Origin of the sequence: Acaryochloris sp. CCMEE 5410 (assembly GCF_000238775.2) — a bacterium.
GTDB lineage: Bacteria > Cyanobacteriota > Cyanobacteriia > Thermosynechococcales > Thermosynechococcaceae > Acaryochloris.
In genome coordinates, this window is the sequence record NZ_AFEJ02000001.1 from 1,613,759 (window position 1) to 1,671,429 (window position 57,671).

The 57,671-nt window shown below is 47.5% G+C and carries 47 protein-coding genes and 3 pseudogenes (1 of these 50 cut by a window edge); 20 read left to right on the top strand and 30 right to left on the bottom strand.

Annotated features, from left to right (window positions below; translation table 11 throughout):
• On the bottom strand, positions 1-1,098 hold the 5' portion of the coding sequence (gene bchH / locus ON05_RS07105; RefSeq protein WP_010470821.1) for a magnesium chelatase subunit H. 2,688 nt of this gene lie to the left of the window's left edge; only the first 1,098 of its 3,786 coding nucleotides appear in the window; it begins with the start codon at positions 1,096-1,098; the stop codon falls past the left edge of the window.
• A gap of 93 nt (positions 1,099-1,191) precedes the next feature.
• On the opposite strand from bchH, the gene ON05_RS07110 reads away from it, so the two are divergent.
• Positions 1,192-1,614, top strand: a complete 423-nt coding sequence (locus ON05_RS07110) for a type II toxin-antitoxin system HicB family antitoxin (protein WP_010470822.1) — start codon at positions 1,192-1,194, stop codon at positions 1,612-1,614.
• On the opposite strand, the gene ON05_RS07115 is transcribed toward ON05_RS07110, so the two are convergent.
• The 3 genes from ON05_RS07115 to folD form a co-directional block, all read right to left on the bottom strand.
• Positions 1,611-2,075 (bottom strand): divergent PAP2 family protein, encoded by a 465-nt coding sequence (locus tag ON05_RS07115; protein WP_010470823.1) that lies wholly within the window; start codon positions 2,073-2,075, stop codon positions 1,611-1,613. The two genes, ON05_RS07110 and ON05_RS07115, sit on opposite strands and share 4 nt — an antisense overlap.
• A gap of 41 nt (positions 2,076-2,116) precedes the next feature.
• Positions 2,117-3,067 (bottom strand): geranylgeranyl diphosphate synthase CrtE, encoded by a 951-nt coding sequence (crtE, locus tag ON05_RS07120; protein WP_010470824.1) that lies wholly within the window; start codon positions 3,065-3,067, stop codon positions 2,117-2,119.
• A gap of 113 nt (positions 3,068-3,180) precedes the next feature.
• Positions 3,181-4,068, bottom strand: coding sequence for a bifunctional methylenetetrahydrofolate dehydrogenase/methenyltetrahydrofolate cyclohydrolase FolD (gene folD / locus ON05_RS07125; protein WP_010470826.1), 888 nt, complete (start codon positions 4,066-4,068; stop codon positions 3,181-3,183).
• A 136-nt stretch (positions 4,069-4,204) separates the two neighbouring features.
• Between folD and sipA the strand changes: the two genes are divergently transcribed.
• Entirely contained in the window at positions 4,205-4,429 is a 225-nt protein-coding gene (gene sipA / locus ON05_RS07130; RefSeq protein ID WP_010470829.1) for a regulatory protein SipA, read from the top strand.
• Here the strand turns inward: sipA and ON05_RS07135 are convergent.
• Together ON05_RS07135 and ON05_RS07140 are read right to left on the bottom strand one after the other, a co-directional pair.
• A complete protein-coding gene (locus ON05_RS07135; RefSeq protein ID WP_010470831.1) occupies positions 4,426-5,751 on the bottom strand; it encodes a pitrilysin family protein in 1,326 nt (441 codons plus the stop codon). The two genes, sipA and ON05_RS07135, sit on opposite strands and share 4 nt — an antisense overlap.
• Before the next feature lie 10 nt (positions 5,752-5,761).
• Complete coding sequence (locus ON05_RS07140; protein ID WP_010470833.1) at positions 5,762-7,072, bottom strand: pitrilysin family protein; 1,311 nt, start codon at positions 7,070-7,072, stop codon at positions 5,762-5,764.
• Between the two features lie 216 nt (positions 7,073-7,288).
• Between ON05_RS07140 and thrB the strand changes: the two genes are divergently transcribed.
• On the top strand, positions 7,289-8,215 hold the full coding sequence (gene thrB, locus ON05_RS07145; protein WP_010470835.1) for a homoserine kinase: 927 nt from the start codon (positions 7,289-7,291) through the stop codon (positions 8,213-8,215).
• Positions 8,216-8,262: 47 nt separating this feature from the next.
• On the opposite strand, the gene ON05_RS07150 is transcribed toward thrB, so the two are convergent.
• The 6 genes from ON05_RS07150 to glmU all read right to left on the bottom strand — a co-directional run bounded on the left by ON05_RS07150 (position 8,263) and on the right by glmU (position 24,472).
• Positions 8,263-10,602 (bottom strand): tyrosine-protein kinase domain-containing protein, encoded by a 2,340-nt coding sequence (locus ON05_RS07150; protein WP_029315058.1) that lies wholly within the window; start codon positions 10,600-10,602, stop codon positions 8,263-8,265.
• Positions 10,603-11,903: 1,301 nt separating this feature from the next.
• Positions 11,904-14,327, bottom strand: coding sequence for a glycosyltransferase (locus tag ON05_RS07155; protein ID WP_010470840.1), 2,424 nt, complete (start codon positions 14,325-14,327; stop codon positions 11,904-11,906).
• 226 nt (positions 14,328-14,553) lie between these two features.
• A complete protein-coding gene (locus tag ON05_RS07160; RefSeq protein ID WP_010470843.1) occupies positions 14,554-19,206 on the bottom strand; it encodes a DUF3131 domain-containing protein in 4,653 nt (1,550 codons plus the stop codon).
• 82 nt (positions 19,207-19,288) lie between these two features.
• Positions 19,289-20,767: a DUF3131 domain-containing protein gene (locus ON05_RS07165; RefSeq protein ID WP_029315059.1), complete on the bottom strand. Its 1,479-nt coding sequence runs from the start codon at positions 20,765-20,767 to the stop codon at positions 19,289-19,291.
• A 213-nt stretch (positions 20,768-20,980) separates the two neighbouring features.
• Positions 20,981-22,987, bottom strand: coding sequence for a hypothetical protein (locus tag ON05_RS07170; RefSeq protein ID WP_010470845.1), 2,007 nt, complete (start codon positions 22,985-22,987; stop codon positions 20,981-20,983).
• Between the two features lie 117 nt (positions 22,988-23,104).
• The gene (gene glmU / locus ON05_RS07175; RefSeq protein ID WP_010470846.1) at positions 23,105-24,472 is read right to left on the bottom strand and encodes a bifunctional UDP-N-acetylglucosamine diphosphorylase/glucosamine-1-phosphate N-acetyltransferase GlmU; all 1,368 of its coding nucleotides are present in this window, start codon (positions 24,470-24,472) and stop codon (positions 23,105-23,107) included.
• 894 nt (positions 24,473-25,366) lie between these two features.
• Here glmU and ON05_RS07180 point away from each other — a divergent pair.
• Positions 25,367-25,744: an AbrB family transcriptional regulator gene (locus ON05_RS07180; protein WP_010470848.1), complete on the top strand. Its 378-nt coding sequence runs from the start codon at positions 25,367-25,369 to the stop codon at positions 25,742-25,744.
• Between the two features lie 471 nt (positions 25,745-26,215).
• Entirely contained in the window at positions 26,216-28,348 is a 2,133-nt protein-coding gene (gene topA, locus ON05_RS07185; protein ID WP_010470849.1) for a type I DNA topoisomerase, read from the top strand.
• Positions 28,349-28,650: 302 nt separating this feature from the next.
• On the opposite strand, the gene ON05_RS07190 is transcribed toward topA, so the two are convergent.
• The gene (locus tag ON05_RS07190) at positions 28,651-28,914 is read right to left on the bottom strand and encodes a hypothetical protein (RefSeq protein ID WP_139025637.1); all 264 of its coding nucleotides are present in this window, start codon (positions 28,912-28,914) and stop codon (positions 28,651-28,653) included.
• 210 nt (positions 28,915-29,124) lie between these two features.
• Here ON05_RS07190 and ON05_RS07195 point away from each other — a divergent pair, with 210 nt between their 5' ends.
• Positions 29,125-29,721: a CDP-alcohol phosphatidyltransferase family protein gene (locus tag ON05_RS07195; RefSeq protein WP_010470852.1), complete on the top strand. Its 597-nt coding sequence runs from the start codon at positions 29,125-29,127 to the stop codon at positions 29,719-29,721.
• Positions 29,722-29,778: 57 nt separating this feature from the next.
• On the opposite strand, the gene ON05_RS07200 is transcribed toward ON05_RS07195, so the two are convergent.
• Both ON05_RS07200 and ON05_RS07205 read right to left on the bottom strand, forming a co-directional pair.
• Positions 29,779-30,315, bottom strand: a complete 537-nt coding sequence (locus ON05_RS07200) for a hypothetical protein (protein ID WP_010470853.1) — start codon at positions 30,313-30,315, stop codon at positions 29,779-29,781.
• 190 nt (positions 30,316-30,505) lie between these two features.
• Positions 30,506-30,844: a P-II family nitrogen regulator gene (locus tag ON05_RS07205; RefSeq protein WP_010470855.1), complete on the bottom strand. Its 339-nt coding sequence runs from the start codon at positions 30,842-30,844 to the stop codon at positions 30,506-30,508.
• Positions 30,845-31,014: 170 nt separating this feature from the next.
• Between ON05_RS07205 and ON05_RS07210 the strand changes: the two genes are divergently transcribed.
• The gene (locus ON05_RS07210) at positions 31,015-31,788 is read left to right on the top strand and encodes a HipA family kinase (protein WP_010470857.1); all 774 of its coding nucleotides are present in this window, start codon (positions 31,015-31,017) and stop codon (positions 31,786-31,788) included.
• A 142-nt stretch (positions 31,789-31,930) separates the two neighbouring features.
• On the opposite strand, the gene ON05_RS07215 is transcribed toward ON05_RS07210, so the two are convergent.
• From ON05_RS07215 to remA, 4 genes are all read right to left on the bottom strand, one after another.
• Positions 31,931-32,566: a peroxiredoxin gene (locus tag ON05_RS07215; protein WP_010470859.1), complete on the bottom strand. Its 636-nt coding sequence runs from the start codon at positions 32,564-32,566 to the stop codon at positions 31,931-31,933.
• Between the two features lie 243 nt (positions 32,567-32,809).
• Positions 32,810-33,313, bottom strand: a complete 504-nt coding sequence (locus tag ON05_RS07220) for a DUF3122 domain-containing protein (RefSeq protein ID WP_010470861.1) — start codon at positions 33,311-33,313, stop codon at positions 32,810-32,812.
• A complete protein-coding gene (gene gmk, locus ON05_RS07225) occupies positions 33,310-33,867 on the bottom strand; it encodes a guanylate kinase (RefSeq protein ID WP_010470863.1) in 558 nt (185 codons plus the stop codon). Before gmk ends, ON05_RS07220 begins: the two co-directional genes overlap by 4 nt.
• 260 nt (positions 33,868-34,127) lie before the next feature.
• Entirely contained in the window at positions 34,128-34,394 is a 267-nt protein-coding gene (gene remA, locus ON05_RS07230; RefSeq protein WP_010470866.1) for an extracellular matrix/biofilm regulator RemA, read from the bottom strand.
• Between the two features lie 339 nt (positions 34,395-34,733).
• On the opposite strand from remA, the gene ON05_RS07235 reads away from it, so the two are divergent.
• The gene (locus ON05_RS07235; protein ID WP_029315060.1) at positions 34,734-36,476 is read left to right on the top strand and encodes an NFACT family protein; all 1,743 of its coding nucleotides are present in this window, start codon (positions 34,734-34,736) and stop codon (positions 36,474-36,476) included.
• A 113-nt stretch (positions 36,477-36,589) separates the two neighbouring features.
• Here the strand turns inward: ON05_RS07235 and ON05_RS07240 are convergent, their stop codons facing one another.
• The 5 genes from ON05_RS07240 to ON05_RS07260 all read right to left on the bottom strand — a co-directional run bounded on the left by ON05_RS07240 (position 36,590) and on the right by ON05_RS07260 (position 43,206).
• Complete coding sequence (locus ON05_RS07240; RefSeq protein ID WP_010470871.1) at positions 36,590-36,916, bottom strand: STAS domain-containing protein; 327 nt, start codon at positions 36,914-36,916, stop codon at positions 36,590-36,592.
• Positions 36,917-37,177: 261 nt separating this feature from the next.
• Positions 37,178-39,946, bottom strand: coding sequence for a transglutaminase domain-containing protein (locus tag ON05_RS07245; protein ID WP_010470873.1), 2,769 nt, complete (start codon positions 39,944-39,946; stop codon positions 37,178-37,180).
• Positions 39,943-41,274 carry a DUF58 domain-containing protein gene (locus tag ON05_RS07250; protein WP_010470875.1) on the bottom strand — a complete coding sequence of 444 codons (1,332 nt, stop codon included), beginning with the start codon at positions 41,272-41,274 and terminating at the stop codon, positions 39,943-39,945. The genes ON05_RS07245 and ON05_RS07250 overlap by 4 nt, the downstream gene beginning before the upstream one ends.
• A gap of 3 nt (positions 41,275-41,277) precedes the next feature.
• Positions 41,278-42,240, bottom strand: coding sequence for a MoxR family ATPase (locus ON05_RS07255; RefSeq protein ID WP_010470876.1), 963 nt, complete (start codon positions 42,238-42,240; stop codon positions 41,278-41,280).
• Positions 42,241-42,243: 3 nt separating this feature from the next.
• Positions 42,244-43,206 (bottom strand): MoxR family ATPase, encoded by a 963-nt coding sequence (locus tag ON05_RS07260; protein ID WP_010470878.1) that lies wholly within the window; start codon positions 43,204-43,206, stop codon positions 42,244-42,246.
• Between the two features lie 585 nt (positions 43,207-43,791).
• Between ON05_RS07260 and ON05_RS07265 the strand changes: the two genes are divergently transcribed.
• Positions 43,792-44,136, top strand: a complete 345-nt coding sequence (locus tag ON05_RS07265; protein ID WP_262561329.1) for a hypothetical protein — start codon at positions 43,792-43,794, stop codon at positions 44,134-44,136.
• Here ON05_RS07265 and ON05_RS07270 read toward each other — a convergent pair.
• Positions 44,117-45,112: an IS1 family transposase gene (locus ON05_RS07270; protein ID WP_262561004.1), complete on the bottom strand. Its 996-nt coding sequence runs from the start codon at positions 45,110-45,112 to the stop codon at positions 44,117-44,119. The two genes, ON05_RS07265 and ON05_RS07270, sit on opposite strands and share 20 nt — an antisense overlap.
• 55 nt (positions 45,113-45,167) lie before the next feature.
• Between ON05_RS07270 and ON05_RS07275 the strand changes: the two genes are divergently transcribed.
• On the top strand, positions 45,168-46,193 hold the full coding sequence (locus ON05_RS07275; protein ID WP_262561330.1) for a zinc-ribbon domain-containing protein: 1,026 nt from the start codon (positions 45,168-45,170) through the stop codon (positions 46,191-46,193).
• 19 nt (positions 46,194-46,212) lie between these two features.
• On the opposite strand, the pseudogene ON05_RS07280 reads toward ON05_RS07275, so the two are convergent.
• Positions 46,213-47,240 (bottom strand): annotated as a pseudogene (locus tag ON05_RS07280) (transposase).
• 57 nt (positions 47,241-47,297) lie between these two features.
• On the opposite strand from ON05_RS07280, the gene ON05_RS07285 reads away from it, so the two are divergent.
• Positions 47,298-48,932 (top strand): DEAD/DEAH box helicase family protein, encoded by a 1,635-nt coding sequence (locus tag ON05_RS07285; RefSeq protein ID WP_262561331.1) that lies wholly within the window; start codon positions 47,298-47,300, stop codon positions 48,930-48,932.
• On the opposite strand, the pseudogene ON05_RS07290 reads toward ON05_RS07285, so the two are convergent.
• Positions 48,929-50,014, bottom strand: a pseudogene (locus ON05_RS07290) (ISAs1 family transposase). The gene ON05_RS07285 and the pseudogene ON05_RS07290 overlap by 4 nt on opposite strands.
• 138 nt (positions 50,015-50,152) lie before the next feature.
• Between ON05_RS07290 and ON05_RS07295 the strand changes: the two are divergent.
• Entirely contained in the window at positions 50,153-51,232 is a 1,080-nt protein-coding gene (locus tag ON05_RS07295) for a methyltransferase domain-containing protein (protein WP_262561332.1), read from the top strand.
• A 93-nt stretch (positions 51,233-51,325) separates the two neighbouring features.
• A complete protein-coding gene (locus ON05_RS07300; protein WP_262561333.1) occupies positions 51,326-51,709 on the top strand; it encodes a hypothetical protein in 384 nt (127 codons plus the stop codon).
• Between the two features lie 35 nt (positions 51,710-51,744).
• Here the strand turns inward: ON05_RS07300 and ON05_RS07305 are convergent, their stop codons facing one another.
• Positions 51,745-52,125, bottom strand: a complete 381-nt coding sequence (locus ON05_RS07305) for a hypothetical protein (RefSeq protein ID WP_262561334.1) — start codon at positions 52,123-52,125, stop codon at positions 51,745-51,747.
• A 32-nt stretch (positions 52,126-52,157) separates the two neighbouring features.
• Between ON05_RS07305 and ON05_RS07310 the strand changes: the two genes are divergently transcribed.
• The 4 genes from ON05_RS07310 (at position 52,158) to ON05_RS07325 (ending at position 54,330) form a co-directional block, all read left to right on the top strand.
• Positions 52,158-52,502, top strand: coding sequence for a hypothetical protein (locus ON05_RS07310; RefSeq protein ID WP_262561336.1), 345 nt, complete (start codon positions 52,158-52,160; stop codon positions 52,500-52,502).
• A gap of 221 nt (positions 52,503-52,723) precedes the next feature.
• Complete coding sequence (locus ON05_RS07315; RefSeq protein WP_262561337.1) at positions 52,724-53,551, top strand: DUF4277 domain-containing protein; 828 nt, start codon at positions 52,724-52,726, stop codon at positions 53,549-53,551.
• Entirely contained in the window at positions 53,493-53,891 is a 399-nt protein-coding gene (locus tag ON05_RS07320) for a hypothetical protein (protein WP_262561338.1), read from the top strand. The genes ON05_RS07315 and ON05_RS07320 overlap by 59 nt, the downstream gene beginning before the upstream one ends.
• 88 nt (positions 53,892-53,979) lie before the next feature.
• Positions 53,980-54,330, top strand: coding sequence for a hypothetical protein (locus tag ON05_RS07325; protein ID WP_262561340.1), 351 nt, complete (start codon positions 53,980-53,982; stop codon positions 54,328-54,330).
• Positions 54,331-54,435: 105 nt separating this feature from the next.
• Here ON05_RS07325 and ON05_RS07330 read toward each other — a convergent pair whose 3' ends face one another.
• Together ON05_RS07330 and ON05_RS07335 are read right to left on the bottom strand one after the other, a co-directional pair.
• Entirely contained in the window at positions 54,436-54,576 is a 141-nt protein-coding gene (locus tag ON05_RS07330; RefSeq protein WP_262561341.1) for a hypothetical protein, read from the bottom strand.
• Between the two features lie 20 nt (positions 54,577-54,596).
• Positions 54,597-54,983 (bottom strand): hypothetical protein, encoded by a 387-nt coding sequence (locus ON05_RS07335; protein ID WP_262561342.1) that lies wholly within the window; start codon positions 54,981-54,983, stop codon positions 54,597-54,599.
• A 36-nt stretch (positions 54,984-55,019) separates the two neighbouring features.
• Here ON05_RS07335 and ON05_RS07340 point away from each other — a divergent pair, with 36 nt between their 5' ends.
• The 3 genes and pseudogenes from ON05_RS07340 to ON05_RS38445 form a co-directional block, all read left to right on the top strand.
• A complete protein-coding gene (locus tag ON05_RS07340) occupies positions 55,020-55,484 on the top strand; it encodes a DUF4253 domain-containing protein (RefSeq protein WP_262561344.1) in 465 nt (154 codons plus the stop codon).
• Between the two features lie 388 nt (positions 55,485-55,872).
• The gene (locus ON05_RS07345) at positions 55,873-56,868 is read left to right on the top strand and encodes an IS4 family transposase (protein ID WP_262561345.1); all 996 of its coding nucleotides are present in this window, start codon (positions 55,873-55,875) and stop codon (positions 56,866-56,868) included.
• 20 nt (positions 56,869-56,888) lie between these two features.
• A pseudogene (locus tag ON05_RS38445) lies at positions 56,889-57,127 on the top strand (DUF433 domain-containing protein); the annotation flags it as partial.
• Positions 57,128-57,671: the final 544 nt, after the last annotated feature.

The window sequence follows — 57,671 nt, forward strand, 5'->3', positions numbered from 1 at the left end:
AACCAGATAAGGCACATTCTTGGCACTGAGAATCTGCTTGGCCACGGCCACTTGCCGTCCCGCTTCCATCGATCCTGCGGGACCGCCGACGAGGGGGAAACCAATTGTCGAGACAATCGCATCTACCTCCGCTGCCTTTTCAGACAAAGACAGAATTTCCTTGGTGCCCTGTTGCCGTTGATCCTGTTCGTGGCGGGTGGTCATTAAATCCCGCACGGCCACATGGCCTTCCACCCCGTTAATAAAGATGGGCAAAGGAATCAGCCCCGCTTCCTCAAATTTACGAATCATCTGGGGAATATAGGGCTGTTTAGTGATTACATGCTTGCGATACAGCAGAATCCCGACAACGGGGGGCTGGGCAAAGTGAATATGTTGGGTTGTGGAGGTTGCTCCCGCTTTCCAAAGGAAGGGCAGCCGATTAATTTTGTACCAGTCCAGGTAGTCTTGGGGAGATTCAAAATACCCTTCATAGTCTGGATGGAGCAGACCAATATTAGGGGTCTCGATGGGGGGTGGAATTTCCGCGTTGAGGGGTAGGTTGAGATATTTCTCGGCCAGGGTCCAGCACATGGCGGCCACATTCTCAGGACCACCCGCATTCCAATAGCCGTAAATAATCAACCAGTTCCGTAAGTCTTGGACCTTTTTACCGGGCACATACTTGAGCAGCTTAGGACCGACTTTGAGAAAGCTGATATACCCGGCGAGTTTGTCTTCTTCTTTACCACTGCCAAATTTATCCAGGATGTATTTGACGGGCTTGGGCATCCCTTTGGGCTTCTCGCCAATCACAAACTTGCCCAACTGGGTCAGGCTCATCAGTTCCAACGCTGATTCAAATACCAAGCGGATGGGAATATCCTGCACTCGCTCCCGTAGCCACAGCACTTGATCGTAATCGAAGACTAAGCTGCTAAAGAAGACATCCGCTCCTTGCAAGGCGGCGGTGACGGCTTCTGGGGCAGCGTTAATATCGCGATCACTAAATATCCGCACCTCCAAACCCGGACAGCGAGCTTGTGCCAGCTCGGCCGCTCTGATATATAAGTCGATATTAAAGGATTCAAATCCCGCAATCAGAACAATCCGTGCCATCGGTGCAGCCTAAAATCGGTTGAGGTCTCTTCCTAAATCTTAATGATCTTTCAGAGATAGATTCAAACTTATTCAAAAAATCTACGTTTGACGATGCAATATCCAGTTGTAATTCATAAAGATACTGATAGTGCCTATGGGGTAACCGTTCCCGATCTGCCTGGATGCTTTTCGGCTGGAGATACGATGGACGAAGCCATGAGCAATGTGGTTGAAGCTATTGAATGCCATGTTGAGGGGCTACTGCTTGAGGGAGAGGATATTCCCCTCCCTCAGCCGATGGATATTTACTACGATAACCCTGACTATGAAGAGGGAATTTGGGGCGTCGTGTCGGTTGATCTCTCCAAACTGTCGGGCAAAGCCACGTGGATCAATATCACCATCCCTGAACGGATTTTAAGCAAGATTGATACCCAGGTTGCTGAAAGTGGCGGTAATCGATCCAGCTATCTTGTGAACGCTGCCTTGGCATATATACGCAACGATCTGGTCCCTACAAAGTCTGAACGTTAGAGGAGTAAACCAGCCGGGCCGAGCAGTATGGCAATCGCAACTCCCAGAATTGAGCCCACTATCACTTGCACAGGGGTATGACCTAAAAGTTCTTTGAGGCGGTCTTCATTGAATTCGGGATGCTCTTGAAACATTTCATCCACAATTTGATTGAGGACCTTGGCTTGTTTTCCTGCGGCCTGACGCACGCCAGCAGCATCGTACATGACGATGATGGCAAAAACGGTTGCGATCGCAAACTCAGTACTGTCCCACCCCTGAACTTGCCCCACACAGGTAGCTAAGGTTGTCACCGAGGCAGAATGGGAGCTAGGCATACCTCCCGTTTCTACCAACACTCGGAAATTGATTTTGCCATTTTGAATCAGATCAATAATGATCTTGAGACCTTGAGCAATCAAACTCGCCGCAAGGGAAACCAGCAAGACCTGGTTATGGAGAATATTGCCAAAATCCTGCATATCTATTGTCGAAACTTGGACCAGGAGAGCATTGACAGCATCTAAGATTGACGAGACGTAATGAAATCAGCGAGGGCCTGTAACGGGGCTGACTGTTCTCCGTAAACCGCTAACTCTGCTTTCGCTTCTTCGATTAAATGTTGGGCTTGTCGCTTAGACTCCGGAATGCCCCAGAGACTGGGATACGTCGCCTTCTGGGCCGCCACATCTTTACCGGCAGTTTTGCCCAGCTTTTCGCTAGTGGCTGTTACATCCAACACATCATCAATAATTTGGAAGGCCAGACCGATATTACGCGCAAATTTAGAGCACCGGTCCAAGAGGTCTTGATTCGCCCCTGCCAGCTCAGCTCCCGACAAAACTGAAGCTTCTAGCAATGCCCCGGTTTTATGGGCATGGATAAAATTCAAGGTCGAGAGGGTCACGTCTTCTGCACCTTCTGACTCCAGATCAACGACCTGACCGCCCACTAAACCCGTCGCGGCCACTGCATGGCCCAGGCGAGCAACGACTTTCAACACCTGTTCAGGGGGAACCTGTTGGGTCTGAATCGCTACATGCTCATAGGCATAAGCTAATAACCCATCCCCGGCCAGAATAGCGATGTCTTCCCCATACTTTTTGTGGTTGGTGGGTTTCCCTCGGCGGAAGTCATCATTGTCCATGGCGGGTAAATCATCATGGATGAGAGACATGGTATGGATCATTTCCAGGGCGCAGGCCGTGGGCATGGCCATCTCAATGGTGCCACCAGCCAGTTCACAAGCCGCCAAACACAAAATGGGGCGAAGGCGCTTCCCTCCTGCCATCAAGGAGTACCGCATGGCCTCATAAATTTTTTCGGGGTAGACCACGGGAATAGAGGCATCTAAGGCGGCCTCCACAAGTTCTCGCCGCTGAGAGAGATAGTCTACAAGGTTAAAGTTGGAGGGGGTTGGAGCAGACAAATCTTGAGTTGATGAGGTTTTCTGAGGGTTTTCAGCGGATATCATCCTGGTGATCCTTCGTGATCTTTGACGATGAAATGGTCACCCTAAGTCGGGCAAAAAAAGCCCACTAGTTGTTGAAAGCAGTGATTCAATGCGATCTCAACCATGAGGCTAGTTCAACTATTGTATGATCCTTTGTGCCGTTGCCTAAAACTCCACACGGTATTCTCCAAAAGCATGGATACGGTCATGGGACCGACGCCTCCCGGCACCGGGGTAATCAATGAACTTTGAGACTGAACTGAGGCAAACTCCACGTCTCCTACTAAGCGGGCTTTCCCTTCAATTTCTTGGCGGCTTATCCCCACATCAATCACCACAGCTCCGGGTTTAACCATATCCGCCGTAATCAGTCCAGGCTTGCCGACAGCCGCCACCAACACATCCGCAGTGCGGGTAACCGCAGCCAAATCAGAGGTGCGAGAATGGGCCATCGTCACCGTGGCATTGGCTGCCAACAGCATCAAAGATACGGGTTTGCCTACCAAAATACTGCGGCCAATAACAACCGCATGCAGACCGGACAGCTCCACATCATAGGCTGCTAATAATCGCATCACCCCCGCAGGGGTACAGCTGCGCAATCCTGCCTCACCTCGCACTAATCGCCCTAAGTTTAGGGGATGTAAACCATCTACATCTTTATCTGGATCAATCTCATACAGTAGTGCTGTGGAATCCAAATGGGAAGGCAGAGGCAACTGCACCAAAATGCCATCGACTTGAGGATTCGTATTTAAGTCATGGATGGTTTGCTTCACTTCTTCAAAGGTCACCTCCGCAGGGAAATGGTGACCAAAAGAAGCAATCCCTAACCGTTCGCAGGCCCGTTCTTTATTTCGTACATAGGCTGCACTCGCTGGATTATCCCCCACCATCAGAACGGCTAATCCAGGTGGGCGACCGATTTCGGTTTGCAAGGTTTGAATTTGGGCAGTCAGCTCCCCTTGAATTTTTTGGGCTAGTCCCTTGCCGTCCAGCAGCTTGGAAGACTCAACAGCCATCGGTAACGTCCTTCAGATGCAGTTAAAAGTGCTTCTCGATTGTATCGGCTTACCTTAGAATTCGGGATAGTCTTAACCTAAGGGGCAACGTTACAGTTTCATCTGGCCCTTTGCACTCAAGAAGTCGTGCCCAACTATGTCTGAATCTATTGATATTGGCGATCGCATTCGTATTGTTTCCCTCCCCCCCTATGTCAAAACGGCAGAGCCGATGCCCATGTTGCGGCCTCCAGATGTCATCCGCGTTGGTGAAGAAGGCACGGTCCTCAGCCGAGAACCTGGGGATTACTGGAGCGTGCGCATGGAGAATGGGGCTTATTTACTCAGCAGTCAATATTTAGAAAAAGTAGACGCCGACTAGGAGGGAGTCAGCCACGGCTGCACCGCAGCTTCTGAACCCACTAGGGAAATATAGGAGGGGTGGAGGTGCTGACAAGCGGCTTGGTAAACGGTTTCAACATCTAGGCTCTCGATCTGTTTTGGGAAAGTCTGATCGTAGTGGATGCCTAATCCCAACGCTTCGTACCAGCCCATCAGGTGGGCCAATTGAGCATTACTTTGCTTACCCAATACATATTGGCCAAGAAGCTTACTTTGGGCAGCTTCTATTTCCTGATTAGAGAGGGGCTGTTGACGAAGGCGATCGATTTCCGCTTGGAGTTTCGTCAGTGCGATCGCAGTATTATCCGCAGCAGTCCCCAAATACACCACAAAATGCGAAGGCCCGAGACGAGTCGGATAAAACCCCGACACCTCATAGGCCAGTCCCTGCTGTTCACGCAGTTCCACAAATAAGCGGCTAGACAGGCCATTACACAGGTAGGTGTACAGCAACTTCAATGCTGCATAGTCTGCTCCCAGTACCGAAGGGGCTAGATGGCCCAACATAACAATACTTTGCTGGGTCGGTTGAGAGATAACCGAAAGATTAGATTCAGTCGTTAAGGCAGGCTTCGCTGCTGGCTGTAAAGCTTGTGGCGGAGGCAACTGCTGTTTAGGTGCAGACCAATCTCCAAACACCTGCTGGCAATACCTCACCGCCTCGGCCGCCTTTAAATTTCCCGATAGGCTAATCACCATATTGTCAGGCCGAAAATAGGTCTGATGATACTGGTGGAGATCGGTGGGCTGAAGTTGAGCAATCTGATCAGGATCACCTGGCCCTGTCTGGGTATAGGGATGCCCTGGGGGAAAAAGGGACTGCCGCAATCCCTTTAGTGCCAAGGTAAAGGGCTGCTCTTGCTGCGACCGAATGGACTGCAGCGCCAACCGCTTTTCCAACTCCACTTCCGGCTCAGGGAAAGAGGGCGTTCGAAGTAACTCAGCCGCCAGGGTCAAGATATCCAAGAAGTCCTCAGAAACGGTTTTCAGACTCAGTAAAAAATAGTCGGGCGCCCGTTCTACCCCTAAACTGGCTCCCACCGATTCCACCTGCTCCGCAATTTCCGCAGAAGAGAACCGATACGTACCTTTGGTTAAGGTTGCCGCCACCAAGTAAGCTAATCCAGACTGGTTCACGGGTTCGCGGGTACTACCGGCCCCGACAAAGATGCGTGCCGCAACAATATCGGCAATGGGGTTTTCGGTCACTAAAACCACCAAGCCATTGTCTAACTGAAATTTCTGACAGAGCAGACCAGACGTAACAGGCACCGAGGTCAGGGGAGAGGGAAGAGGCAGCATTCAGAGGGATTCAAAGAGAGCAGGGTTGCAATGTCGTAATGGCGTAATTGTTTGGGGATAGGTATTGTTGAACCAGGTTTTGCAAGTGTTGAGGTTCAAGAGCCTGAATCAGCTGGGGATAAGCCAAGGCTTGTTCCAATTCGCCCAATATACTGTAATACCCGTATAATCCGGCCAACTGATTGACCATTTCCGTGCCAAATGTAAAGTCATTGACCACCAACTGTTGGCACCGATGCAGCTCTGTCTCAGAAATGCAGGATTCTCCTAGCTGATAGAGATACTCTCTAATTACCGTTTCCACCCCCTCTAGGTACTGGGGATCTAACCAAACGGAGATGGTGAAACAACCCCCTTCTCGCTGGAGGAAGAATTCACTGTGAATATCATAAGCCCAGCCCCTTTGTTCTAATAGATCGGCCACCAATTGGGAGGTTCGTCCGCCAGTCAATAGCACCGACAACAGATCCAACCCGTAACCCTGCGCAGACGCACTAACATCAGGTCCTAACCAAGCCATGGTCAACCGCGCTTGGTCAATCCCAGGGGTTTCCATCGCATGGCAACTGCGTTGGCTCAAAGGTATCAGGGGGCTGAGGGGTGGTGGTTTTCGACCCAAAAGAGCTTGAGGCCAATCACAATGCTTCTGGACCAAGTCAATGGCTTGTTCATGGGTCAGATCACCCACCAGAACGATCGTCATATTGTCCGGCTGATAGAGCCGATGGTGAAAATCTCGCGTATGGGCAGCAGACAGCAGGGGAGGGAGTTCGTCAAACCCCAGCACGGGACGACCATAGGGATGGTGAGAAAATAACAGTTGACGAGCCGATTGATAGACCACCCAGTCGGGATTATCATAAGCCTGATCAATTTCGGCACAGATAATGTCTTGTTCCTGTCTAAACTCTGCTTCAGGAATCGTTGCATGGATGAGGAGGTTCACAAATGGGGCAAAGCAGGCTTCGAGCTGATCGGCCAGGGTGACGATATAGAAATGAGCGTAGTCATACCCCGTCGCCGCATTAACGATGCCCCCTTGTCGCTCTAGTAACCGGTCTAGATACTGGGGAGCAACCGTTTCAGTCCCCTTAAAAATCATATGCTCTAACACATGCGCTAACCCGGGTACGGATTCAGGTTCTGAGGTTACCCCTGCCTTCACCCAAATATCAACGGCGACCACTGGGACTAAGGGAATGTATTGGTGTACAACGGTTAATCCATTCTCCAATCGGGTTTGATTGACGGGATACGCTTGAGCTGCCCCAATGGCCTGGGCAGAATCTTGGCTCTCAAAAGGATTGTGATGAAACCACATCAACCAGAGTTAGGGCATTGGGGACAAGGAAATAAACGTTTTTAAAGTTCCAACGAGTTTTTATCAGCAAGACTAAGCTCTGGAGAAGAGAACAATCTGCTCGTCGTTCCAGTACGATTTTGTGAGAGGTTACTATATACCCCCAGTCTACAAGACGTTAGGGAATCCTGTTCCTCAGCCCCTCTCTGTCTTTCCACCTTTCCGGCGCTTCCACCCATGTCGAATACTCAAACATTAACGATTCAGGTTCCCGCTACAACCGCCAATATTGGTCCAGGTTTCGACTGTTTAGGAGCAGCCCTCTCCCTCCATAATCGCTTTCAATTTACGCTCCTTTCCGATCCCTCTGAGTCGCCCCGGATCCAAGCCACGGGACACGGGGTAGATCAATTGCCGACGGATGATCAAAATCTGGTTTATCGAGCGTTTGCTGCAACGTATCAACATCTAGGCCAAACGCCTCCCGCCATCCAAATCGATATCCATTTAGAGATTCCCCAGGCTAGAGGGTTAGGCAGTTCAGCCACGGCGATTATTGCCGGTCTAATCGGAGCAAATGAACTGGCGAACCAGCCTTTAGATCAATCGGAATTATTACAGTTGGCCATTAATCTGGAGGGTCATCCAGATAATGTCGTACCCGCTATGTTGGGAGGCTGCTGTCTGGCTGCCGAGACCAACGACCGATGGCAAATCTGTTCGATCGATTGGTCCCCTGAGGTGGTTCCCATTGTTGCGATTCCCGATTTTGAGCTAAAGACGGATCTCGCTCGCAATGCCTTACCCGACACTTGTGGTTATGGCGATGCGATTTTCAATATGGCCCATCTTGGCTTTTTGCTAAAAGGGCTAGAACAGGCGGATCCAACCCTGCTCAAAACTGCGCTAGAAGACAAGTTGCACCAGCCCTATCGACTCAAGTTAATTCCTGGGTATAGGGATGCCTACCAAGCGGCTCAAGATGCTGGGGCCTATGGTTTGGTGATCAGTGGTGCAGGACCGACATTGCTGGCCCTAGGGAGTCGTGAATCAGCAGATGCGATCGCATCTACCATTCGCAATCAATGGCAAACAGCCAATCGGTCAGTAAAGACTCAGGTACTCAAGATAGATAGACAAGGGGCTATCGCTCAGTTCACCTAAATCATTGCCCTCAGCCTCTACCCTCTACTGACGCCACTAGATACTGCTTAGTTCTTAATGCCGTTGGCAACAACACCTAGGATAGGAATCTGAGCAATTTCCAGCATACGAAGGCTTTCCTTCAAGAGGCTTCTGGGAACGCTGCCTAGATGGGCAACCACCATTAAGCCATCTGTTTGAGGTGCAATAATGGTTGGATCTGCCAGGTTGAGGGGTGGGCAGTCATAGATAACTAAATCAAACTGTTCGGCAAACACACCCATCAGCTTCTGCATCTTTTGAGACGCCAAGATGCGGGTTGGATCCGATGGCAACATCCCTGCTGTCAATATAAAGAGGTTCTCGGTCCCAGGCAGCGGATGAATGGTGGACTGAAGATTACCTTCCGTCGCCATCAGGTCACTCAATCCAGGGCTGTTGGGTAAGTTGAGAACGCGACTAAGGCTGGGAGCCCGCAAATCAGCATCGACCAACAAGACTCGTCTTCCCATGGCCGCTGCGGCCTGAGCTAGGTGCATCGAGGTGGTGGATTTCCCTTCCTGAGGTGAGCAGGATGAAATAACCAGGGAAGAAATAGGTAAGTCAGGATTGAGGAGATGTAGTTGAGAGTAAAGGGATCGGAAGGCCTCTAAGAACGGTGAATAGGAGTACTCCGAAGCTTTCTTGTTATTGGCAAAATTACTCAAGTTAGCCAAAGAGAATTGCTCATTATTGAGCAGTGAAGGCTGTTCTTTTTGCTCAAGTAGCGCCAATCCAACTTCACTCTTTAGGAAGTCACTCTCTGAAGATAAGAAGGGCGTTTCTTCCAGCTGCTTTTGCTGTGGAATGATACCTAGGATTGGACGCTTTAATTCAGCCCGGAGATCCTGTAGGGAGTGAATGGCATCATTGGTTCGATCCAAGAGAATCGCAATACCTACACCAAGTAAAAGACCCAGCATTGTGCCTAGAGCTAAATCACGAGGTAGATTCGCGTTGCTCATGGTTGCAACAGAAGGTTCACCTAGCAACTCCCAAGGCACTTCATTCCGAGCCGCATTGATTAAGAGTTCCTCTCGTTTCTCCAGGAATTTGCGATAAGTATCATTGGCAATCTGAAGTTTCCGCTGTAGATTTTCATACTGGCGGGTGATGGCAGGCAACTGCCCCATCTTCTGTTGTAGAGAGGATTGGGCTCTCAAAATTCCCTGTCGTTTTGCTTCCAGAACTTGAAGCTGTACCGCAGCATCTACAAATTGTTGACTCATCCCCTTCCGCAGGGAGTTTTGATAAGGCAGCGCTGCTGTGTCGGGAATCGTACTAGATAGATTCCGGCCAAGGCTATTGCGGGCTGCCTGGTTGATGAGAGGCAACAGCTTACTACGCTGTTCCCGTAAGTCAACCACTTCCGGGTGATTACTGGTGAGTTCTGCCGACCGAATGGCGAGTTGAGACTCAATTTCCTGCAATTGCGTCCGCAATTTCTGATAGCTGGGAGACTCTGTCAGCACCGTGGCCGCTTCTGCACCGGATGGAGTCAACTTTAGTTGCTGTTGTAGGGTCGTATATAACTGCCGAGTCTCCATAAGCTGAATTTGATTTTCAGCTAGCTGGCCTTGAATTGCACCGGCCTGAGAGGAAACCTGACCACCAAACGTTGCCGGGTCTAGGAGCTGATACTGTTCACGGAACCGTTGCAGTAGCTGTTCAAATTGACGAACTTGACCTTCAGCTTTGGGGAGTTGCTGATCAACAAACTGAATCGCCCTTCTTAAGTTCGTTTGTCGCTCATTGACACTGTAATCGGTGTATTGCTGAGCTACTTCAGCGGCAATCACTTTCGCAGAGTCAGGATCGGCAGCATCAAGGGTCACTGACAATATCTTGGTGGGCGCTTTGTTTTCGGCAACCCGCTCAATCGTTAGGCTCTTAGCCAACTTTTTGTAGGACAAATTAGGATATTGGGGACTCAATTTATCCGCAATGGGTTGAAGAATTTGAGGACTCAGAAGAATTTGGATCTGCGTTGGATAATCAAGAACTGTCTGGGAAGCCTGAGCGTTTCCTAAGTCTTGCGCATTAACTGGGGTATTGTTACCACTAATCGCGGAAACAACTTCACTTTCAGCAGTAACAGGCTCAATCAAGAGTCGAAATTGACCTTGATAGGATGATGGCCGGGTACGGCTCCAGTAAAGGGTTGAAACCGCAACAGCAGCCGTCACTAAAACGACCACCGGGAAGCGCCGACGAATAGCTCCAAACAGCTGGCCAAGATTTAAGCCTCCTTCTTCTTCTACACCGGCTTGAAAAGACTGAGGAAGGAGAGTGAGCGATGGAGTTGGAGTTTCTTTGACGGTCTCCAATCGCTGTAATCTCGTCATTTTTGAGTTAGGGCTAGGTTTCATCGCCTTTTAGGGGGGGTAAGTAAAGAACTTAAACTAATGCCAAACTTTCACATAGCCTGAGTTTCAAGTCAGACTGCAGATACCAAGGAATGAGGGATTAGTAAAATTTCACATATCTCTAGAATAACTTGTTTGTGAAGGGTTGCAATTGACTCAGATCACATGAACTTGGATACAAGAGGCTACTAGGCTGTTTTGAGGGAATGTAATCACATTATCTGTTAGCAATGGGTGCGTAAGCACAAACAATTAAGAAGCATATGGGGCAAAGGGAAAGCTGGATGTGACTTGAATCAACAGGGTTGCTATGAATTTAGTTTTCTTATGATTCAAATAAAATTTGCTGCAATAAGTCTCACGAGACCCTAAGTCGTTTCTAGCGCTAGAATGAGCGGAAAAATACTCTATATATTGATAATATCTCCCTCGTTTTCAATATGGGTGCTGATCGTAAATCGATTGGCTAAAAATTGACCACTATCAGTTTCATTTTCTTAGCAGTAACAAAGTCACAGCTATGTCGGTAGTATTAATTGATACAAAACTAATAATTATGGATGTATTCTTATTGTAGGCCTTTAGCATTACCAGAACGGTAAGATAAAGTCTGATTTAGTATGTATTAAGGGTGGTTTTCACCTGTGATCTCTATATTTTTTATATTAAAAAAATAAGCAGGCAATAATTTTCCTCCTTTAATAAATAAAAATTCTATAAAATAAAAACCTTTTATTTTTTATATTCCTCTAATCCTAAAATCCTGAATAATTATCTTTTTATATACAATCAGCTCATTTACTCATGATCAGCTAAACATATATTTCAGTTGAATTTATCTCACTCCAATAAATATATTTGAATTGTATTTTTATGCAAGTAATTTTACTAATATTTGTTTGGACCAGCTTTTTTATCTGATTAGCACTCAAAGATGAAAGCAAAGATAGAAGATCTCATAAGTACTCCCTAAAGCTTTCCTGCCACCTTCAGAATCACACTCTATGTTCTAGGCGTTTTCTCATGCTATTTTGGCTATATAAAATAGCACTTAGCATTCAGTGCATAATGATGACTCTAAATCATAGAGTCAATTCACCTAATTTATGATTCAACGATAGAGTAGGAAAGCTTTTGGAAATATTGATTTTGTAGGAGTGACAGGTAAAATGGATGGTTCTTTAGCAAGATACTTGCCACTTATTACATAAAAATTAAAATTTTTATACTATCAAAATAATATAATCTTCAAGAGAAAAGGTATTAATAAAATAGGCGAAAATCCCTACTTTTAAAGCACAATTTTAGGTATTGACTAACTCGGTAGAGGCTGATTCTGCTGTGGGAGGTTGCCAAATAGCAGCCTTGATCAAAGCCCAAATCAAAGAAACATTGTAAATCGCCCAGGCAGAGTTCAGAAGATGTAGGCCAGGGTTATCTAAAGTACCCATTGCATACCGAATTAGGCTCCAAGAAATCCCTAATATAGTCAGAACGACAACCGTGAGTTGAGGGATTACAAGACCAACATACATCCCAGATTGGCGTTGTTTAGGAGTGACTTGAAACTTAACAGGCCGCCCCGTAAACACACTCCACACTGCTTTGATAAAGAGTGGAAAGAGTGCGATCGCAAATTGTTCTGCTCGCCATAGTTCCTCCTTCTTAATGCCCCAAGCAGCGGCCATAAAGGTAATCCGGTTGAGAATGAAAGCAGGCACAAAATGGATGGCAAACGCCAGGCCGTAGGTCTGCACGGGTATCGCTTCTGTAAAAAAGTAAATCAGCGGACAGGCAATGAAAATCAGGGTAAAAAATCCAGAAAAGTAACTATACATCGTCTGGAAGTATTGCAGCTGCTGCCAAACGGTGAGCCCTTTTTTGGTGAGAGGATTCTCTTGTAGCAAAACTTGAACGGTCCCCTGAGCCCATCTCAATCGCTGCTTTAAAGTAGAGCTGAGATCATCTGGAGCCAGACCAACCGCTAATACTTCATGATGATACACTGACTTCCACCCTGCAGCATGCAGTCGCATCGCCGTATTCATGTCTTCCGTAATACTGGCACTGGAGACCCCACCCACTAACTCAAACTCCTCTAAGCGTTTTTGATCTGCCATATATTCATCGGCGAAATTTTGCAGCCCTGTCGTGACCAATGCTTCGCGACGTAAAACCGCATTCGTGCCTGTATAAAAGGCTGAACTCATGCCGTCCTTCCCTTGTTGAATCGGGCCATAGAACAGACGCGCTTGATGGCCAAAGGGGTCACCGGGAGGAAGGTTATAAAAGTCTTGTGGGGTTTGAACAAAGGCAATATCGCTGTCTTTGTATGCCCCATCCTGCATACTGTAATCAAAGAAATAGGGCAGGGCTCGCTGGAGAAAATGAGGTTTAGGAATATGGTCAGCATCTAGGGTCAAGATGAGATCGCCGGTTGTTTCTCCGGAAAATAAGGCATAGTTAATGTTGCCTGCTTTAGCATGATGGGGTTTCCCTTTAGGCTTAGGACGAGCAATATAGCGACTGCGCGCTAGGTCAATTAAGTCCTGTTCCTTTTGCTCAATGGTGCATTGTAGGGTCTTGATTTCGGCCTTGAGATAGTCCGTCACCGAGCCATATTGATGATTGAGTAGACGAGTGCTTTGTTGCAGGCTATGGAGATAACCGGCTAACTGCTGAGTTTGATCTTGAATCCCAGTGGACTCTGGTGAAAAGAACTTGATGGCAATTAAACACTGACGTTGATCTAGAGTCGGATTGTAGCTGATAAAGTCAGTGAATTGGCTCATGATGCCAAAGCCTCTCCCTCCTTCAGCCATTAGATCCACATCTTCCAAGGATTTGAAGATTTTGTCAGGGTTGTCTAGACCTGGACCTCGGTCCCAAATCTGCAGAACTAAGACATTGCTGGAAATGTTTAATTCCAAATCAATCGGTGTGGTGGGGGGAAGATCCTTATGGGCATATTTCAAGACATTATCCACACCCTCACCCAATACCGTTTGCAGCTCTAACCAGGGTTTCATGGGAATGTGAGGCTGCTGAAGCTGCCCAAACCAGTCCAAGGCTACTTGGGCATTCTCTCGTTTGGTTTCTAGGGTCAACGTATGAGACTTTAATTTCTCCTCTCCAGCCGCAATTTCTGAGACAAGACTCTGGAGATGCTGCACTTGTGCCTTGAGGTGTAGACGTTGCGAGTTGATCTCATCTGCAGCGGCACGAAGCTGTGGTGTTTGCAAATCCCCAATACATAATTGCTCCGACATTTTCCGCATTTGAGGAGAGTTGCCGTCATCCAGTACATAGACCTTCAACTTTGTCGCAGGATAGTCCATGTTAAGAGCTGCTTTCGCCGTTTCTCGAACCATCTCAACGGGTTCGTTGTAGCAGGTGATAAACACATCAACACTCGGCCATTCAGCCTCTGGCAATGCGGGGCGCATTTGTCTGAGGGGTTTAACATCTCGGACAATGGGCCGCCAGAGACCGATAAAGAACATGACGCCGCCAATATAGCTATAAATTTCCGCGAGTAATAGCGGAAGCGCTAACCACAGGGCATTGAAGTTAACCGAATTGAGGATCCGCCACTGCAAATACCAGCCCCCAAAAATGAGGTTTATGATCACCAGAAACCGAAAGAGTAGGGTCCTATCCTTTAGTCTGATGCGGATATTGCCAGAAAAAGCAGGGGTATTTTCAATAATGGGGACGGCATTAGTCATGAGACTGTGTATCCTTACTGCTTGACTAAAGAGTGATGATGTTGGGTTCTACTAACAATATTTTTGAGAATCACCACAGTACCGTTGCGGTTATGTTGAGTATTGACACTTAGATGCTCTTTCTCACAACATCTCGCAAAATATTTGTCTTGAGATGGTCTTGAATTGGTCACTAGACTATCGACTGCTAAAGGGAGAGTTTCCATTCGTCTGTGGGTTGAAGAAGTTATTTATCATTGTTTTTGGACAAAGCGCTATGGGGAGCCCCCCAATAGGTGCCGGTCGAATCAGTAATGAGCTGCAATTTAGGCTTGGGGGTTGGCGGTAGGCCTGTACCAATTTCTTCGTTGGCTACGGCTTTCCACCAGGGGGAGCTACGGGAGATATCCGCAACGAGTAACGGTTGGCGATCGCGCAAGCGATACAAGATGGACTGCAACACAATACTGTTGGTGGAGCCACTAAAACCAGGATTAGATTGGCCCGATTGCTCATTCACCCCTTCGTAAAAACCCAATACGGGGTTATACAGATCTAATGCTGACTGATACAGCTCTTGAGCATAGTCATTGTCAGGGAAAATTGCATGGTAGGCGAAAGCGGCAGCACTACTGATCACGCGTTGCTCAGACTTTAAGGCTTGGTCAGCGGACGAAGCCGCCCAAGCTTTTTTATCTTTATCCAACAGACTGCTATGGATTACGTAGGGGGCTTTCGTCGTCAGGGTGGTTCCGGCTGCTGTCAACACCCCTTCACGGTTGTACCGCTCTTGTTGAGCTTGCAACATGGGTAGAACTAATTGTCGCATTTGAGGATCTAGGCCCAGTTCTAATCCGTAAACCATAAACGGATTGCTAACGATCTGTTGATCCTTATCAGACTTCTTGCGAGGCCGGTCTCGCTCAATCGGAATTTGGAACCCTTCTAATTCGGCTGTTTTGTAGTTCCCGCCTACTGCCGCTTCTGTTACATCAAAGCCCCAAAGCTGGAAGCCTCGGGCTGCATATTCTTCATAGCCCAAGCGAGAATCTGGTTTGACTCGGATTAAACGACGGCCATTGCTGTCAGCTTCGACAAAGGCACTGTGGATACGACCGTCTCGAACAACCCGTAAGAACGACCAGTCCAATACAATCTCATCAATAATGTCGGTATAGCCTTTATGACACCCCTTGAGATTGTGGAGCGCCAACAAGAAACGGCCCACATCCAAACCGGACCAGCCAATCCCTTCAAGAGAAGGGTTCATGCCGTAATCTACCGCCTCAAGGGTGCGAATATCATAGTTGCGATGGGGCAATTCACCACCATGTAACGGTAACCGTTTTATTGCACCTAAAAATAAGCGAACCCGCTGATCAAATTCTTCGATGGTAATCACATCCAGGGATTCAGCCGCTTGAAGTGCTGCGATATAGTCTCCCATCCCCCAAAGGGTTGCAACTTTCATGTCGCTGCGATCGCTCACCAGTCCCGTACTCGATTCATAATTCGCTTCAAAATATTTCCAGGCTGCTTTGGCATATCGCTTCTCAGCTAGGTGAGGTCGGCGAGTTAAGTCCTGACAGACCGAAGAATCTTTGGGTTTTCGTCCCGACAAGATGGGAGCCACAGCCACCTGAACAGGCTGATTCGGCGGTTCCGGCTGTTCTATTTTGCCGATGGGTTCTGGTGGAGGAGCTGGGGTTGATGCGACAACTGGAGCTGGGGCTATAGCAGGCGCAGGAGTCGGCAAGGATGTCGTCGTTTGACCAGGGGAGAATTGGGGACTAGCACCATCCCCTTCAATAAATTGGCAGCAAACAACTAGGTTCGGATCAATTGCGCTAGGTTGAGATACGCTTTGCTGAGTGGGAGACTGAGCAACAACAGGGCTAGGTGCTGGCGCAGCACTTGGGCCAGGCGTTGGTGCAGGAGCCGGAGCGGGTGCAGGCGCTGGAGCAGGCACTGGAGCGGGTGCAGGTGCAGGAGCGGGTGCAGGTGCGGGTGCAGGTGCAGGCGCTGGAGCGGGTGCAGGTGCAGGTGCGGGAGCAGGTGCAGGCGCTGGAGCGGGTGCAGGTGCGGGTGCAGGCGCTGGAGCGGGTGCAGGTGCAGGAGCGGGTGCAGCAGCCGGAGCGGGTGCAGCAGCTATATTATCTGGAGCTGGATAGCCTTCTGCAACGATTGTATTTTGGGGACTTCCAGTAGACGCATTAACACCATTCCCACCGATCAACGGTCGATATCCCCTGGCCTTGTAATAGAGGATTTCCATGATCAGTCCGTTGGTATTTCCGGTCAGTGCTTGATTCGGCTGATTGGTCTCTTCATACAATCCTGCATAAAAGCCACCACCATCCGGGCTCATCAACCCCTTCGCGACTTCAAATAATTTATCCGCATAGGGTTCATCGGGAAAGATATATCGCCAGCCAAACGCAGCTTTGGTACTAATACTGCGTTTATCGGGATGAAGCTCATTTTTTTCGGTAATCGTAGCCCAAGCCACGCCATTGGAAAAAACAGTGTTGTAAAGGAAGTAAGGCGGGCCATCAATATTGTCTTCTGTTACAGCTGTAAGCTGTCCAGTTGCTTGATATCGACGTTTTTGAACTTCTAGAACCCGAGCGGCATAGTCTCGCATTTGGTCGCCCAGGAAACCAAATTCAATCCCATCCAAAATATAAGATTCACTCACCACATAGTTATTGGCATTTGTTTCTTGATAGGCCCGAGTATCTACAGGAATCTGCACCCCATAGATTTCGACCATTTGGAAGGGTTCAAAGGATAGTGCTTTGGGGACAGAGAACCCCCATAACTCATACCCTCGGGCTGCATATTCTTCATACCCTAGACGGCCTTCTTGTACAGGTAGGGTTTGGCCATCTTCCAGTACCGTTGCCCCAAACATATTGCCATCTTCAATGGAACGTTCAATCGCCCAGCGATCGACAATAGCCTGTAACCAGTCGGCATACTGGGGATGGCAGGTACGGAGAACATGGAAAGCTGCCAGAATTCGACCAATATCGAGAGCCGACCAGCCAATCCCCCGCTCAATGGGATTGTTGCCGTAATCCACCATGTCACCATTGGCAGCGTTATAAACCTTATTTGGCAGGCTATCTTCGAATAATTTCAACCCAGCCAAAGAAGTTAGAAACTTATTCAGCTTTTGATCTAATTCCTCTTGCGGGATCAGGTTCATCCACCGGGCTGCATTCAGAGCCATCAGGTAGTTGCCCATATCCCATAAGGTTCCGGAGGGATAGCCTCCTGATGAGTTGGTAAACCCAGTTGCTTCTTGATAGTTATTGACAAAATATTGCCAAGCAGTGCGAGCGTAGGTTTCTTCTTCCGGCGTTAAAGGATTGGTAATGCCCCCACAGGAATTATCGCCAGGTGGTGGGGGGGGAGCCGCAATAGGTGCTGGAGATGGAGCTGGGGTAGCCGCAGGTGTGGGAGCCGGAGCTGGGGCCGGGGCTGGAGCCGGAGCTGGGGCCGGGGCTGGAGCTGGGGCTGGGGTTTGGGCCGATGCAGGTGCAGGAAACTCTTCCATGACCACGGTCGTTTCAGGGGTTCCAGTCGAAGCACTAACGCCATCCCCCCCAATCAGTGGCCGATTGCCTCTGGCCTTGTAATAGAGGATTTCCATAATCAGCCCGTTTGTGTTTCCGGTTAAGGATTTATTGGGCTGTTGGGTCTCTTCATACATGCCAGCAAAAAAACCGCCACCGTCCGGACTCATTAATCCCTTGGCAACCTCAAAAAGTTGTTGAGCGTAGGGATCATCTGGAAAAATATAGCGCCAACCAAATGCTGCCTTTGTGCTGATACTGCGTTTATCAGGGTGGAGTTCGTTCTTTTCCGTGATGGTGGCCCAGGCGACACCATTAGAGAAAACAGTGTTGTAGAGGAAGTAGGGCGGACCATCAATGTTATCCTCAGTCACTGCTGTCAATTGGCCTGTGGCCTGATAGCGTCGCTTCTGAACTTCAAAGACCCGGGCTGCATAGTCCCGCATTTGGTCGCCTAAAAAACCAAATTCAATGCCGTCTAAGATGTAGGACTCACTGACAACATAGTTATTCGCATTGGTGTCTTGATAATTACGCGTATCGACAGGAATTTGCACCCCATAGATCTCGACCATTTTGTAAGGTTCAAAGGACAATGCCTTCGGAACCTGAAAATTCCAAAGTTCGTATCCTCTGGATGCATACTCTTCATATCCGAGGCGACCTTCCTGTACTGGCAAGGTTTGACCATCTTCAAGGACTGTAGCCCCATACATATAGCCATCTTGAACAGAACGATCAACCGCCCAGCGGTCGATGATAGCTTTTAACCAATCTGCATATTGCGGGTGACAGGTACGTAAGACATGGAATGCAGCTAGAATACGGCCTATATCTAGGGCAGACCAGCCAATCCCCCGCTCAATAGGGTTGTTGCCATAGTCCACCATGGCTCCATCGGCAGCGTTATAGACCTTATTCGGTAAGCTATCTTCAAAAAGCGTTAATCCAGCCAGGGAAGATAGAAATTTGTTCAGTTTTTGGTCAAACTCTTCTTGTGGAATCAGGTTCATCCATCGGGCTGCGTTGAGGGCCATCAGGTAGTTGCCCATATCCCACAGGGTGCCTGAAGGGTACCCCCCGGTAGAGTTGGTAAAGCCTGTCGCTTCTTGATAGTTATTCAGAAAGTATTGCCAAGCAGTGCGGGCGTAAGTTTCCTCCTCTGGTGTCAGAGGATTTGTAATCGCACCACATTCATTGGCTTCTTGGGCATAGGCAGCCTTCTCTGTAGTAAAAGGTAGCCACAGAGGAGGAGAAAAAATGCCTAATGCCAACCAGGCAACTAGTCTAACTATTGGCAGAGGACGACGTCGCTTCATCAGATAGGATGGCCCCAATCAAAAAATGTAAAAGAAACACAAACCCTGTTGTAGTCGAGCAGGGAAATAGGGCTAAATCCGATTAAGTTCCCAGCTCAGAAACACCAGCCCAAACGGCTAAAGGTTTGCCAACCTTTTTGAATAATAAGCACTCTAAGATAATGCCATTATTATTAGCTGTCAATACGGCATTTGGCTCATCTAAGGTCTCATAAAAACCACTGTACCAGCCTTTTTTTGAACCAACTTTTTCTTGCACAAAAGAAAACAGCTTTTTGGTGTAATCCGTGTTGTAAAGAACATGCCAACCAATTGCCGCTTTCGTACTAACAAAGCGAAGATGATTGTAGTTTTCTCCGGTATCACTAATGGTTGCCCAGGGCTTACCGTTTACATACAAGGTGTTGTAAACAAAATACGGTTCCCGATCTAAATTATCTTCCGTGATAGCGGTCAATTGCTTCGTCGCTTTATAACGGGCTTCCTGAGCGGCTAACATCCGATCTGCATAGGCCTTAGGTAGGGCTTTAAAGCCTGTCTCAATGCCATCCAAGAAGAACGGCTCACTTAATACGTAATTATTCGCTTCCGAATTTTCGCGATCGCGCACATCAAATGGAATGCTATGGCCATAGAGTTCAACAAAGGCTGACTTGTTGTCATAATCTAACGCCTTATCAACATTGAGCCCCCAGAGCTTCAAGCCATAGGCTGCATAATCTTCGTACCCTAAGCGTCCTTCCTGGTTGTATTGCTCTTGCCCATCTTTGATGCTGGTGCCATACATCTGGCCATCTTTCGTCAACCGTTTGACATCCCAGGCTTCCCACACTGCCGTGGTTTGGGGCTCAAACTCGGGATATTTGGCAGCAATGATTTTTAGCCAGAGGGCAATTCGCCCTAGATCAATCGCCGACCAGCCAATTTCTTCCCGCTTGTCGAGAGAACCATAATTCACCGGCATCAGGTTTTGGGAATTGTAGACCTTATTGGGAAGCTCTCCCTTATACAATTCCAGTTTGGCAAGAGTGGTCAACATCTTGCTCATGGTTGCTTTGAATTCCTTTTCTGAAATCAGGTCCAATTCTTTGGCACTGACCACAGCCGCCATTGCTGCACTTTGATCCCAAAGGGTCACCGATTGAAATTGATCAACCGAATTAGCCAAACCTGTGTCTGGATTAATATTGGTCTCAAAATAGCTCCAAGCCTTCTTGGCGACCTTTAGCTCAGCAGGGGATAGTTTACCGACATGTGCTGGGATATAAGGTGTGGTTGTTTTTGCAATTTCTTGTTTGCTCACCCGATCACCTGGAAATTTAATTGAGCGGGAATCAGGCTTTTCATTCTTGGCCTTGGGTTTCGCCTTGGTGGTGTCAGAGGTCTTTGAACTAGGAGCGGTAGCAGTGGTCGTAGGGCCAGACTCTTGAGTCGATTCCTTTTGGGAAAGATTGCCCGATAACATTTCTAAACCTGCGATCGCAGCGACGGCTGTCACTACCCCCCCTAAGTAGGTGAGAAAAGCAAGTTTTTTAGGTGGCATTTCGAAATTAGAATTCATGACTGCTCCCACTTGGAATAATGACTGAAATAGTCAGTGATTAGACAATATTGATTGGTAACTAGGACAACTGACTAGAGAAAGTTTTCTTAATTCTTGAAAATCAGAAAAAAATATCAATAATAATCGATTAAAATGAACTTTCTTTCGTTAAAAGAGGCTTGTCTGCTCTAGAATTCCCAACTTTACAATAGGTTTAACACTCTTAAAAAATTAAAAATCGATTCTCAACTGCCCAGAAAAGATATGGCTATTACTGGCCCCAGACCCACTTGAAATGATGTTGGTGAGAACATAACCAAAATCAAGCTCTACATTATCGGCCAAAGATGCTGTACATTTCGCTTGTAGTCCTCGACCAGTACTTTTTCCCCCATTCACGACTTGGTTACCAATAGAGGCAGCAAATTGGCAGGTTAAAGGGTCAAAAATTTTGCCTTTCCAACCCACTTCAGCGTTGTAGAGTAAAAAACTGAGGGGCGAAAAATAGCCACTCTCTGATTCTAGATCTTCCGCAAAGTTCCAGGTGAATACGTTCGCAGCGACAGAAAAAGGTCCGATTTTTCGTTCTAATCGACTAAAAGACTGGATTTCTTGGTTGCCATCATTGAAAAATCCAGCTTGGAGCAGCCCAAAGAAGGTGGTTTTGCTATCAATTTGCCAAAATACACTTGGACGAATTCGCCAATAGCTAATTTCATTCTCTAAAGTCGTGGTGTTGAATTTATAAGGACCATGCTCGACTTCTCCAGAAACCAAGACTTGTCCAAAAAGGGACGTTTTTGCTCCCACCTTAAAAGTAGGCTGAGGATCTAAACGGTTGAAGACTTCAGCACCCGCCGCCACATTGATGGAAACATCTCCAACTTCAGTCTCCCATCCTAAAATCAGCGGAATATTCTTGACGGGTTCTTGCCCTTCCTGGCTATAGGTGTTTACCCCTGTTGTAAAGGTGACAACATCTCCATTCCGAACCCGAAAAGTCACTATTTCTTCGATTTTTAGGTTTTCTTTGCCAAACTCATCGAAATCTAGCTTGAAATCAGTCGTCGAACTCTCTAAGACAATAAAAGACACCTGTGGATCATCAGCGGCTCCAATCGGGGTTAATTCAGTAGGGAACCGATCTAGAGGTGCTTTTTGAGGCGGCTGAAGGGGGAGGTCTGGAGGTACCGTAGGAGATTGAGCAGTCGTTTGTGCAGGAACCTTAGGTGTATCTTGCACCAGCACAGGCTGAGAAGTAGGTGAAATATTTTGCTGTGGTGGGGGCGAGGGAACGGATCGGAAACGAGGAGTAGATGAAGGGGAGGGACTATTCCGAGAAGATTCTGGAACAGTTGGTTGGGACCTTTGTTGTAGCGTTGGGGGCGGACCTGATGGACGGACAGCAGGGCTAGAATGAGGTGCTGGATGAGTAGGCATTGCCGCACCCCCTGTCGCAGAATCCTTGGGAAGAGTAGAAGAGGGTATATTTCGAGGAACGGGACCTGAAGGACGGACCGTTGGACTATGGGCAGGAGCACTATCAATGGGAGTTGCCGCACCTCCTTCAAAAGAATCGGGGAGGGAAGGGCGTGTTGGGATATCTATTGGTCGAGGAGCTGGACCTGATGGTCGGGCCGCCGGACTATGGGCTGGTGTTGCTGCACCGCCTTGAAAATCATCGGGTGAGGAGCGAGGAGGAATATTAGTTGACCGAAGAGCTGGACCTGAAGGACGGGCTGCTGGACTATTGGTAGGAGGTCTAGGGGTTGCCGCACCTCCGTGAAAATTATCTGATGAGGGCAGTGGTGAGGCTATTGGCTGAGGATCTGGACCTGAAGGACGGGCCGCTGGACTAATAATTAGTAAGGGTGAATTAGGTGGAACTGGGGATGGAGAATATGGCTGAGAATTCTCCACTAGCGGAACTCCATCCGCCTCTGCTGGAATATTCACATCAGTTGGAAATGAAGCTCCGCCTTGGGGGCCTGCTGCAGATGGGCTGGTCGGGGTAATGGTTGGCGAGGAGGGGAAAGGTTGGGGAGAAGCCTGGGGACGTGCAGGCTTTTTCTGAGAACGGTCAGGTTGATCAATAGGCTGGAGCAAACCGGGATTCAACTCATAGGGGCCTGCCACTAACATCGGCTGTTGAATCACAGGCGAGGATAACTCCTGAGCCTCTGGCGTATTGAGGTCAGTTTGACAGCCTAAGCATAGCGTTGCCAACACGGAAAGCATGAGAGATTAACTACCACAGAACAGGTCATAAGGGGAATTCAGCTAAAAAACCGACATTTTCTGAGAAAAATCAATCTGCCCCAGCTTAGAGTGCCCTGTAAGTTGTGGACTAACGCATCATTTTTCTGTCTGTTTAGAGGAAATAGGTCGCCATCCAGGTAATACACTTTGCCGTTGACGCGCCACGACTAGGGCATCATCACCGACATTCTTAGTAATTGTGGAGCCTGCCGCCACGGTAACATTTGCCCCTAAGGTGATCGGAGCCACTAAGACGCTGTTTGCACCTGTTTTGGTGCGATCGCCAATCAGAGTTGGATGTTTATTCACCCCGTCATAATTGGCAGTAATGGTTCCTGCACCAATATTGACCTGGGTTCCTAAAGTGGCATCCCCTAGATAAGACAGATGGGCAACGTTGGTGCGATCGCCAATGGTCGTTTTTTTCATTTCAACGAAATTACCGACCCGGCATTTCTCACCAATCTGTACATTCCCTCGCAGATGCGTATAAGGCCCTATCCGGGAGTTGTCGCCCACTCGGCTGTCCGAGATAACAGAATAAAGAACCTGTACATTAGCGCCAATATGGCTGTTCTCAATCAAACTCCCAGGACCGATACGGCTACCGGTATCAATTTTGGTATCGCCCCGTAGGTGGGTTTGGGGTTCGATAATGACGTCGGTCGCCAATTTAACGGTTTCATCGATGGTAATGCTGTCTGGATCCACAATTGTCACGCCAGCAGCAAGCCAATCATCCTTAATCCGATCTTGCAAAATCGTGTAGGCGGTGGCTAATTGTTTGCGATCGTTAATTCCTAGAATTTCTTGATAATCATCGACATCCAGAACCATAACTGGATCTAGATAGTTAACTGCATCGGTCAGATAATATTCTTTTTGATCATTTTCAGCTTTCAGGTTTGGTAACACTTCGGCTAAAGCCGACCAGCGAAAACAATAGACCCCTGCATTGATGCGTTGATTTTGACGTTGGGCGGGGGTACAGTCTCGATCTTCAATAATTTCTTGCAAATGCATTTGAGCATCGCAAAAGACCCGACCATAACCTTTGGGATTGGGCAATTGGGCTGTCAAAATGGTCGCTGCATTCTGATGCTCTTGATGGGTTGCCAACATCTTTTGCAACGTCCCAGGTCGGAGTAAGGGGACATCGCCGTTGAGGACGAGTAAGTCTCCTGTAAAGCCTTCCATCACAGGCAGCACTTGCTGGACGGCGTGGCCTGTGCCTAATTGCTCCGCTTGTTCCACAAATTCTAAGTGCGGCCAGCCTTGCATTTCTGTCCGCACTTGATCAGCGGAATAGCCCACAATCACAATCTGACGGGATGGAGAAAGGTTTTGGGTGCTGCTTAATACGCGCTCAACCAGGCTCTTACCCCCTAACTGATGTAGGACCTTGGGCAGGTTTGACCTCATACGTGTGCCTTTACCCGCTGCCAAAATTGCTACCGCGATCATGTCCTTGTCCTAGGGAGTCAACACTCACGGAGTATATCGTGCTTCTTCGCCAATAGAGACAACAGATTGTTGCTAAAGATAGGACGTGGGTTGCGACAAGGTTGGTTGCCCCGGACAACCTTCCCGAAAGCATCTAATTTGAGTCTCCATCCTTGGAATTGTGAACATAGAAAAATCAGGGTTTGAAATAGCGGATTGCTCAATGTATATTCTGACGGATTCTGGTCAGAAGGATTTGAGATTAGAAATGTTCAAGTTTTATTCTAAAAATAATTTTCTCGACGGCCTCTGGATATGGGCTATTGATGTTAGAGATCTATAATCGTCATCCATTATGGGAGGTGATATCCTGGCACTCTTGCTGGTGGATGAGGACGATATCTTTTACACACAACGCAAAATTCTACTCCCTACCAATCGGGCAATTGAGGCCTCTATTTCCTAGCATTTTTATGGCTATATCCTCAGACTGAATCTTGCAAATCATGGACACAAAGGCTAACTCTTCAGCACTGGCCAGATGAATATCACTGGCTTAGAGAAGACATGTATTTTTACCTATCATGTCTACTATGTCTTGCAGGTTACAACTTGTGGTATGGGAGAAAATAACCGCTTCAAAAATCATTCTCCAAATTTTCACAAATCTGAGCTTATATAAGGCTAGCAGAACTCAAAGACTAAGGAATCAAGAGTAAAAAAAAGGAAATCTGTAAATCTGCGAAATTATTATTAATAATCTGAGGCGTTGTTAGATTCTGATTATTTTCCAGAATTACATAGTAAACAACTTTAAGCTGTGCTGATTTTCTTAATCCTTTGTTGCTCAAAATCCAAAAAAATATGGCAGTATTAATACATTCAGGTGATATTTATAGAGAGACTTATTGATTTATGCCTAGGAAAAATAAGCAGACTAAGCCTTTAACAGGTGAGGCGTTAATTACGAAGGTCAAACAACTGAGTGATTTGACTCGTGAGGAGAAAGCGAAAGCCTGTGGATATATTTCCAATGAGTCAGATGGCTCAGAACGAGTGAAAGTGATGGCCTTCCTCAATGCTTTATTGGATGCAGAAGGCATTAATTTAGATCGGCATTCTGCTGATGGAGATGGCCGAGGTGGGCGCAAAGCCAGTTATAAGGTCAGTGTGCAGTCCAACGGTAATATTTTAGTTGGACGGACTTATACGAAAGCTTTGGAATTAGAGCCTGGGGATGAATTCGAAATTACCGTGGGTCGTAAGCATATTCATTTGAACAAGGTTGCTTAGTTGATATAACTGGCCCCTTAAATGCACTTATAGGCTCTGGTGTAGTGGGGAGGCCAACGACTTATCGACATTCTGTTAAGTTTCGCTTACATTCAATACCTACAAATCAACGGGTGGCTGGTCTTTAGATGCCATCCGTTTTTTTATGGGCGGGCTTATTCTTTGATTTCGCAAAGAATTAGTAATCCATTTCATTTTAGATAGATGGGGCTATTCATACTTGAAGGAAGTTCGCTGACAACTTCAAACACTGCATGAGCTGGTGACAGCAAGCAACCTAAAGCCAATGAAAAATCGAGGGCCATTACTCCGTTATCATCCCCGTTGCCAGATGTATCAGATTTGCGATCGCACCCCCATCATCCTCGTAAAAATCAAAACAAATGTACTATAATCCTCCAATCTATATCCCCCTAACCATAACCTCCCCACTGCTACCGCAGTCATTCACGCATCAATAGAGAACCCCATATGTCTCGCCTGCTCATTGTCGAATCCCCCGGAAAAATCAAGAAGCTGAGATCGATTCTCGGATCAGGCTGGCAAGTGCGGGCCTCCATCGGCCATATCAGACAGCTCGCTAACACAGGCACGGGCAACTTAGGGTTTGAGGCGAAAAACGGTCAGATCACCTGTAGCTATGAACCCAGAGACGACCGAGCCAAAAAGACCATCGCCGATCTTAAAACCGCTGCCAAACAGGCCGACGAGATTTTTATTGCCAGTGACCCAGACCGGGAAGGAGAAGTGATTGGGTGGCATATTGCCCAGGTACTTGGGATTAAAAAACCGAAGCGGGTGGTCTATCAAGAAATTACGGAACGAGCCGTTCGGCAAGCCATTGCCCATCCCAAGTCCTTAGATATGGATTTGGTAGAAGCGGGTCGCTGTCGAGATTGCCTAGACAAGCTCGTGGGCTATCGGGGGTCGCCGTTAGTCTGGCGCTTAAATAATGGTGCAAAGTCCGTCGGTAGAGTCCAGTCCGCAACCCTGCACTTGATTTGTCAGCGTGAACGCGAGATTCAAGTGTTTGTGCCCCAAGACTATTGGTCGGTATTTGTGGAATATGCCGAAGGGTTCAAAGCGTTTTATCACGGCAGCATGACCGGGAGCGAGTCAGACGAAACCACCATTGAGGATGCGGGGTCAGAGGCTAAAACGGAAGAATCTACCCGAGTCACCTCCCAGGCGGCAGCCGATGCCTTAGTTGAAATCGCCCAAACCCATCCCCACCAGATCCTCTCCATCGAAGGAAAGATCACTCCCAAAAAGCCCCCCGCTCCCTTTACCACCTCAGCTCTCCAACAAGCCGCTGGCTCGCGCCTTAAGTTCAGCCCAGAGCAAACGATGCAGGTGGCCCAAAAGCTCTATGAAGCGGGTCTGATCACCTACATGCGCACGGATTCAGTGATCTTATCCCCGGACTACTGTGCTGCCGCTAAAAAATGGCTAGAGCAAAATGATGTGGATAATGTTCCCAAAAAAGTCGCCAAGCAGAAAGGGGGTAAGCAGACCCAGGAAGGCCATGAGGCCATCCGCCCAACGGATATTTTCAAACCCTCCGCTGAGCTGAAGCAAACCCTACCGGAAGATCAGTTCAAGCTATACGTGTTGATTTGGACTCGGGCCTTAGCCTCCCAGTGCAAACCCGCTCAGATCCGTAAAACCATTGTCATTAGCCAGTCTGGGGAGGTTCAGTGGAAGGCCAAGGGCAATCTCGTTGAGTTCAAGGGTTACTCGAAATACTGGAAAGACATTAAAGCCGATACGGAACTGCCCACCCTACAGCCCCAACAGTCTCTCACCCTGGTCCAGGCCGATTCCCAGCAGAAGCAAACCCAACCCCCCGCCCGCTACAGTGAACCGAAGCTGGTCCAACTGATGGAGAAAAAGGGAATTGGTCGACCATCGACTTATGCCCCCACGATCAAGACTATCAAGGCTCGGGGCTATGTCGATCTGATCAAAGGCAAACTCCAGCCCACCCAGATCGGCATGGAGGTGGATCAGTTTATGGGTGGCGCTTTACCGGAACTATTGGAGGCTGAGTTTACGGCCCAGATGGAGAGTTCACTGGATGCGATCGCACAAGGGCATCAGGAATGGCAAAACTATCTAATTGACTGGAACCGCAGCTATTTTGCTCCAGCCTTGGCGAAGGCCTTGAAAGAGTTACCTGAACCGACTAGCAACTACGGAGACAAAGTCTTACAAAAATCTAGAACCAAATGCCCAGGTTGCAGTCACCCCATGTCCAAGGTGCCTAGCAAAAAGGTGAAGAAGAAGTATTTCCTCAAATGCGAAAACGGCTGCACGGCGGATGATGGTCGAGGTCTAGTGATGTTCTGGTCTGATCGAGGTAAGAATTGGCAAGTCCCCCAGGCAAAATCAGATCAACCTGCGCCGCCAGCAGAACTCACGGATTATCCCTGCCCGGCTTGCCAGCAGAAAATGGAGATTTACTCATACCACAAGGATGAGCAGACCAAGCAGATGCTCCGATGCTCAGACCCCAAAGCTAGATCCGATAAGAAACATAAGAATGCGGTCTATTTTCAAAGTAAAGGACGGTGGTGGAGTCCTAAATATGGGGAATTGGAATAAAGACGAAGAAATCCCCTGCAAAAAGCACAGGGGAAGTAAGGCTTTTGTAACTTTAGTACTTCCTCTTATAATGCCCACTGGGAAGCGGGTTTCAAGCTTGGTTCTGCCTGAGACTGAAGCGAATTTCCCTTATCCAGAAGTGGCGTTATCACTCTCCCTGTTGAGAGGCAGACAAAACATCCATTGGCTAGCATCCCCCCGTTACGGAACATTGCTCCTAATGGGTGACAGACAGGTACTCATAACATCACCAACTGGGGAAGTTTAGAGGCTGTCCAGAACAAGTTAAAGGGATAATCACGCTATTCAGCGAAAATCTTGTTAAACAAGTTGGTGACCTTGCTAAACGTTTGTGCCCTTCTGCGACGTCCCTCTGCTAGCCTCGCATCCAGATCATCAGTAGGCTCTACCTCCTCGGACCTTAGCAATTGATTCACTGTATTTTCAGTGGGGGGAATCGTTGGCAATAAATCTTGCGTTCTGACAGACTCAGATTTGGGGTTGGAAGCCTGTACAGGCTTATCTACTTGAAGCTCTGATGACGCGGCAGGGTTAGACAGTTCCATCTTGAATATCTCGATTCTTATATAGTTCTTGTGGGCAGGCTTGCTTGTGGGCAGGCGCTGGTCAACCTTTAGCAATCACGCCAGCATGTAACCTCTTAGGTCCTCAGTGTTCCCCTCTGCAAAGGCTAGAGAAACATTACGACTCCTTTGAGACCTGATCGAAACCGAAGTACAGTAGTGAATTCTTAGGCAAGTGTGGACTATCGGGCAATGCTAAACCTTGCGCAACTTCCTGGGCTGCTGGTCGGATTTCGTGTTCTGATCGCACCTTTATTACTCGTAGATGCAGTGGACCATCAAACGAGCATTTGGTTTTTAGTAGGATATGGGCTGGCCATTCTGTCCGATATTTTCGATGGCATCATTGCTCGCCGCTTAGGAGTGAGTACGCCCCAACTTCGTCAAGCAGACAGTTGGGCGGATATTTGGTTGTTTTCTTGCTTAGCGCTTAGTACCTGGTGGGTCCATCCTGACGTTTTGCAAAACTTACGCGTCCCTTTACTGGTTGCGGTTGTCGCTCAATTTAGCCTGTTTGGGATCAGCTTGATCAAGTTTCGTAAGTTTCCGAGTTTTCATACCTATACGGCTAAAGCCTGGGGAATTGCACTACTGGTGGCTACGCTCTCGTTGTTTGGCTGGGGGGATTCCAGGGCATTGTGGGTTGCGATCGCAGCCTGTCTCGTCAATAGTCTAGAAGAGATAGTGATGACCCTCGTTTTAGCCGAGTGGCACTGTGATGTCCTGAGCCTCTTTCATGCCCTTAAATTACGTCAATCTGAATTAGTGGAGTTAGGTGAAGAAAGCTAACGGCTCTGTTTTGCTCAGCTTCCGGTTGCAGCAAGACCTAGATATAGTTCCGACTGATTAACTAATCCAAAACCTAAACCGAATATGTCTGGACTCAACCTTACCTAAAAATGTTGAGAAGTCATGAAGATCTTGAATCACATGTGCTAACAATTCATCACTATTCTGTACTCGTGAATGGGCGAATACATCAGGATTCTCCTTCAAGTACTGGATTAGCTCATGCATCGTTTTAATGGCAATGCCAGCATCAACAGCACTAAACCAGTCAGCCTGCCCTTCCAGTTCATGTAATTTAGCTCGCAAACACCGTCGATCATTCTCAAGTTCAGCCCTATCTAATTCATATGCAGGGGGTAGTTCACCCAATGCATCAGCAATGTCCAGTTCATCGAGGGCTTCTAACGCATCTTTATAAACGTCAAGGTCTTCTATAACAAAATGACTTAACTGTGTTAATCCCTTATCTCTGGCTATTTTCTCCAATCTTTCCCATACTTTGGTGATGGCAAGAGCCTCACTTGGAGAATTCTCCGGTAAGGATTGCATCCATCTCTCGCACTCAAGAGCAATACCAAAGGCAGCAGTTGACACTCTTTCAGCCCTATCAAGTCTGGGCATCTACACTTGAACCATTAGATATTAAGGCTGGTTCAATTCTAGCTAAACATAGAGCGCTTGCTAGACGACAGTGATGAGGTGATGTTGGCGGGAGTGTTGAGTGCGATCTGGTCTACCAGCGATCGGGTTGTCCTATAAGACTTGCGGGACAGCTATAAGATATTTATGCCAATTCAACCCGCTCTTCCCCCGTACGGACCTGGACTACTTTCTGTAGGGGGGAAACGAATATCTTGCCATCTCCGACTTGTCCGGTTCGAGCTGCAAAGGTGATTTTTTCGATGACTGGTGCCACCATCTCTTCATCTACCTTGATCTCTACTTTTAATTTGCGATGAAACCGAATATTGGCATCTGAGCCGCGATACTGTTGTAGTGATCCCTGCTGTCTGCCAAATCCTTTCACATCCGACAGGGTAATGTCGATAATTCCCAGTTGGACTAGGGCTATTTTGACCTGATCGCATTGTTGGGGGCGGATGAATGCGGTAATTGTCCTCATCTGAGCCATGATGGACCTGCATTGAGTCGCAAAACTTACATCACCATTGTTAACCCTATTCTGGCAAACCGTTATTTTTGATACAGTTTGCAATCGGTCGCCCGCTTTGCTGCAGAACCCAGAGTGAGGTGCCATGCTAGAAAAGCACCTTCACGCATTGGGATATCATTGTGCAACTCCCCATTTATCGAGCTATTCGTATTGTGTCAGCTCCCAGATGTGGCAGTTCTCGGCCAATTGTGGTGGAGACGGAGGCAGGATACTTCTTGACTAAGTTGCGAGGGGCTGCCCAAGGCACCGCAGCCCTGGTCTCAGAAATGGTGGTGTCGGCCTTGGCTGAAGCCCTTGGGTTCTGGGTTCCCAGTCAGGTGTTTATCTCCATTGATGCATCTACCCAAAACGATATTTACGAAGATGAGTTTTTAGATCTCCTGGGGGCAAGCCACGGACTGAACCTGGGGTTTCAATATTTAGAGAGGGCTCGTGATCTTCGCCCTCGGGACATTGAATCGGTGGATCGAGACTGGGCGTGCCGAGTTTTGTGGTTGGACGCCTTGGTGATGAATCGTGATCGGACTCCGTCTAATCCCAACCTAATGGTTTGCCAAAATCAGCTGTGGGTCATCGATCATGGAGCGGCTCTTCCTTTTCAGTACAACTGGTCTCAGGTCACAGAAGAGGTTCCTCGGCGGTTGAATTACGCCATGGACCGACACCTGTTCGGGGAGAAAGCAACCGCACTCCAGCAATGGGATTTGGCATTGGCCGCAAAGCTGTCTAGAGACGTGATCCAAGACGCTGTTGCCCATATTCCAGATTGTTTTTTGCTGCCCCTCTGTCGCCCAGGGGCGGTGGCCGAGCAGCTTGAACGTCGGCGGCAAGCCTATGGGGCATTTTTATGGAAACGTTTGAAATTTCCTAGACCCTTTGTCCCTAAGTTTTAGGACAGGGCATCATGACGCTAAAGCATTCAATGGCCGCTGACTTTGTCTCTTGAATAGAAAAGCAAGATTGCCCTGCCCAGACCTTGGACAATAAAAAACCCCCTGACGGGGGTTGGAAATCGCAGTCTAAATCACGAAAGGCTTATTTGTTGGGTTGAGGAGTCATCCGTAAATAAGGCTTGATTTCAGTGACCCCTTTGGGGAATTTCTGCTTGGCTTCTTCTGTAGGAATGGTGGGGGCAACAACAACATCATCACCATCTTTCCAATCCACGGGTGTAGCAACTTGATAGTTATCGGTCAATTGGAGTGAGTCAATGACCCGCAAGATCTCATTAAAATTCCGACCTGTGCTCGGTGGATAGGTAATGGAGGCTCTGAGCTTTTTATTATTGTCAATGATAAATACTGTTCTGACGGTGACTTTGGCGTTGGCGTTGGGATGAATCATGTCGTAGAGATCAGACACTTTCTTATCCGCATCCGCCAGGATGGGGTAATCAACCGTTGTATTTTGGGTTTCATTGATATCGCCAATCCAGCCGTTGTGGGACTGAGCATCATCGACGCTTAGGGCAATGGTTTTGACGCCGCGCTTGTCGAATTCAGGCTTGAGTTTAGATACAGACCCAAGCTCAGTGGTACAGACGGGGGTGTAGTCCGCAGGATGCGAGAAGAGAACAACCCAGCTATCGCCAGCCCATTCAAAGAAGTCAATTGTGCCAGCAGTGGAATCTTGAGTAAAGTTAGGTACGGTGTCCCCTAGTCGCAAAGACATGGTGAAACTCCTGTCATGAAAGGTCGGTTTGTGGTTACAAATGAGATCATGCCATAACCGAATTCGGATAATGTCCGGTTTCCCGACCGAGAAACAGTTCTTAATGTAGTTGACGAAGAATGATCCGGAACAATAGATGGATTGATGCCAGGGCAAGAAGCCTTGAAGTCAAAACAATAAAAGACTTACGGGTCTGGAGACTAGCTTGAATCACAGACTTCCAGTATTAAAGGGATGCTTAATTTAACTGTGAGGAGAAAACTGAGTGACTTCTCGCCATTCATGGATCACGGCAGGAGGGGCGACGATGTTGGCGGTCAAACCGCTCACTAGGGGAATTTCGAGGACGAGACGGGTATCACTCTCTAGATTTTCAAGCAGAGGCTGTACGTTGTACTGACCTACGTTCTCAGGCAGCATCAAGGTTGTTCCATCCATGGCGGGTTGAGACTGCCAAAGAAATTGGTCGGCAATGCTCAATTGCAACGGCTGTTCGGGGGCGACTTCGACTTGCCCTGGAAATCCGACGAGACGCAAAAATATTCCTTCGAGCTGGTTATCGACATAGCGTTTAAAGAGAATGGTTTGCCAACTGCGCTTGGCCTGATCTTGGAGACTTTGTTGCGATCGCAACGTCACTTGCCCCGGTTTCTCTTGATAAAGATGGGTTTCAGCTTGAACAGGCAGAGGATAGATAGTCAGACTGAGGAGTACTAGCAATAGGATGACTAGACGGCGAAGCATCATAATGACAACACCTTAGATTTAAGGGTTTGCAGGGCTGCATCCAGATCGTCGTTAACGAGTTGAAAATCAAATTCATTGGCTGCGGCGAGTTCGACCTTGGCTTGGTCTAAACGACGGGCAATGGCTTCTTCTGAATCCTGGCCTCGCCCTCGAATTCGAGCCTCTAAATCGGCCACAGAAGGGGGACTGACAAAGATTTGAAAGGCATCGGCAACCTGATCTCGGATTTGACGAGCCCCGACCAGTTCAATTTCCAAAATCACTTTTTTCCCTTGGGCAATTTCCCGCATCACGGGCTCCCGTAACGTTCCGTAGAAATTACCTGCATATTCTGCCCATTCCAAGAGCTGATTTTGATCAATGCGGGTTTGAAATTGATCTTTGGTCAAAAAGTAGTAGTGTTTGCCGTCCACTTCTCCTTCTCGGGGAGAACGAGTCGTGGCGGAAACCGCAAGGTATAAATCTGGGCAGGCTTGTAAGAGCTGCTGCAAAAGAGTGCCTTTGCCGACACCGCTGGGTCCAGTGAGGACGATCAGCTTACCCGTTTTTGTCATTTCCTGGGACCTTGCGTCTTATAGGGGGAAAACACCTCATTTTAACGCCAGTTCAGGTTAAGCCTGGTTTGAACTTTTTATATGAAGAAATAAAGGAGTTCGTCAGCACGAAAATTGGAGTTTTAGCATAAAATGAACGGCGTTCATTTTATGAGCATAAACTGCCAAATAATAGACCATTCCCTTCAAGGACTGGTTGAGGATGTACCGGGTAAAGGAGACATTTTGCTCGATACCAATCCTGAAGGAGATAGGTCGTCCTATTTATCTGAATCCTTGGTGTCTTTGTTGGACATAAAACGGTGAGCGACCGTTTCTGGCTGAATTGCAGACAGGACAACATGACCTGAATCAGTTACGATTACTGCGCGTGTGCGCCGCCCATAGGTGGCATCAATCAATTGGGCCCGATCTCGGGCTTCACTGATGATACGCTTAATGGGTGCAGACTCGGGACTGACGATGGAAATCACTCGATTCCCAGAGACAATATTTCCAAAGCCTATATTGATTAACTTGATATCCATAAATACAAATCCTCACGCAGATTCCAACCTTTTGTAATATCAGAGCGCATCACCCAAAAAAGCTCTGATATCTTCCTTTTTTCCATCTTATCCACAAAAGATCTAGACCTACAACCTATTTTTAAGTATTTATTTCTAGTCATAGGAATCTTATTTAGGATTTACAGGATTACTTAGGGTGAAATGTATCGCAGGATACAAAATGGCTATGAAAAATCAGCATCTCAAGGCTTGGATCGACAAATCAGTATTAATCCTTAAAATATGAATGAATTTCCGAACGATAGGTTTTCCTGCCTTGGAACTCCTCCCAAGAGGTCCATTTACTTGTAATTACCCGTGCAACAGGTTGACTTTACGACATTGACTGCAGCGTGCTGCGAGTTGCGATCGCAATGGTTACCAGCGCGTATAGAACAAGTGGTTCAGCAAGATCGGTTCACGGTCTATATGGCCCTGCGGACCCTCGACCATCGGGGATGGCTTTCCCTGAGTTGGCATCCTCAAGCGGCCCGAATTTGCATGGGAACTCCACCCCCGAAAGGCGCGGATACCTTTACCTTTAGCCAGCAGTTGCGTCACCAGCTCAATGGTCTGGCTCTGATTGCCGTTGAACCGATTGCCGATTGGGAACGGGTGATCGACCTGCAGATTGGTCAGCGCCCCCAAGCTCCCGTAGATTGGCATGTCTATGTTGAAATCATGGGTAAGTACAGCAACGTTATCTTGACCAATGGAGAAAATCGAATTGTCACAGCGGCCCATCAAGTCAGTGCCCAACAGTCGAGTGTTCGCCCCATTCAAACCGGAGACCTTTACCAACCACCGCCCCACCTGACCGACCCCATTCCCACTTTGTCGGAATCCTTTGATCATTGGCAGCGACAAGTAAGCTTAGTACCTGGCCCTCTGAAACAAAATTTACTTAAAACCTATCGAGGCCTAAGTTCAGCTTTAGTGTTGTCCATGCTGTCCTCGATTCATCTGCAGCCTGATCGATCCACTGAAACCCTGCAAGAAACGGATTGGCAACGGCTCTTTCAAGTCTGGCAAGATTGGCTATCGGCTCTAGAATCCCAATCCTTCACTCCTGGTTGGTGTTCATCAGGGGGCTACACGGTATTGGGTTGGGATATCACCCGGCCAGCAGCAGATACTCAAACGTTGTTGGATGACTATTATTGCCAACAGTTAGGCGAGCAAGTCTTCAAGCAGCTCCGGCATCAGCTCCAGCAAAAGGTCAAAGGCCATCTCAAGAAGTTCAATACCAAAGCTAAAACCTTTCAAGATCAGTTGAAGGCATCCGATACAGCTGAAACCTATCGGGAAAAAGCTGACTTACTGATGGCCCACCTACATGAATGGCAGGTGGGGATGAAAACCCTAACTTTGACGGATTTTGAATCCGGTGAACCTCGAACCCTGACCCTCAATCCAGAAAAAAACGCAGTTCAAAATGCCCAAGCCTGGTACAAGCGTCATCAAAAACTGAAACGTTCTCGTGCCCAAGTGCAGCCTTTACTGGAAGAGGTGCTATCAGAGGTGGCCTATCTAGAACAGGTGGAAGCCAGTATTCAGCAGTTAGAACAGTTTGAAGATGCCGCTGATTTGTTGACGCTGCACGATATTCGAGATGAACTGATCCTGCAAAACTATTTCCCAAAACTGGAGTATCGAAAGGAAGCCCCACCTGAAATTCCGTTTTACCAATACCAATCTCCCTCAGGATGGGAGCTACTCATTGGTCGCAATAATCGTCAAAATGATCTGCTCACCTTTCGGACAGCTGCCACCTACGATCTGTGGTTTCATACCCAAGAGATTCCCGGTAGCCATGTGCTCTTGAGATTAGAGGCTGGTTCTATTGCTGAACCCGAAGATATGCAGTTTGCTGCAAATATGGCCGCCTACTATAGTCGGGCTCGGCAGAGTCATCAAGTTCCAGTAATCTATACCGAATCCAAAAATGTGTATAAGCCCAAAGGGGCCAAACCAGGGATGGTGATTTACAAACATGAACAAGTGATTTGGGGCCAGCCCCAATCTGTGAAAGATCAGGTTCATGGTTCTGGCACAGGCTAGGATGCCCTGATTCAGTCCTTTAGCTTTAAAGGCGACTGACCTGCAGGATGTTCGCTCTGGCTAGTGCTTTTTGAGCACCCCTCTAGTTCTGCTGTAGGATATGTAACCTGAATTTATGAAATGATAGGGGCCTCATTTTTTTGCTGAAATTCTTCCTTGTCTGTAAAAATATCGAAAATTTGGTCCATTCTAGATAATTTCAACACAAGACTAACCTGCTTTCTCATTGAACAGATAGATAGCTTGCCACTTCTACCATGCACTGCTTTATGCATCGCGACTAAAGCACCAATTGCCGAACTATTGATAAAGGTGACATCTTGCAAATCTAATAGGATCGTTTTAACGCCTTCATTCAGCACCGTGTCAATTTCATTGCGTACCTGGTTAAGACCAATTCCGTCTGTCAGGCTGAGGGGTTGGATAATTTTATAGCTCATTGGTTGCACTCCTAGGTCAGATCTGTTGGTTTTGAGTCTGGTAAAGGCGAAAAAGCCACCAATGAATGACCCGTAAACCATAAGGAATTCGTTGTGTACCCAGAATTCCCTTTTCTGAAAGCGAGTGAACATTCACAACACAACAAGTAAACCTCGGGACGGTTTTATGTTCACCAGAGTAATTTGAAAGCACTGAAAATCCTGGAGATGTAGTAGGGGGCAAAGAAATTTGGTTAGGCAAGAACTTTGGTAGTCCACTCATCAACGCTTTGTCGTTGAACGAGTCCCTTGTACAGGTAGCTGCTTGAATTCACTCAGCCAAGATTGAATCATGAGTTTCAACTTTTCTCTTTCTTCATCAGTGAGACCTTGGGGGTCAAAACGATAGCGATAATGTAAATCAATAATTGGGTGTAACTCGCTCATGTAAGAAGCAGGTAGTTCCTGTTCTAGTCGCCCCAGCCATTTGCGGACCGTTTCTGAGGGAAGACGTGCAAGCCCCCAATCGCTTAAGCGTTTTTCAATCTGGTAAAACTCAGAATCGAGTCCGTCCGAAGTTGGTTTACGGATGCGTTCTGTCCCCTGCCCTCTCCGCCTTTTTGTGCGCCGAGATAGCTTCTTTCGGATCATTCGCCAGATTAAATAAATCGATCCAAAAACAATCGCCAGTCCTAAAACAATTATTGAACCCGCCCAAGCCAAAGTCTCCGAATTTTCAGAAAGCAGAGTCATCAGCTCAGACCAGGCTTCAGACAATTTTTCGAAGAAAGACTTAGAGGGTGGTTGGTTCTTCTCCCCAGTGAATGAGCCGTCTTCAGATGAGGTGCCATCCTGGTTAGGGTTGCCCTCTTCAGATGAGGTGCCAGAATTGCCATTCCGAGAACTATCTTGCGTTGGAACGCCATTTTGCTGTGAGGATCCGTCTTGGGATCGGGTGCTATCCCCTTGGGTAGTTTCACTTTGAGTCGTCGAGGTGTCGCCTTCAGAGGTCATCCCGCCCCCTGGAGTGGTTTCGACTTTGACCCAAGTGTTGTCTACATAGGCCAAGACCCAGGCATGAGCATCTTTCAATCGGACAATATACTGTTGCTCTGCAGGACTGTATTCATGGGCGGTATAGCCCACTGCATAACGGGTGGGGACACCTGCCGCCCTCAGTAACAATGAAGTGGCCGATGCATAGTATTCACAGTGGCCGGACCGATGGTCTAACAAGAAAGCTGCGATCGGCGTTTTGTTTTCCTTGGGGGTTGGCAGATCGAGGGAATATTTAAATCCCTGCTCTTTAAAGAACGCGGAAATGGCTTCAACCTTTTCTGCATCAGCTTTACCTTTCAGGTCCAATGAATTGGTAATTTTTCTGAGCGTCCGCTTTTCAATAGCCGGAACGGCTTTATCAAAAGGGGTGGGTGGACTGTCTGCAGATTGTTTGGGGTTATACTGCACCGTATAGGCAAGGGGACCGGGTTTTCCCTGGATGGCAACCGTTCCGTACTGGTTTGCTTTTAGGGTTTTAACCTGAAGCTGGTTAACTTCAGACGTTCCTAGGGGCAGTTTGAGGATTCCGTCTTTTCGCGGTAAGTCTGATGAAATGCGGACAGAGGTTGCTTGTTTCGTTTTGGCCCCCAATTGCCAGCTTTGTCGGGACTGTGGGCGTTTAGCCGAAAATTTAGATTTAACAGCATTCCAGGTGCCTGACTGGTATTGGTTATAGGTGGCTTCTCGTATATAAAGCGGGAATTGGGGTTTGGGGCTATTAGCTTTTTGATTAGGGGCCACCCGAAACAGAATGGCATTGGAACGTTGTAGAGAGCCAATATTGCCAATTTGGGTCTGAGCCTTTTCTGGATCAACAATGCCGCCCGATCGCTGCACTAGGCTAGGAATGGATTGCCCGCCATCTCGACCAGGCCGAGAAGCCTGAGTCTGTCCTGGATTTCTACTGCCTCCACGGTTTGAGGGGGGCGTTGGAAGATTTGGAGGTTGGGACGTTCCAGTGTTTTGTTCAGGACTCGGCTCAGAACTGTCTGGAGGACTGGTGTCTTCGTTGGGCTGGCTGATATCTGAATCAGGCTCTTGCTCAGACGTGGCGGACGCATCTTCATTTGTCTCTCCAGGATCATCCTGCGTTGCCCCATCAGAAGTTGATGGGTTGCGACTGTCGTTACCGGAGTTGCTGGGCGTTCCTGGTGTTGAGGCTGACGAGTTCCCGTTGGAAGCGCTGGATGGGCCAGGTGGATTGGGATTTTGATTGCCGTTTGGCGTTCTAGAGCTAACCACGGTGTCCGTGTTGGTCTCTAGCTCCATATCCTCCAGTAACCTATCCAGATCCTCCGGGTAGCCCCGCCCTGGATCATCGGGCCAGATTCGAGCCATTTTCTGGAAAAACTCACCAAAAACAGCGGGGCCGGGGAGCCGAACATTAGCCTGTAGCCAGTAAAACTGATGGGTGCCAACCAGGCTCAGGACCAGTGCCAGGACAATCAGACCGTAAAAAGTGGACTGGGAAAAACGCAGAGCCAGTTTGCGGTCAACAGGCCAGCGGACGGTGCCCAAGAAAAGGGCGATCAGTAGGGCGCTGATAGCCAGAAAGACGAACAGGTTACCTCCGGTGGCGCTGGCGGCGAGCAGACAAATGCCAAAGTAGGGGTAATACCAATTAACGGTTTTCCAAGACTGGGCCATATCCCCCAGGAATTGGCGATAGACTGAGACAAAATTCCGACAATAGGTCTGAGCCAGGACAAAAGGGAATAAACCAACGGGCAAACACTTAATCAGATGATAGTGGGCAGTATAGGGGATGACCTCGGAAGACACAGAGGGTAGAAAGAAGATCGCCAACAACCATAGGATAAAGGCGACCACATGAAGTTGCTTCAGCTTGTCGAGGGAGATAGACCAGCGCTGTTTGACTATTTCCCTCGCTTCCAGGGCTAAGGCCATGGGAATTGCGATGATCCAGGCCCCGGTTTGATAGCCCCAAAAGCAGAGGGATAGGCTGCAGAGGGTAGGAGTCGATTGCTTCATAGGGCCAATAACTCCTGTTGCAGATTGGAAATTGCCCCGGAGTGCAGCTGACACTGGGGGCCAAAATATTCCTGAAACTGGGGGTCCATATGCAAGCTGAGGTCAGATAGGCAAAGGGCTTTGATCGGAATACCAAACTGACTGAGCATTTTCAGAAAGGCATAGCGAGTGTCGTCAAAACCCAACAGGATGCAGAAGCAACCACTCAATCGAGATAAGCGAGATTGAATCATCGGATTGAGGCAATCCAGTTCCCGGTGTGGGCTGGGATTAAGGGTGGCAACCGTTTCAATAATTTGGGCCCGTTGGCGCAGTCCCTTGCCCACGGTCACCAATCGAGGATCTGGGCCAGCATAGATCACGTCCAGTAGAGACGCTTCCGGCTGTTCCTGCATTAAAAAAGAAATGGTCACCGCAATAGCTTCTTCAAAGGTGGTGCTGTGGGGTTCTAGCTGAAAGGTATCCAGAATCAGGGCATGGTGGATGGCGGTCTCGTCCTGCTGTTCTTTGACGATGGGGCGGCCAACCTTGGCCCAGCTTTTCCAGTGAATCTTATTGGTGGGGTCTCCAGCTCGATAGTCCCGTAGGGAGCGAAATTCTAGAGCTTCTCCGGCAGTGGAGGTGCGTAGGGTTTCACTGGCCTGGTAGCGACTAGCTTGGGAGAGATTAAGGAGAGAGAGCTGATAGCGCTGGGGCAAAATACAGATCGATTGGCCAACATCGTAGGTGTGGCGTTTATAAACTAAGCCCAGGGGGTCGGGACAAGCGAGTGTTATGGTTTCGAGCTGCAAGCTACCCCGCCGCAAAGGGAGAATTTCCACTCTGGCTTTGGTTTTGCCTTTGGTGGAGAGGGTGGGTAAATCCTGAAGGTGGGCAGTGGCCCACTGCTGCTTGGCGAGATAGCGTCGCCAATGGGGTCGCCATTGGTTGCCAACGGGATAGCGACGTTTAATCTGAATAAACTCCTGGAAGCTAGGGAAGGGGGTGGCAAAGGTTTCCACTAGCTTTAAGCCTTTCTGCGGCTGGGGAGAGAGATTCTGAATCACCACTTGGTAGGGCAGCGGTTCACCCACGGTGCCAAAGCGGGGCAGCAGGCGGGTGGCCTTAAACCGGAACTGAATCAATCGGCTGCCAATGGTCCCTAAGATTAGCAGAGCCAAGGCAAAGAAGAACAGAACGTGGCACATGCTGCGGGTGGATCCGAGACTGACAAGCGCACTGCCAATACCGCCCGCTAGTACCCCTAATCCTGCAGGGGTAAATTGCTGCACCAGCCATTTGCGGGTGACATATATTAATCGGAGACAGCGATAAGTAAAGCGATCCATAACTTAGGCAGGCACCGGAATACTGGTCAGAATACGGTCAATACAGTCCTGAGCTGTTTGCTCAGCAAAGCAGGCTTGAGGGGACATCACGAGTCGATGGGCCAAGACATCCCTGGCAATTTCTTGAATATGATCGGGGGTGACATACTCATATCCATCGAATAGGGCTAAGGCTTGAGCCACTTTCATTAAGGTGAGGGATCCGCGAGGGCTGGCCCCCAGTTGGACCTCCGGTAACTGCCGAGTTGCAGCGACGATATCGACGATATAGCGCTTGAGTTCTCGACTCACCCGTACCTGCTTCACCGCTTGCTTCAGGGTAAAAATCTCTTCTAGGGAAATGCAGGGCTGCACCCGCTGGATGGGATGTTCTTCCAGTTGCTGGGTGAGGATTTTAATCTCATCGGCTGGAGATACAAAACCCAGGCTGAACTGCAAGGCAAACCGATCCATTTGGGCCTCGGGCAAGGGGTAGGTGCCCTGAAAGTCCACGGGATTTTGGGTAGCAATCACAAAAAAAGGATCGCGCAGCGTTCGTTGCTGACCATCAGTCGTAACTTGGGACTCGGCCATCGCTTCTAGAAGGGCCGATTGGGTGCGGGGAGAGGCCCGGTTAATTTCATCCGCCAGAATCAGATTGGCAAAAATTGGACCTTCATGAAACTGGAAGGTCTGATCTTGAGGATTGAGAATCGAAACCCCCAAAATATCGGAGGGCAACAAGTCAGGGGTAAACTGAATCCGCTTAAAGGCGATATCAACGGAATAGGCCAGAGTCTTAGCAAGGGTGGTTTTGCCCGTGCCGGGATAGTCTTCCAGCAATACATGGCCTCCACTAAAAAAGGCCGCCAATAATTTGCGAATGGCCGCGTCCTGCCCCTTAATCACCTGCTGGATATTGCCTGCCAAGTGACGATAAATGGTTTGCCCCTCGGAGCAATCGGTTTGAGTGTCTAATACCACCATGGGTTATGCCGGAACGGGAAGCCGCCTCATGATGTCCATTACCACTTGTTCCGCTGTTTTACCGGCAAATTTCGCTTGCGGATCCATGACTAGGCGGTGGGCCAAGACGGAAACCGCGGCCTCTTGAATATGCTTGGGGCGAAGGGCAGGGGTGCCATCAAACAGGGCTAAGGCTTGAGCAATTTTCATTAAGGCAATGGAACCACGGGGACTGGCCCCCAGCTGGACTTCCTCGGCTTGGCGGGTGGCGTTAACGATATTGACGACGTATTGCTTGAGGTCTTCGCTAACGGTAATCCGCTTGACCGCTTGCTTGAGGGTAAACACATCTTCGAGAGACAGGCAGGGCTGCAACTGGTCAATCGGGTGAGCCTGCATTTGGTTGGATAGAATTTCCACCTCTTCTTCAGCGGAGATATATCCCAATCCAAACTGGATGGAGAACCGGTCCATCTGGGCTTCCGGTAAGGGGTAGGTGCCCTGGGAGTCAATGGGGTTTTGGGTGGCAATCACAAAGAACGGATCATGCAGTTTCATCTGCTGACCATCAATGCTGACCTGGGACTCGGCCATTGCTTCTAGCAGGGCTGACTGGGTACGGGGAGAAGCCCGATTAATCTCATCGGCCAGAATCAGATTGGCAAAAATAGGACCCTGGTGGAATTCAAAGGTTTGGTCTTTTGGATTGAGAATCGATACGCCCAAAATATCTGAGGGCAGTAGATCCGGGGTAAATTGAATGCGCTTAAATTCAATATCGACGGATAGGGCGAGGGCTTTAGCGAGGGTGGTCTTACCTGTACCGGGATAGTCCTCTAGCAGGACATGGCCGCCACTAAAAAAGGCTGCCAATAACTTGCGAATGGCAGGTTTTTGTCCTTTGACAACGGTTTGGATATTTTTGGCTAAGCGGCGATAGATCTCTTGGCCGGAAACCCCGGACATCGGCAAGGACGACACTGTCATAAATGCTTTTTTACTTAGGGTACCCGACTTCAATTAGGTGTCTTGCAGCTTGTTCAGTCTTATTGATAATGCAATCTAGCGATCTGAGCTTCTTGTATTCCTAGCAGCCAGTAGTCTGAAGAGACATATAGAGAAATTTCTTAACTGATTCAAAAGTGAACTCACTGTTGGCATCCAAGTTTTAAATACTATATTTTTTTTGTCTTTTGTGAGTGACGAATAAGGATGATATACGATGTAGTCCCTAGTCATTGCCTAGCAATGAACAAGCTTTACAAGTGTTGTATTGAAGCTCACTAAATCTTAAAAAAAGGCTTGATAAAGTAAGTGACTAGGTAGATAGTGATAGCTCAATTTTAAATTAAAGTATAAGAACTCAGAATTTAGGGTGAGTCTATTGTATAGACTTGTCTATAGTTTCAGAAAACACGCCTAGAAATCTTGATGAGAGAAATCTTAAGCCTCAAATATTTGCATGTTACATTTTTTATTTAAAGAAATATAGTCAATATTAGCCTCTAAAAATCTGGATGTTTTTATGTGATCCAAAAAATGGCATTTAATGATATTTAAGAAGGAATACTCATGGATGACAGACAAAAACTTCGAGAAGCTACAAAAAGTCTCGTCAGGGCTCAAAAATCTATTCTCAAGTTATTAGATGAGTCACCTAAATCTATAGAAGGTTTAAATTCTGCCATAGTTTCAACTCTTAAAGACAGGAAATTGGTAGAGATTGATAATAACCAGATCCGTTTAACAAAACTAGGTCATGCTGCTTGTGAATTATTAAGTAAAGCTGAAGACGACCTCACTGTGCCAGTCTCTATTGAAAATAAAAAAACAGTAAATTATCAACAACATCTTCATATAAAGAAAGCTAAAAAACTGGAAAGGGGGCACTGGTCTACTAACAGGGCACATACCTAAACCCTTTATTGGTGAGGAGTTCTAGTGTGCTCAACGGACGAGAACAAAATCCCATCTCCATTGCTGGTGTGGTCTGCTTACTGAGCCCCCAATGGGGTCTAACCCAGTTATGAATCAGGCGTTGTACATCTAGCACTCGCTGTAACCCCGACCGCTTCTTAGCGTAGAGATTCTGCCGTCTTCGATAAGCACTACATCGTCTCCTCAAGGCAGCATTGTGAGCCTCATTATGATTGGCATGGACCTCAGACCCTAGACTGATAGCGGTAAAGGGATGCTCTGCTTTCACCCACTCTACTCGCCGATTCCCCTGAGACCCTTTAACTTTCATCGCGACTTCTAACCCCTCTCGCCAAACCTTGCGATGCCCATAGTCAGGATGACACTCCTCACCATTGAGATAGACATTGGCGAGCTTCCAAAGTTCTTGTCCATAACGCCTCTCACCATCGGTAAACCATCGAATCCCATCACAGGCTTTGACCCACTCCCAAGCTGAGTAAACGCCATTTGCAAAAAGTTGTGCATCCTTGAGGCCAGCTTGTGCTGTCAACCAATAGCGGCTTTCGCGTTCAAGGAAATGGATGGTCCAGCCCTGGGATTGGCTGGGGGGAAGATTTTTGCCTACACGCGTGTAAACTTCATCCCCTTCTACCGTCACATCAGAGGCTGCTGGTGCGGGAGGTGACCAGTTCTGTGCTTGGTCTGCTAGGCGTTTTTCCCAACGCATAATGGTGGTATGAGATTTACCGAAAGTTCGACCTGCAGCACGAATACCCATCCCTTCGGTGCGAGCTTTGATGGCATAGCTCACTACTGAACTAGCGGTGCGTAAGCGAGCCATTGGGGTACCCGTGCGTTCGTTGAAACGCCGATTGCAATCCTTACACTGATATCGCTGGACTAATGTCCCATCTTGCAGGCTATCAAAGCCGCGCTTTAGGATCTTCTCGCTTAGACAATATGGGCATTCCATTGATCTACATTAGGTTGCGTCGGAAGCATTATAGCTAGATCCTGCTAACAGACCAGTGCCGGAAAGGGGTAACCAATTTCTAAAGCTTTACAAACAAGGTCTAAGTTACCAAAAAATTGGAGATGAATTTGGAGTCAGTAAAGAGAGGGTAAGGCAGATCCTGAAAACCAATCCTGAATTTAAAGAATATCTAGAGCAAAAGAGAGAAGAGAAAGCAGCATTAGAGCAGGCTAAAAAAGAGAAAGCTAAAGAGAAGTTTTACTCTCGGACTCTGGCAGCATTATACCCAGAGAGAGTTGCTGCGCTATGGGATTATGAAAAAAATGGGGATCTAAAACCAGGAGAGGTTCTGGCTGGTAGTACGAAGCATTATATCTGGTTCAAGTGTCCTATCGATGGACATTCCTGGAAGAAAAAGCCTTCTGAAATAACAAGATATAGCTGGCTAAGAAACGGTGCCAGTGGATGTCCTCAATGTGCAGGAAAAAGTAAGAAACTGAAAAAACAGCCCGCTTTAGCTGAAGCTTATCCAAAACTTGTTGGCAAATATTGGGACTATACTAAAAATTCTGAATTAGGTCTAGATCCTGAAAAGATATCTCTTGGAAGCAATAGGAAGGCATGGTTTAAGTGTCCAATTGACGGTAATGAATGGGAAGCAATCGTCGCATCTACGGTTACGCAGCAATGGTCAAAGGATAATGCTGGTTGTCGTATTTGCAATGGAACTTCTGATCGCAAGCGAGGTAAGTGGAAGCGTAGAGAACCTATATCTATTGAGTTTGCCGAAGAAGTTGAAAAATACTGGCTTTTTGAAACAAATAATGAGCTTGGGATAGATCCAATGAAGCTGACTAGTGGATCCCAAAAAGAAGCCTTCTTTAAATGTCCAGATGATGGATATGAATGGGTTACTAAGCTTGCTTCAATTAGATTGTCTTGGAGAAAGGGTAATAGTGGATGTCCTAAATGTGCTGGAAGATTAGGCACCTATAAAAAACAGTTAAGCCTTTTGGAGACATATCCTGATTTCGTTAGCAAATATTGGGACTATGAGAAGAATTCAGGACTAACGCATTGACAGAAATTACCCCCAATGTTCAAGAGAGCCATCCCAGCAGTGGTTGTTCAAGAATGAATTGTCGAGCAACCTCTTGATATAACTTGCGTTGTAGGGCATACCAGTTGTCTATCTGTTGGTGCCAAACTTGTAATTCCAGCTCCACAAAAGCCCTAAGAGCACAAAACACATGGGTATGAACAGCCTCAGTTAAACGCACACGAAACCGCTGAAGTCCACACAATTGTTTGCCTGCACGATGAAAGCATTCAATGCCCCAGTGGAGTGTGTGTAAATGCTCAAACTCAGCTTTACCTGCAATAGCAAGCTCCTTCGGGTCTGGCGCATACAGAAGGTAATAGCGACACGATTCGTTTTTGAATCGCTGGCAAAAACCTTCACGATGCCCACCCCTTTGAGGTAAACATGTAATCCTTGTTCAGGGATGACAAGGGTATCCACGCGTTGATACTGGCTCTGGCCCAATCGCACCTGTCGATTTTTGGCAACACCAACCAGGAATCCCAATTGCACGTCTTTGAGTAAATTGAGATTGGCCTTGGATGCATACCAAGCATCGCTGGTGAAGGTCGTCGGTCGAAGCCCCAAGCTAAAACCTCTTGGAGCATTTCCTGGAGATATTGATTCTTGGTTTTGCCCTCCTGTTTGTCATAAATACGATAGTTAATGGGGACTCTCAAGCCATTGGGACTGGTGTAGTACAGGGTGATTAAGGGGATTCCCAAATCGGTTTGCTATGTTTGCTACTCCAGTAATATCCCAACAGGTCCATTTTCTTGGGGTTGCTGTAGAGTTTCTCAAGAACAGTATCATCAGCACTCAAACGCCTCCGGTCAGCTCAATCCATTCATTGTCTGCAAGTAAATCAAATAGATCTTTGGGCTCATAGCGTTCTCGAAGCAAAAAGCGGTTGATGCTGTCGTGAGAAACATCTTTGAGGATTTCTGCCATATGGCTGCATCCATCTCCTTGGGGTTGAGCTAGGAGATAGCGGACATAAAGGTCTTGGGTGCACTGAGCAGTTGAAGGCTTGCTGGGTATTCGCAACAGAGGGAGAACATTAACGGCCTTTATCTTTCAACCCACAAAATAAAACCCGTGTCAATGCGTAAGTCCTGGAATTCTATTTTGGACCTTGATCCCAATGAGATTTCTTGTGGAAGTAATAAATTAGCTTGGTTTAAATGTCCTGAGGATGGCTATGAATGGGAGACAAGAATTGGAGGGATTTCAAAAAGCTCTTGGTCGCTAGGCAATAATGGTTGTGCTCGCTGTGGTTCAGGATGGACATTAGAAGTAATTCGCCAGTTTGTTTCTAGTTTAGAAGAACATATCCCTAATCTCACTCAAGCTGAGCTTTATAAAATCTTTGAGCAGTCAGGCGTTTTAGAAAGCAAAAATTCTCAAGGGCTCAAAATCGTTAAGAGTATCATCAAGGGTAAACTTTCTGGTCAGAAACTTCGTTCCTTTACTCAAGGAGTACCAGCTTCTCAGGAGAATGAAGTCAGTTCTGATGATGAGCTAATGACTGATGCTGAGCTACAGGTGGTTGATGCAGAGTCAACACCCACTAGCGAAACATCTAAATTTTCAAATGATGAGAACTCCGCTGGAACAGACAATGATGCTTCTCTTCATGAATTACCAAAGGTTAAGGTTCAGAGAAGTTTAGAGTTTTTGAGTAGTAAAATTGTTGCTTCAGCAGACCAAGAAGCAGTTGACTTTTTTATTGCCTCAAGACGTAATCGTATCTGGGCTGAGGTTTTTGAGGATGAATCAGCGGTTGACGGTATAGAAGAGTTCACCGATGAAGGCTATGGACGTCAAGTCAGAGATGAATTTCTTGACGAATATAATCAAGCACGAGATCTGAATATTCCCTCTGGCTGGTCTTTTCGCATCAATGGAAAAATTACTCCACCCAATTTGATGCAGAAGCTGGCTGCAGTAAGATTGCGTAGCCAGCAGCGGATGTTGAATCTCTCATTGACCGGGACGGGAAAAACAATCGGTGGAATTTTAAGTAGTCGAATTATTGATGCTCATCTTACAGTCATCATTTGTCCGTTGGATACTATCCCCAACTGGCATGGAGAAATTAAGCATGTCTTTTCTGATAGTCGAGTGACCATAAAGAATTTCAATCCTCATTGGTCAGATATTGAAAACGGACATCATTATATTATTTTGAATCATGAGAGGTTCCAGCAACCTTCAACAGCGATTAATATTCGTCAATTACTGGACAGATTCAAGATTGATTTAATCATCGTCGATGAAATTCATCGCTGTAAACAAAGAGGTGATAATCCATCAAAACGTCGCCAAATGGTACTAGCACTAATTTCAAATGCTGCCAAACAGAATTCTGATATTCATGTTTTGGGTATGAGTGCAACACCAGTTATCAATAACTTAAAGGAAGGTAAGAGTTTAGTTGAGCTAGTCACAGGACTTGAAAGGGTTGATTTAGGTGAAAGAGCCACAATTAACAATTGTATGCGCCTGCACCAAGCATTCGTAACTTTGGGGATTCGTTCTAGGGTAAAACCAAGAATCAAAATTAGTCGAAGAACTATTCCAGTTGAATGTAGTCATCTAATTGATGAAATTAGAGAAGAAGGAACTTCTATTCTGAAGATGGAGCAAATTCTGACTCGCGCCAGAATACCTACAATCCTTGATGAGCTTCGACCAAAAACAATTGTTTATACACATTATGTTGCAGGGCTGTTTTAAGTTAGCAGCGAAAAAATAATATCGACCCGATTAGCCAGCTTAGTCATCGCGGTTTTGAGGGATTGATAGTCGTTTAGCCGCAGGATATTAATCCCAATAGTTCTAAGCACTGACCAATTGAGCAGTGCTTGTTCATCTTCGAGTCGATAATCATCTTCGCCAAAACAACATCCTTCGGCCAATGCAACCGATTTTCAATGCCCCAATGTTCTCGGACCAGAGATTGCCAATGCTGGGGTGAGGTGGCAGCTGAACTGATGTAATAGGCCGTATTGTGATACTCCTTTCCTTTGCGAGTGCCCCATCGTTGGACACAAAGCACAGAGCGAATTGCCTCCCATTCTTGTAGGGCTATGCCGACAGGCTCATAAACCTGTATACACCGATGTTCATCTCGTCCTCTACTTTGGGCGGAGTGGATGTGCTCAGCCATGGGTTTAAGACACTCAAAGTAAGTCTGGAGGTGGTCGTAAAGTCTTCCCTGATTGGATTTGACCGCCACAAGATAGTCGTTACCCGAGGCCACAATCTTCTCAAGTGTTTTTTGGGCGTGTAAGGCATCCATGGTAATCAGCAAGCCATCGAGTTGAAGGGTTTCCAACAGTGCCTGGACGACTTTGATTTCGCTATTATCCTCCTGAGTGAGGGCTTCGAGCTTGAGGGTGATGCCTGCTTCCACCGCAAATAAACTCACCAAGCCCACAAACGCTGCTTCCCTTGGCATCTGTCAGCCCCTGACGAATCCGTTTGCCATCAATGGAGGCTGCATAATTATCGGGAGAGTGAGTCTGGGCTTTCGAGAGCATCCATGCTTCAAATTGGTGGCTCAACGCTTGGAAGTCAAGACCCTTCATCACTCGACGAAAGGTACAGTGAGACGGAACTTCGAGGCTCTCAAGCCCCAATAGCTCACTTAAAGGCTGGCGATAATCGCTCACAAAGGTTTCTAACGGACGGTACCCTTGATATCCAGCAAGCATGCCCATCACCATCAATAGCAACAGCAGCCATAACGGATGAATACGGCCATGGGCACTGCGGAAATCCGGGACTTGCTTCAAAGTATCGATTAGATGGCTCATCGGTCTCTCTACTGTTGGTCAGTAGAACCATCCTATTTTTTCTAGGAGGAACGTAAAACAACCCTGCATTATGTTGAAGGCATTGTCAATCAACTTTCAGAAGCAATTGAGGCTGCCGGATGGACAGTTGGCTTTCATATGGGTGGCAATAAAAGCGGGCGTAATGAGTTTATAGATGGCTCTATTGATATTTTGATCGCTAGTAGCGCTATGGCTACTGGTGTAGACGGCTTTCAAAGAGTCTGTGATCGATTGATTCTGAATATTCCACCTTGGACAAGTGCCGAACTGGAACAGCTTGAAGGCCGATTAAATAGACAAGGTCAATCCCACGATACTCTCTCTATTATTATGCCTGTCACTTATGGGATAGATGATGGCGAACATTGGAGTTGGGATGAGGGGCGTCTAGCGCGTTTGCAAAATAAACAGACTGTTGCTGATGCAGCTGTCGATGGTGTGATGCCCGAAGGACAATTACGCACTGAGTCGCAGGCCTTCCGCGACCTACGCAAATGGCTTGAGCGTCTTAAGATAGGTGAGCAAAAATCGATTACTAGACCAAAGATCTTTGTCCCACTTCCAGATGAAAATCTAGGCGAAGTCCATCGCCGTCTAGCCCGATATGGAGACTTTAGCCGTATGAGTGCGCGGTGGAGTAATAGCTATAGTCATACGAATTTTGGGCGACTGCAGCGTAATCCTGAAGAGTGGATGCAATATCACACCCTCTATCAGCAAGCTCGACAAGATTGGAACGTGATTCCTTATAAAGAAACGATCAAATGGCTTCAAAACCGTTCTAATTTGATAGTTGCTGACTTTGGTTGTGGAGAAGCACTGATTGCAAAAGAGATATCAGATTTACATACAATTCATAATTTTGATTTTGTCGCAATCAATGATTCAGTTATTGAATGCGATATGGCAAATGTGCCATTAGAGGACGCTTATTTAGATGTTGCCCTCTTTAATCTTTCACTAATGGGCCGCAATATTTCTGATTACATTCGAGAAGCAACCCGGACACTGAAGCTTGATGGACAATTATTAATATATGAAGTGAGTTCTCACTTTAAAGATCTTCAAGGATTTATTCAAGGTCTTGAGCATGCAGGATTTAAGATCATCGAAAGTTCGGAAAGATGGAAGTTTAGATATGTTCGAGCTATAAAGACTGAGGAAATTGATTATGCACAGATTGCAGTAAATCTTTAATGTATCGATAAGGTCACCAAGTCGATAGAGTGATTAAGGTCATGTATTTCGCATGATTTATGAGGCTACTTATTTTTGGTTGGATCTGAATCCATGCCTTTATCCTCCAAAGAAATGCAAGAAGTTGCAACCCAAATTGATTTTGAGCCTGGGATTTTCTCCATAATCGGATCAGAGTCTCCAACACTCTTGAAGAAGCTGGAACTAATTCAATACTGGTATGAAGAAGTCTTCGCTCAGCTCGAACAAAACTTACCCCCTACTGTCCAGATCCAAAAAAATGTTGAATTAGAGGGAACGGGTAGCGATCGCTTTATCAAATTGCAGCTTGATGGCGTTTTTTTTGAAGTGAATACCCCTGACGCTATCTCAGTAATCCTCAGACTACGATCCAAGCTTCCCAAAGGCTATATGCCAATCACGCTAGATTTCCAACGGCGAGAAGAACTCCTCAAAGAAGACTTTGAAGGGGCGTAGCTAATGGATCGGGGATGCCTTAGACTTCGGAATGGTTACCCCTGGGAATAGGGAGTCAAACCGTTGATTGACCCAGGCAAGCCGCAGCATGAGTAGATGATTGAAACCATCCTCACTCCAGCGCATACCAACCCCTTAAAGCGCTGTTGAATCAGCCACTTACAAGCACTTTCGACCATTCCTGACCCCAGCGGTATCTGTAGTTGTTCAAAGTGGCGATATTGGATGTGTCGCAGATGGCGCTGGAAATAAGCCTGTACCTGGAGCAACGTCGTAAAAGATTTGCCCGTAAACAATTGTGAGTGAATCAACATCGTCAAGGACCGCAATACTAATAGGTGTTGCCCATGTCGCAATTGGTGTCGCCAGCGCCGAAACCAGGCTTGGGCTTGAGCAGAGCGAGCATCCCCAAACATCGCTTTGTTGCTCGTGCAAGATGGCCTGCTGCATGAAAGAAATCGAGAACTGCCACAGCACAGTGAGAGAACAAGGTGCGGTAGACTCGCCAGAAGCCTCGCCCCCATCACTCAACCAGATGACGCTTGGGGCCGATTCAAAGTCTTGTTTGCGGGCTTCGAGGTGCAGTAAGGGGATGAACTGGTCGATATCGCCCAATACTGCCACCAGTCTTCGACGTAGTAGTTGGGGGACACGCTTTTGTGCTCGGGTGCCCCGTGTTCCTAGGCGGGCTAAGATAGCAACTTTGACTTCTCGCCACTGGATTTTCCCTTGGGGTTTTCGGGGTGGGGCGAAAGGGCACCATCACACCGTCAGCAGCAATGGCCAAAGGTAGAGCAGACAACACCTCTGAAATCGCTTCACAAGGAGTCTGGTCACCTGAGGCTTGAGCTTTGAGTTGAGTCTCTAGCTCCTGATAACGGCCCGTTCGCTTATTCTGGGGAACCCAAATAAATTAACGATTTGGGAGGCTAGGCATAGAGCAATCGAAACAGGCAAACAGGAGAGATGGGCTAGTGCAGTAGGCTACAGAGCAATGAATGGAGCCTTCAGTATATGAGTGACGCTGTGCAAATCAGTTCAGAGCGGGTTGATGATATTCCCCTGATCGTCGAATGGCTCAAGCAGATGCAGATTGTCGAATGGATGGATCAAGAACTCAAACAACCTCACGGAAACCGTAAAGGATTGAGCTATGGTCAATTGAGCGTATTGCTGTTGACCTACATCATGACTCAAGCAGATCATCGCTTGTGTGGCGCAGAATCGTGGGTGACATCACACCGTCAGATATTGGAGTTGGCCACTGGTTGGGGCATAGGGGAAAAGGATGCAACCGATGATCGTCTGGCCCGGATGGTGGAAGAAGTTGGCCAAGCGGAAGAAGCTTGTCGCCAGATTGAGGTGAACCTTGGTCAGCATGTGATTCGAGCCTATGAATTACCGACAGAGGTTGCTAGGGCAGATACAACCAGCTTTAGTGTGCATCATCGCTCAGATGAATCTGCTGAAGAGAGTCTGCTCCGTTTTGGGTACTCCAAAGATAAACGCCCTGACTTGCTTCAGTACCGTCAACTGCTAGGCACCCTTGACCCTGCAGGGATTCCGTTAGTCAGTGCAACGCTTCCTGGTAATGGAGCAGATGACCCATTGTATTGGCCCACCTGGCAGCAAATGGCTCAAGTTATTGGCCACAAGCACTTTGTCTTTTGGCAGATTGCAAAGCTGCCGCGATTGCGACCCGTGCTCAAATTGCTTCAGAGGGAGGAATCTATTGTTTCCTGTACCCATGACGGGACAACATCCGTCCTGGCTAAAACAATGGGTGTTCAACCCACCCAGTCCGAGTACAGAGATTCGTCTGCCGACCCAAGATGCGAATGAAGCTGCAGTTGGGAAAGGATTTGAGGTTGAACTCGGTCAGTTTTGGTATCATCCAGACACTCAAGAATGGGTGCAGTGGCATGAACGTTATCTGGTCGTTTACTCCCAGAGTTTTGCGGCAGCGCAGATTCAGGGTCTGCAGCAGCGGCTTGAACGAGCCCAGAACGCACTTGATAAGCTAGCGGCAAAACCAGGCAAAGAGCCAGAGGAACTCAATCTAAAGGTAGAAGCTATTCTCAAACGTCACCGTGTGAAGGAATTCTTCTGCGTATCCCTGAATGTAGAGACGGATACTCAAACCGTTATATGGGACCGGGTAGACCCATCCGTAACTCAGTGAAAAGGAGGTTACACAGATCCGACTTCACCTCCACATTGAGCGGGACACTGATGCGATTGAACAAGCCAAGCAATTGGCGGGATGGCGCTTGTATGTCACTAATGCCCCCATCTCTCAACTTCCTCTACCTCAAGCTGTCCTCTACTATCGAGAGGAGTGGCTAGTTGAACGGGGTTTCATCGCTTCAAGCGGGGGCGGCTACCCGCGTTGCCGATCTATTTCAAAACCAAAATCGAATTGTCGGTTGATGTTCTTGCTGACGCTAGCATTAAAAGCATTTACCCTGGTTGAATTTGTTGTGCGGCGCGCATTACAAGCTGCTGAGGAATCCCTAGCAGGGCTCTACGATGGAAATCCTAAGCGAGCGACCCAACGACCTTCTACTGAAAACTCTTTAAGGCGTTTGACCAAATCACACTCTATTTATTGCCAGACCTGACACGCTTCATAACGCCTCTATCTGATCTTCAAAAGCAGATTCTTCGGCTGATGAAAATGCCAGAATCTCTATACCTGCCACATCCCATACAGCATAAGACTTAATTTATTTCTCTCTACAAGAAGGGGCGAACCGACCGTGATAAGCTTTGTTGCCCATGACTTGCACCCAACTCCACAAGCTTGATGAGCTGACGGATAAACCACTCCACTGACTCAGCATCCAACTGGCCAGTTCATAGGGCATAAATAGACTTAACAAGCAGCCTAGACGAACCAATTCTTCACTGCTGTGCTGATAGGAGGTAATCCCAATGGATTGATCCAAAGGAGCGGATAGACTACCTGGACACCTGTGGGGACAACGACCCACCCGTCGCTTTCAGGCAATATTCCCACCAGTGTCTGCATCTGACGAGATTCCCATCCCTTCGAGTGCAAGCGGGTTCCGCAAGTGGGACACCTCGGCCATTCCAATACTGTTTTTGCTCGCCGTGAGAGTTCATCCTCCAGAAGCCAGCGAGCCAAAAACAAACCCATTTGCAGAACGATATAAACCATCTGACTCAGGCTGGGTGCTTCTTTGAGTGCTTCGACCTGTTCTAGAAATTCGTGATGCTCTAGTACGGTTGGCAATTGCGATGTTAGGCTCATGACAAGTTTTTGATTCGGGTACAGGATCTATTGTCCTTGACCCGTTTTTCTTTGAGCCATACATCCCCGATTCTGTGCTTACGCCCCTTTGAAGAATCATTGGGTAACTCAGCCGAAAGATCCTTGATTGGGGTGGTTAAACTAGACGACCATTTCCAAATCGTTCAATTTTTCGGTACTGCTGCCGGGAACTACGAACTGAGTAACGCCGATATTATCGATAAGCTACGCGCCTGGGAAAAGCTCTGCGACTTTGAAATCATGGGTGGAGGAGGAGACACTCTAGAATTGGCCTTCAAAACCCTGCCCGAGGACCGATTAGCCTTTGCAGAAGACGTTTATGACTTTTGTCCTGACTTGATGGATCAGGGATATGTGGGACCACCATTAGGGGAAGGGGCCACTATGGAAGATTTTGCAGAAGCAATGGACGAGCAAACCGTAGAAGACTTAGTTGATTATTTAGAGCGGAATATGGCTGTGGGATTCTGGTGGGATTAGGTGAGACGTTTTGCGATCGCTAATTCTGAATCTTTTGAGTAAGTTTTAGAGCGTGAAGTACCCCCTCTCCATGAAGATGAAACTGGATCCGTGCGAATGGGAAATTCACGAGTACTGCTAGAGATCGTCATTCGGCTGAAGGGGCGACATGCCCGCTGCCCCTTTGCTATTTGTGCAATAACCAGATAAATAAGAAAAAAGATGGGCTGCAAATGATGTCTCTCCAGCTCACCTTATTGACAATGATATTGCCACTATACCAACCCCATTTACGCCGTCAACTGTCTCCTGCCCAGTATCTTCTCCTTGAGATTCTGGTTCATCTTTACAAACGCTTCGCTGTGTCAAAATCGAGACCCTAGCAGAAGGACTGCCACTGCCGATTCTATTGAGAGTCGCCGAAAAAATACAACGGTTCTTCTCCTTACCGACCCTTGAACTTGAAACGCTTTGGCTACCGCTGGTTGAACTGTGGCTGAGCAAGCAGTACCCTCAAGGCTCCCAGCTTTATGTCGTCATCGACCGTACCAGTTGGGGTGTGATTAATCTATTGATGGTGAGCGTGGTCTGGCAACATCGCGCTATTCCCATATGGTGTGAAGCGCTCGCTAAAAAGGGCAGCAGCAACTATGACGAGCAAACGGCTATTTTGAGCAACGTCATTCGCCATTTATCCGCCTATCGTCTGGTTATCCTCGGTGACCGAGAGTTTTGTTCCGTCAAGCTCGGACAGTGGTTAGCTCAACAGAAGGTCCACTTTTGTCTGCGCCTCAAGCAGAATACCGAAGTGTCTATGGACCAGCAGTTTACTCAACAACTTCAACAGTTTGGCCTTGCCCCTGGTCAAAAGCTGTTTCTCAATGATGTACGCGTCACTCAGGCTAAAGGCTTTGGACACTTCAATGTGGCCGCCAAATGGAAACGACGCTATCACGGCTTTGCGCCTGATGAAGCCTGGTTTATCCTCACGAACTTCTGTGACCTCAACAGCGCTATCGTCAGCTATCAAAAACGCTTCTGTATCGAAGAAATGTTCCGCGACTTCAAACAGGGAGGCTATTGCCTCGAAGGCTCTCAAGCGATGGAAGAGCGTTTGGTTGCGATTGTCATTCTGATTGCCATTGCCTATACCAGTGCAGCCCTGCAAGGGCAAAGTCTTAAGCAAAAAGGACTCCAGCGCTACATTACTAGACCCGAATCTCCCACCTCACCGAACAAGCGTCATAGTGCATTCCGAGTCGGACTCTCTGCTCATCTGTGGGCGATAACAGGGGATGGAGTTCTAGCTCGATTGGTGGATGAGCTGATGAAACTCTCTCCCAATAAGCTACCTGAATATCAACGGGGGATGAGAGCGATGGAGCTTGTCTGTGCTGGGGTATAGTTGCCATGTCGCCCCTGCAGGTCATTCGGGCCTTTCAGGATGGTGCGTCTCCTGAATCCATTTTTCATCGGTATTCCACCCTATCCTTGTCCGATATTGACAACACAATCCGGTTATTATCTTCGTCATCAAAAAAACAGTAGAGACGGACTTAAAACAAAGAGAACAATTAGCTGAATCTTTACAACAGCGTTTATCCACTATTCAGCCCGGATTGAGTTCTATCCGTCCTCATTTGCTCTCCCAACAGAATCCATAAAAGCAGCTATGCCTTACCCACAAGTGGATTAAACGCATATGCAGAAGCATTTTTGGTGCTAAGACAAATGTTTCAATATCCCGTAGATTGGCCTTTTCCACAGCATCGTCAACGACAGAATAGGGGTTCAACCTCCTCGCCGTGCCCACTAGGCATTCTCTGGGGCAAAGAATAAGGGGGGTTAGCTCACCTATTAGACGACAATCGAGCTGACGGATTAATGACGATGTCGTGTCGGCTATAGCTATGAAGAAACCAGCCATCCCCTGAGAGGGATAAAACAAAATCTCAATTCTCTAGAAACGATGTGTGAGATCGCGTTTCTAGAATTTAATCTCAAGAAAAAAGACACTTTTAACATCCCCATTCGATAGAGGGCTGTACAAGTGCCTAACAAAACAATTGATTCCTATCATACTCGTGTTTATATGAACGGAAGAGACCTCGGCTTGAAACAAGCTGATGCAGCTTACATTGCCGAAATATCCCCCGAACCGGCCAACGAATTGAGGCCGGTACCCATCAACCTAATCGCGGCCGCATG

Bases quoted from the DNA above. Each gene is read 5' to 3' on its own strand.
- ON05_RS07135 (WP_010470831.1), bottom strand. From the start codon at position 5,751: ATGCTGCCTCTTCCCTCTCCCCTGACCTCGGTGCCTGTTACGTCTGGT.
- ON05_RS07165 (WP_029315059.1), bottom strand. From the start codon at position 20,767: ATGAATTCTAATTTCGAAATGCCACCTAAAAAACTTGCTTTTCTCACC.
- ON05_RS07315 (WP_262561337.1), top strand. From the start codon at position 52,724: ATGAGTGACGCTGTGCAAATCAGTTCAGAGCGGGTTGATGATATTCCC.
- folD (WP_010470826.1), bottom strand. From the start codon at position 4,068: ATGGCTGTTGAGTCTTCCAAGCTGCTGGACGGCAAGGGACTAGCCCAA.
- ON05_RS07285 (WP_262561331.1), top strand. From the start codon at position 47,298: ATGCGTAAGTCCTGGAATTCTATTTTGGACCTTGATCCCAATGAGATT.
- sipA (WP_010470829.1), top strand. From the start codon at position 4,205: ATGTCTGAATCTATTGATATTGGCGATCGCATTCGTATTGTTTCCCTC.
- ON05_RS07160 (WP_010470843.1), bottom strand. From the start codon at position 19,206: ATGAAGCGACGTCGTCCTCTGCCAATAGTTAGACTAGTTGCCTGGTTG.
- remA (WP_010470866.1), bottom strand. From the start codon at position 34,394: ATGGATATCAAGTTAATCAATATAGGCTTTGGAAATATTGTCTCTGGG.
- ON05_RS07265 (WP_262561329.1), top strand. From the start codon at position 43,792: ATGGATGACAGACAAAAACTTCGAGAAGCTACAAAAAGTCTCGTCAGG.
- ON05_RS07190 (WP_139025637.1), bottom strand. From the start codon at position 28,914: ATGGAACTGTCTAACCCTGCCGCGTCATCAGAGCTTCAAGTAGATAAG.
- ON05_RS07180 (WP_010470848.1), top strand. From the start codon at position 25,367: ATGCCTAGGAAAAATAAGCAGACTAAGCCTTTAACAGGTGAGGCGTTA.
- ON05_RS07195 (WP_010470852.1), top strand. From the start codon at position 29,125: ATGCTAAACCTTGCGCAACTTCCTGGGCTGCTGGTCGGATTTCGTGTT.
- ON05_RS07250 (WP_010470875.1), bottom strand. From the start codon at position 41,274: ATGGATCGCTTTACTTATCGCTGTCTCCGATTAATATATGTCACCCGC.
- topA (WP_010470849.1), top strand. From the start codon at position 26,216: ATGTCTCGCCTGCTCATTGTCGAATCCCCCGGAAAAATCAAGAAGCTG.
- ON05_RS07115 (WP_010470823.1), bottom strand. From the start codon at position 2,075: ATGCAGGATTTTGGCAATATTCTCCATAACCAGGTCTTGCTGGTTTCC.
- ON05_RS07170 (WP_010470845.1), bottom strand. From the start codon at position 22,987: ATGCTTTCCGTGTTGGCAACGCTATGCTTAGGCTGTCAAACTGACCTC.
- glmU (WP_010470846.1), bottom strand. From the start codon at position 24,472: ATGATCGCGGTAGCAATTTTGGCAGCGGGTAAAGGCACACGTATGAGG.
- ON05_RS07240 (WP_010470871.1), bottom strand. From the start codon at position 36,916: ATGAGCTATAAAATTATCCAACCCCTCAGCCTGACAGACGGAATTGGT.
- ON05_RS07330 (WP_262561341.1), bottom strand. From the start codon at position 54,576: ATGCCCTATGAACTGGCCAGTTGGATGCTGAGTCAGTGGAGTGGTTTA.
- ON05_RS07335 (WP_262561342.1), bottom strand. From the start codon at position 54,983: ATGAGCCTAACATCGCAATTGCCAACCGTACTAGAGCATCACGAATTT.
- ON05_RS07255 (WP_010470876.1), bottom strand. From the start codon at position 42,240: ATGGTGGTATTAGACACTCAAACCGATTGCTCCGAGGGGCAAACCATT.
- ON05_RS07215 (WP_010470859.1), bottom strand. From the start codon at position 32,566: ATGTCTTTGCGACTAGGGGACACCGTACCTAACTTTACTCAAGATTCC.
- ON05_RS07295 (WP_262561332.1), top strand. From the start codon at position 50,153: ATGGGTGGCAATAAAAGCGGGCGTAATGAGTTTATAGATGGCTCTATT.
- ON05_RS07110 (WP_010470822.1), top strand. From the start codon at position 1,192: ATGCAATATCCAGTTGTAATTCATAAAGATACTGATAGTGCCTATGGG.
- ON05_RS07260 (WP_010470878.1), bottom strand. From the start codon at position 43,206: ATGACAGTGTCGTCCTTGCCGATGTCCGGGGTTTCCGGCCAAGAGATC.
- gmk (WP_010470863.1), bottom strand. From the start codon at position 33,867: ATGACAAAAACGGGTAAGCTGATCGTCCTCACTGGACCCAGCGGTGTC.
- ON05_RS07300 (WP_262561333.1), top strand. From the start codon at position 51,326: ATGCCTTTATCCTCCAAAGAAATGCAAGAAGTTGCAACCCAAATTGAT.
- ON05_RS07305 (WP_262561334.1), bottom strand. From the start codon at position 52,125: ATGTTTGGGGATGCTCGCTCTGCTCAAGCCCAAGCCTGGTTTCGGCGC.
- ON05_RS07205 (WP_010470855.1), bottom strand. From the start codon at position 30,844: ATGAGGACAATTACCGCATTCATCCGCCCCCAACAATGCGATCAGGTC.
- ON05_RS07150 (WP_029315058.1), bottom strand. From the start codon at position 10,602: ATGAAACCTAGCCCTAACTCAAAAATGACGAGATTACAGCGATTGGAG.
- ON05_RS07140 (WP_010470833.1), bottom strand. From the start codon at position 7,072: ATGTGGTTTCATCACAATCCTTTTGAGAGCCAAGATTCTGCCCAGGCC.
- ON05_RS07310 (WP_262561336.1), top strand. From the start codon at position 52,158: ATGAAAGAAATCGAGAACTGCCACAGCACAGTGAGAGAACAAGGTGCG.
- ON05_RS07155 (WP_010470840.1), bottom strand. From the start codon at position 14,327: ATGACTAATGCCGTCCCCATTATTGAAAATACCCCTGCTTTTTCTGGC.
- crtE (WP_010470824.1), bottom strand. From the start codon at position 3,067: ATGATATCCGCTGAAAACCCTCAGAAAACCTCATCAACTCAAGATTTG.
- ON05_RS07245 (WP_010470873.1), bottom strand. From the start codon at position 39,946: ATGAAGCAATCGACTCCTACCCTCTGCAGCCTATCCCTCTGCTTTTGG.
- thrB (WP_010470835.1), top strand. From the start codon at position 7,289: ATGTCGAATACTCAAACATTAACGATTCAGGTTCCCGCTACAACCGCC.
- ON05_RS07220 (WP_010470861.1), bottom strand. From the start codon at position 33,313: ATGATGCTTCGCCGTCTAGTCATCCTATTGCTAGTACTCCTCAGTCTG.
- ON05_RS07270 (WP_262561004.1), bottom strand. From the start codon at position 45,112: ATGGAATGCCCATATTGTCTAAGCGAGAAGATCCTAAAGCGCGGCTTT.